This window comes from Saccharospirillum impatiens DSM 12546 (assembly GCF_000423605.1).
Lineage (GTDB): Bacteria > Pseudomonadota > Gammaproteobacteria > Pseudomonadales > Natronospirillaceae > Saccharospirillum > Saccharospirillum impatiens.
The window spans coordinates 1-49,831 of the sequence record NZ_AUIH01000032.1; the positions used below are offsets into that span (position 1 = coordinate 1).

Here is a 49,831-nt window from a genome sequence, read left to right on the forward strand (position 1 = left end):
TTACCACCAAGCGGATCCGACGACCAATGGAGGACGTTGGCATCTTTCTGAAAAATCGCCCTTTCTGGACGGGCACTAGTTAGTACTGGCGTGGGGTTCGCTCAGAGGTTGAGCGACCCCCTGTTTTGACTGGACAATAGCAATATCGTTGGCAGAGAACGTCATTAATAGTTCTAATCAAATGCAATAGATCGACTAGACAATTGAACCAATGCAAGCGAAGTTTCCGGACTATTCATCCGGTGGGCGGATTTCAATTCGATTTTCGATTACTCGCTTGTAACCCAGAGTGCTGAGTCCTTGGGCTGGTTTCCAGCCCCTTTTTGATTACGACAGGTAATGTTTGGCGTCTATCGATAGAGGCGATGGAGTATCAAGCCTCAAAAAGCCTTACCTAACCCCACTATAAACAATAAAACCTGCATGGCCGTGGTATTTAATCCGGCATGATCAGGTAAACCGTGAAGGTTGCTCCCATGTTAAATCCCCTCTGCTGCATCCGGGCTGTCGTCCTGATGATGTGCTGTGCCTGCCAAGTAGCCCTGGCCGATGTTCTGGATAGCTGGTTAGATCAGGAATTCACCCCTTCCACGCTGACGCGGGAGCAGCAACGGGCCGAACTCGACTGGTTCAGGTCCGTTGCAGAGCCGTTTCAGGGTATGACGATTAATGTGTTGAGCGAGAGCATTGCGACGCATGAATACGAGGCAGACGTATTGGCGCGTGCTTTTTCTGAAATAACCGGGATAACGGTGAATCATGTTATTACCAGAGAAGACCAGGTTATCCATCAGCTCTGGTTACAAATGATATCAGGGACCAATGAGTACGATTTGTTTGCCAATGATTCTGACTCTATTGGAACGCACTTCAGATCCGGAAAAATATTGTCGCTCAGTGATTTTATGGCCAATGAAGGCCAGGCAGTCACATTGCCAACTCTGGATATCGATGACTTCATTGGGCTCGATTTCGTGCGCGGTGCCGATGGCGAGATCTACCAATTACCGACGCAACAGTTCGCTAACCTATATTGGTTTCGTTATGACTGGTTCGAACGTCCCGACTTGAAAGTCCGGTTTGCCGATCGTTATGGGTACGAACTCGGCGTGCCCGTTAACTGGTCTGCCTACGAAGATATTGCCGAATTTTTCACTGACCATGTAGAACAGCTGGACGGTCAGCGCGTCTATGGCCATTCAGACTACGGCAAACGGGACCCTTCACTTGGCTGGCGCTTCACCGATGCCTGGTTCTCGATGGCCGGTGCCGGAGACCCTGGTCTTCCTAATGGACTGCCGGTGGATGAATGGGGCATTCGGGTAGACGATTGTCGTCCAGTGGGTTCCCATGTGGCACGCGGCGGTGCGACGAATGCTCCAGCCTCGGTATACGCCCTGACTACCTACGTTGACTGGTTAAAGCGGTTTGCGCCACCCGAGGCGCAGGACCTGACGTTTGGTCAGGCCGGGTCGTTGCCGGCTAAGGGTAATATTGCCCAGCAGATTTTCTGGTATACCACCTTTACACAGGATCTGCTGCAACCGGGCTTGGCCATCACCCATGCTGATGGAACACCCAAGTGGCGAATGGCACCCTCTCCGCATGGCGCTTACTGGGAAGAGGGCATGAAGCTGGGGTATCAGGATGTGGGTGCCTGGACGATCCCCCGGTTTATGAGCACTGAACGCCAGCAAGCCGCCTGGCTTTACGCACAGTTCACCGTGTCGAAGACAGTGTCCCTGAAAAAGACACTGACGGGGCTGACTCCGATTCGGGATTCCGACCTGGCCTCTGATGCAATGACCGAAATAGCGCCAAGGCTTGGTGGCCTGGTCGAGTTCTACCGCAGTCCGGCCCGCGAATTCTGGACCCCAACGGGCAATAACGTGCCCGATTACCCAAGGCTTTCCGAGCGGTGGTGGCCGAATATTGCCGATGCAGTGTCGGGGGTCAGGTCGCCCCAAGAGGCCTTGGATCAATTGGCCACTGAGCAGGATCGGGTTATGTCGACGATGCAACGAACCTTTCAGACCGATATCTGCGGTCCGCACATAGCATCGCTTGCCGATGCTGAAGGCGCCGCGTACTGGCTGGCGCAACCGGGTGCACCCAAGGCAGCTCTGGCTAACGAAAAGCCGTCTGGGCAAACCATTCAGTACGATGATTTGCTGAGGGCCTGGCAATCCGGGCGTGCGCGATGAGGCTCCTTAGGTGTGGTAGGGGCGGGGCGGCGTCAAGCCAGTACTCGCCATGCCCCCGGTGAAGTCAGCCCGACAGTGTTCGTTCAAACAATGAAAGCACCCGGACGTCATCCACTTCAATGGCGACTTTAGCCAATGGCCGATTTTCCCAGCCTTGTGTTGGAAAGGTGCGTCCCTCAGGGGCCATCATGGTTTGGCCGATAGCCAGGCCATCGGTAGCCACCCGAATGGCACCGTGCCTGCAGCCAAACAGAGAAGGATCCAGAACATAGGCGATGGTCGCGGCGTCGTGGAAATAGCAGCCGTCAATGCCCATGGCCTCGCGGTAAAAACTGAAATAATGCTGCGCCGCTTTGTTTAGAAAACCACCCTGATCGGGGTTTGCGGCTTCAATGCGCTCCAGCACGCCGGCCTTAAGCAACACCTGGTGAGTTACATCCAACCCAAGCATGGTCACGGGCCAGTCTGCGCCAAACACTGCGTCGCCGGCGTGAGGGTCGTTGATCAGATTCGCTTCAGCCACCGGGCTTACATTGCCGGTTTCGTGGACAGCGCCCCCCATCAAAACCACTTCTTTCACCTTGGAGGCGATGTCCGGATCCAGCTCTAGCGCCAGCGCCAGATTGGTCAGTGGGCCCAGGGCAACCAGCGTGATTTCGCCAGGGTGCGCATTGACGGTATCGACAATGAAATGGGGCGCGCTGCGGACATCGCGTTTGGCCGTCGCTTCGGGCCAGTTAATATTGCCAAACCCGTCCTGGCCGTGAACATAGTCAGCGTGTTTGCGCGGCGCCATCATCAGAGGGGTATTGGCACCCTTGGCAACCGGGACCGTTTTCCCGGCGAGTTGGCTCAGTGTCAGGGCGTTCACGGTCGCGCGCTCGGCGCTGACGTTACCGAACACCGTGGTGAGCCCTAAAACCTCAATCTGCTCAGCGCGAAAGGCGAACAAGATAGCCATGGCATCGTCGATGCCAGGGTCCGTGTCGATGATGATCTTGTGCGTCATGCCGGGTCTCCGTCTTTGGGTGAATGAGCGTTCTTGCTAATAAAGGCCTGAGTTTCCGCGAGCGTGGGGATGGACGATGAAGCCCCCAACCGGGTCACGCATATCGCTGCAGCGGCTGTCCCCAGTGCCATGGCCTGTTTCGGACTTTGGCCCGTGGCCAGTGCCGACAGGGCGTACCCGATAAAAGTGTCGCCGGCGGCGGTAGTATCCACAGCCTCGACTGAGTGGGCAGCCACACTGTCGCGAAGGTTCTGATGCAAATACACCACCCCCGCCTTGCCCAGCGTGAGCAGTATGTGCAACTGGGGGTAGGTCTTAACCAGGGCCGCTTCAGCTGCGGCGACTGTCCGGGTTTCGGTCAGGTCCATGGCTTCGATTTCATTGACGATCAGCCAGTCAATCTGCCCCAGTAGCGGCCTGACTCGCTGCACATCCATGGGGGCCGGGTTGAAGGCCAGGGTCAGTCCCTGTTTTCGGGCCTGCGCGACCGCGGCCTCGAGACCGTTGGTTTCATTCTGCATCAGCAACCAGTCGCCACTGCCGGCTGTGGCGAGTGCCTGCTGCAGATGTGCGTCAGTTACGCAATGGTTTGCACCCGGGTACAGAATAATGGCGTTCTCGGCGGCTGTCGTCAGTTGTATGATGGCGTGACCGCTGGCCTGATTCAGCAAGGTGATATGATCTGTATTGACGCCAGCTTCCTGCAATTGGGCCAAAGCCCAGTCGTCCTGTTGGCCCAGAGCGCCCAGGTGTCTTACTTCAGCCCCGGCGCGGGCCAGTGCAATGGACTGATTGGCCCCTTTGCCCCCCAGCACAGTCTGATAGTCTGTTGAGCTCAGGGTCTCTCCGGGTCGCACGAAATGGTCGACTTGATACAGGTGGTCAATATTGATGGAGCCAAGGTTATAAAGGGTCATAATGACATTCCGGCCGTCAGTCAGAGAATGGAAATGGCAGCACCGCCGCTGTTCATCAGTATGGCAGTGGTTTAGCCTGGCAGTGAAGTTCGCTAAGATTAACCCGAATACCGACAGTAAACCAATCGGTCAGGTTTTGAGCCATCCGGTCGACCACAGGAGTTTGTTATGGCCTACGATCCAAACAACATCTTTGCAAAAATGCTGCGCGAGGAAATCCCCTGCATTAAGATCTACGAAGACGAACACACTCTGGCGTTTATGGACATTATGCCACAGACCGATGGCCACGCCCTGGTGATCCCCAAAGAGCAGGCTGTAACCCTGATGGATTTGTCTGACGAGGCGGCGGCGCACTGGATTCAGAGTACGAAAAAAGTCGCTGCTGCCATAAAGGCTGGGTTGAATGCGTCGGGCGTGGTGTTGTTTCAACTCAATGGCGAAGGTGCGGGCCAAACCGTCCCGCATGTCCATTGTCATGTTATTCCTGGCTCTATCGCTGATTTGCGCCGGCCTCATGCCACTACCGCAGCCGATAACGAGCATCTGAAAGCACTGGCGGAAAAGATCAAAGCGGCATTCTAGCGGGTGTTCATCGTTTAAGCCGGAGCCACCACGGTTTCCGGCTCCTCAGCCAAGTTGGCTAGCCAGTGGCGGCGGCGGACGCGCCAGTATACGCCTGTGGCTTTGATCACTTCCTCGCTGAGCACCAGTGCATACACCCAGACAAACGGCAGTTGCCAGACAAAGGCCGCGACCCAGGTGAGCGGCAAACCCACCAGCCAGAGCGCGACCATGTCCATTCCGAGGCAGAATTTGCTATCGCCCCCGGCGCGCAAGATGCCTTGAATAGCCGTCATATTGAATACCTTAATCCAGAACCCTAGGCACATAACGATCATGGCCCACTGCGTCTGGCGAACGGTCTCGACATCTTGAATGGCCAATACCGTCAGTAAGAAGGGTGAGCCAATCAGCAATAACACTCCTATTATCAAAGAACCCAGAGGCGCCATCCACATAAAGCGGTTAGCAAGCCACTGGGCTTCATCGAACTGACTGCGGCCAAGTCGCTGACCAATCATGATGCCGCAGGCGTTAACCAGGCCAAAAAAAAGCGAGTGATACATCCCCTCAATCGGCGCAAGCAAACTCATGACGGCCAGTGGAACAGTGCCCATTCGGCCAGCGATCAGAGTGTAACCGAGCGATCCGACAGACCAGAGTGTGAAGTTCAGGACCAGCGGCCAGGTCAGGGTGAAAAATCGCTTTGGCAGCGTTGACTGACGCAGCCCGAAAAACGCACTGACGGTCAGATGCAGGGTACGGGTACGCTGAACATCAACCGCCATCCAGCCAACCTGGAACAGGCGCGCGAGTACGGTTGCGATGGCCGCGCCGGTAACGCCCAACGCTGGAACACCCAAGCCACCGTTAATGAACCAGTAGTTCATGACAATGTTGAGCCCAATGGCCACCACTGCATATTTCAGGGGCCAGCCAGTGCGGCCAATAGCACGCATTGCCGATTCGTAGACGATGATGCCCTGAGTGGTGAACAGAGTCAGGCCGAGCAACATCATGTACGGGGTGCCCAGAAGAATAACCCCGGGGTCCTGTGTGCCCAGGCGCACCAGAAACTCCGCATTCGTTAAAACCACCAGAGTAAATGGCAGCATGATCAGAGCACCCACACACTGCGATAGTGCCAGCGTCTGCCGGACCTTTTCATGGCGACCCGCGCCAAAGTACTGGGCGCACAAAATACTGCAGCCGGTGCCCAGTGCCGCCATGATCAGGATCAGCACAAAATTCAGTTTGGCGGCCAGGCCGACCGCTGCAACCGCCTGGCTGCCCAGATGGCTGACCATGAGTACGTCGGCCATGGCCAGCGCTGAGATCAGCGCCGACTGGAATGCCACAGGCAAAGCCAGTGCAAACACTTGTTGCCAAAATACCCGATAGCTCATTGAATCTCCGTGTGCACTGGGAGGTGTGCGCTGATGATTGAACTGTGAAAATAGATGCTTTAACCCAAAAACGACTATTCTAGGCGGCAGAAGGTTGTTGAAAAAATGATAAAAAAGGCTTTAATTGCGCAGCATTCTAAGTGCTGGGTTAACCGGGAGCTATGTGTAGATGAATCATCGACCTGTGAATATGGATCATGAGGAGTTTCAGGACGTACTGATTCTCGGCCCTGAATGCCGGGAGAGATTTCTGATTGCCGAAGAGATTCCAGAGCTGAGAGACCACCACCTACACATGGGGGGCGTCAGTTGGTTGCGTGGTCGCTATCACGTTGGCCGCAAGGATCCTGATATTCACACCTTACTGTTTACACAGGGCGGTGGTGGTCAGGTCCATCTGCCCGGACGTACAGAAGCGATTGCCCCCGGAAGCGTCACTCTGTTACCCGCCCGTCAGCCATTTTTGTTTGAGCTTGGTGAAGGGCAGCAGGAATGGCGGATGGCCTGGCTGCTGCTGGACGATTCCAACGTCTGGTCTGCACTGCGGGGGCAATCTGCTGAGGTGTTTCAACACGACCAGGTTTGGGCTATTTCGCCGATGATGGACGCACTTTATCATCAAATCAAAACGCCAAGACGACGAAGGATGGTCGGGTTGATCAGTGAGTTGCTGACGGAGCTACTGCTCCGGGAGACGGGCTACAGTCGGCTTGAAATGACGGTACGGCAGGTGTTTGCCCAGTTGGAGGAGCAATTGCATCAACGTTGGTCTCAGGCACGTTTGGCCGAGCGTGTGCACTGCTCGGTACCGCATCTGAATCGGGTATGTAAAAAACTCTATGATCAGGGCCCGATGTCGCGTTTGTCCGATCTTAGATTGCAGCGAGCAGGGGAGTTACTGGCAAGCAGCAACTGGCAAGTCAGCCAAATCGCACAACGGGTTGGTTATGCAGATGCTTTCAATTTCAGCCACTGGTTTCGCGGCAGAACGGGAATGTCGCCCAGTCAGTTCAGGGAATATTCACGAAGTCGGTCCGCGTCAGAACAAGAGGGGAAATCACAGGAAGCAGCGACATGATCGTCAATACGTTAGTGTTTCTGGTTGTTTTTTGCTCAGCAAGAGTCAGAGGATCGCTCACTCCCAGTATCGAAAACGAGTATTGTTTTCCAGGTTTTCCTTGGCTTTAGGCGTTTCTGGTCAGACTTGGTTTTTGATTCTATGCACATTGACGGGTGTTCGTATGTAAGACATTACCGACATTTTTTGTTGATGACGAGTCAATCACAAAAAAAAATATTGGGAATTAACTCTGATTGACTTGGGTGCGTCGAAACCGTTTCATACACGCGCCGAACGCGAGCATGTCGTCGCGGCAAACTGAGCATGAAGTTCAGTAGCACGATCCAGCCCGAGGAGTTCTGATCAGCTCCATACGGGTTGCGAAGGGAACAGTTACAGACAGGGAAAGACAAGGACGAAGCGTCTTTGATCTCTTATTCAATCCTACGCCTGCGGGCGCAGCGATCCTCTATTTCCCTTTCTGACTGGCACTCTCGATAGCGTATCGCGCTGAATTCGTATTGCGTGAAGGAATGCAATGCGACACCTGAAAAGTCATAGGAGAAAGAAATGTCTGAAGGCATTTGGAATAAAAAATTACTGGTTGCTGCTGTCGCAGCAGGTACCCTGGTTCTGGTGGGTTGTGGTGAAGACGACTCAACTAGCAGCAACAGCACGAACAGCGCCGAGTCATCACAGTACGTCAGTGTTAACAACCCGCGTGGTGCTATCACCGGGCTGGTTACTGACACCAATGGTATGCCCATCGAAGGTGCAACCGTTTATCTGGGCAACCAGTCGGTCGTAACCAATGCGGGTGGCCAGTATTACTTCAGCGACGTGGCCGTCAGCCAGACCGTTCGCAACGACAACGACTCCTACGCCCAGGCGCTGGCACTGACCATTGTGCCGCCAGCCCAGTACCTGAAAGCCAGCGTAACCGTTACTCCGCAAGCGCAGATCTTCAATGGCTCTGAAGCCAATGCAGACAGCAGTGAAGTTACCAACCCGGTTACTACGTTCATCGATGGCTTTAATGCATCGGCCGGAACCGCCGTGTTGCCAGAGAAAATGGCTACCGTTAAAGGTGTATTGCGCAGTGCAGACAGCGGTGAAGCTCTGGCACAGGTAAACCTGGCGCTGGACATGATTTCTACGGCCTCAGGTGTCGATCAGGAACAGGATCAGGATGGCGTAGTCACCAGCTACGGCATTGAATCTGTTACTGCTACAACCTCTGCAACCGGTGCATTTGAATTCAGCAATGTTCCTGCAGACGCGTTTCTCAAGCTGGCAGCTGACGGCTACACCGTATCAGCTCAGGCAGATACATCAGACGAGTACACGCCGTATGAACTGGGTAATGTTAAAGCTACCAAGGTTCTTAGTGAAGATACCATCGCACCTTGGGTGAAAGCCGTTGCCCAAGTGGTCGATCAGACTGCTACTCGCGGTATGTTGAATGACGATGTTACTACTCAGTTCACCATCGAGTTCAGTGAAACAATGGCTGGCATCGACGTTGCTGGTAACTCCTTGTTGATTCGCGATGTCGACGGTGGCGCCTATTTGTCACACAGTGCCAGCCTGAATGGTAAAGTACTGACCGTGACTCTGGACTCAGCTCTGGTCGCCGGAAATGAGATCGATGTGCTGTTGTTGCGTGATGACTTCCGCGATACAGCTATGCCGTCAAATTCTGTTGGTACTGATAAATACGATGTTGCCACCGAATCGCTGATTGACTCCCCAGTTGAATACGATGAAGACTTGATCACCAGCGTCGGCAGCAACTATGTCCGCATCAAGCTGAAGGCCTACATCGAAGCAAACCAGAATGCAGAAGCGGTTGACCTGACCGATACTCAGCAAACTGAAGATGTAACCGGTTTTGGTTCTTTGCTGCAACTTCAGGCGGACAACAATGCCTTCCTGGATGTTGACGACGAACGTGACGGTATTCAGCAACTGAACACTGCTGACGACAACGACTCTAGTAACGTTGCTGACGCAGCAGAACGCATGGAAGACCTGGCCGGTGCTATTGCGGCGACCGTTGGTTACATCGATGACACCAGCGTTGAAGCCAATGCGGCTGGCATTGAGTTTGCTTCTACCGTAGCTGACTACTATGAAATGGACGTTATTGGCAGCAATGGCTTGTCCAAGTTCAACGGCCTGGTCAATAAGCGTCTGGTCGGTGCAACGTTCGACGGTGGCGTAGCCAACCGTTTTGTGTCTGACGTGAGCGAAGGTGAAGCGGTCTACCTGGTAGTGCAAGGTGTAGAGCCGGGCGACATCGTCACCATCACGCCCTTCGATCAGTTCGGTTACAGTGGCCAAGCGGCATCGTTGACGCTGGAAGACAACGTCGCGCCGACCACCGTGCTGCAAAAAGCCTATGGTGTAAATGCTGACAACAACAACGGTTCTGTATCTAGCCTTCAATACGGTAACGGTGGCGAGCAGTCATCAACGCCGGATGTTGAGCCAGGCATTCCGTTCCTGAACATCACACCGCGTATGTTGAGCGTTGTCGATGGTACCAGCGACGGTACAGAAGAGCTGGGTGTTGAAGGTCTGCTGACACTGAAACCTTTGTTTGACCTGAACCTGGTCAACAACATTGCCGGTGATGCTAACCAGGGTGAATACTTCATCGACGAATTGGACTTCGATGCGGCTAACATTCCAGGTTCTACAGCGGGTATCTACGATGCCGTCGCTTACGGTAGCTGGATCGCAGATACGGCAGCACGCACCCGCACCATCGGTGTTGCTATGTCCGAGAGTGTTGAGCTGACTGGAACGGATCCGGTAGCGGATACCACCCTGAATGCTGCTATTAGCAACTTCGTGGCTAACAACAACGTCAACATTGAAGACGACGGCGAATCAACAACGGCCGATCTGGTTCAGTTTGACATCACTGATGTTGTGACGTTTGGTAACCAGGATCACGGTTCAATCATCGACTTCCAGGCCTCTATTCAGGAAGCATCGGAGAATGCTGGTTCATCCAATGCGAAAGTGGTTGTAGGCGATGCCTTGCCTCCGATGGTGGTAAGCGCTAGCTATGAAGGTGACGAATTCGTAATCAACTTCAACGAAGCGATCGCTATTGATACCAGTACTCAGATTGTATTGGGTGGTCAGACCATCACCATGGATATCGATACCGTCAATGCCTTTAACGGTCAGACTGATAAAACCGTTTTGAGTGTTCTGCCAAGTGCCTGGGGTGATGACCTGAACCGTACTGCGATCTTTACATTGGCTCAGTACAATGAGTCCGATGCAGCATCCGGGTCATTCCCATCGGATCTGTACCGTCACGCCCGTCTGGATTTCAGTGACGTGGAAGATGTGCTGGGCAACAGCTGGAACGATTTCTCGATTGGCAACGCAGCCGATGACAACGAGTTCTTCTTCCACCAGCCTGATTTCGCAGCGATTGATGAAACCGGTACGTTCCGGGTAACAGGTACTGACGACGGTACCACTCTGAACTCTGACACTGTATCAGTTCAGTTCACAGGTACTCACCCGATCGACCTGTCTGGCTGGGACGGTAACAACAACGGTACCATTGCTCAGAATGAGTTCGAAAACCAGTTTACTTTCACCGATGCCAACGGCGGCGGTGCAGAGATAAACACGGCCGACGATACTCATTCTCTGGAGGTTAGCAATGGCGGACGGACGTTGACGTTCACTTTCGTCATGGTTGGCAATGTTGAAGACGGGGATAACCTTATCGTCAACTCTGCCTGGGAAAGCCAGTGGGATGCATCCGAGACCTCGGCTCCTGCCAACTCCGACGTTGATTTCGAGTAATCCCTCTCGAAACCGGGTGGCCGCGGCCACCTGAACTTGATGGCCCGAATCGTATGATTCGGGCCTTTTTTTTGCCTAACTATTATTGTCAGTCGTTCAGCCGTAAAAAAACCCGCCAGAGCGGGTTTTCATCGAAACGACATTCGTCGTTAGCTTACTTCTTTGGCCAGAATCTTGGCCGCCCATTCTTTGGGACCCGTCTGGTGAACCGAGCTTCCCTGAGTATCCACGGCCACTGTGACTGGCATGTCTACCACATCAAACTCGTATATGGCTTCCATTCCCAGGTCTTCAAAGGCGACGACGCGGGCTTCGCGAATCGCTTTGGATACCAGGTAAGCCGCACCACCGACCGCCATTAAATAAGTGGCCTTATGACGGGCAATGGACTCGATGGCAACCGGCCCACGTTCGGCTTTACCCACCATGCCGATCAAACCGGTATGTTCGAGCACGGTATCTGTGAACTTGTCCATCCGGGTGGCCGTTGTCGGTCCTGCCGGGCCTACCGCTTCATCACCCATGGGGTCTACCGGGCCGACGTAATAGATCATCTTGTTGGTGAAATCTACCGGCATTGGCTCGCCTTTGCTGATCATATCGACCATGCGTTTGTGTGCCGCATCGCGACCGGTATACATCTTGCCGTTAAGTAACAGGGTTTCACCGGGTTTCCAGTCGAGCATCTGGTCTTTGGTCAGGGTATTCAGATCGACTCGACGCGCTTTGGGGCCGGCATCCCAGACGATGTCCGGCCAGTCTTCCAGCTTGGGTTCTTCAAGCTTGGCGATGCCGTTTCCGTCGAGCACAAAGTGAGTATGGCGGGTAGCCGCGCAGTTGGGGATGATCGCAACGGGTTTGTTCGCTGCGTGGGTCGGTGCGTCCATGACTTTAATATCGAGTACCGTCGTCAGGCCACCGAGACCCTGGGCGCCGATGCCCAGCTTGTTCACTTTTTCGAACAATTCAAGCCGCAGTTCTTCACCGCGATTACTCGCCCCACGTTCCTGCAGTTCCTGAATGTTAATCGGTTCCATCAGGGATTCCTTGGCCATCAGCATGGCTTTTTCGGCCGTACCGCCGATGCCGATGCCGAGCATGCCGGGCGGGCACCAGCCTGCGCCCATTTCCGGAACCACTTTCAGCACCCAATCTACGATCGAATCGGAGGGGTTCAGCATGGCGAATTTGGACTTCGCCTCGCTGCCGCCGCCCTTGGCCGCTACCTGAACATCAACGGTATTACCGGGCACCACTTGGGTGTGAATAACCGCCGGAGTATTGTCTTTGGTATTGGTGCGCTTGCCGTCCGGATCGGCCAGCACGGAGGCGCGCAGAACGTTGTCGGGGTGCAAATAGGCTCGACGAACGCCTTCGTTGACCATGTCTTCAACGCCCATGGTGGCGCCTTCCCAGCGAACATCCATGCCGATTTTCAGAAATACGGTCACGATGCCGGTATCCTGACAGATGGGGCGGTGGCCCTCGGCGCACATGCGACTGTTGATCAAAATCTGGGCCATGGCGTCTTTGGCGGCCTGGGATTCCTCGCGTTCATAGGCCTGGTGCACAGCCTGAATAAAGTCTTTCGGGTGATAGTAGGAAATAAACTGCAAGGCGTCTGCGACGCTCTGGATAAGATCGTCCTGCTGAATGACGGTCATGAAGGGCTCCTCTGCCGGTCTGCTCGGTGGCGCGAAGTGTACAACACTTTTTCGGGAATCGGGTCAGTACAAAAGCATTAACTTATCATTCAAATTCCGGGGCTAGTTGAGCGGTCTTGGGCCGCGGAGGCCACCGGTTATGCCTCTGAGGGGTCGGCGTGAATCCGTCAATGGCGGTCCGACGTCTCGGGTCTAGGCCGCAGGATATGAATCTCCCCGTGGGATTCACCCTTCGGGCTCGCTGCGCTCATGCTAAAACGCTCCTGGCGTTTTAGTCCATGCTGCGGACTCCCCCTCAGAGGCACAACCGGCACCCGCTTACATTGTGCAAAGCTCAAATCTTGATCTAATAAGGGTGAGGCTAACCCAATGGCACTTGCAAAATTCAAACGCTCGTTTAAATTGTAGGGTATCGGAAACCAACAGGAGCTCCCATGAGCGAGATTATACAGCGGGTGCATAACGGCGTGCTGGAACTGACGCTGAACCGCCCCGAAAAACGCAATGCCCTGACTGAGGCCATGTACATTGAGTTGAAGCATATACTCGATGAAGCCAAGCATAATCCCGAAGCGCGAGTCGTTCTGTTGTCCGGTCAGAAGTTCTGTTTCACCGCCGGTAACGATCTGAAAGATTTCATGGAACACCCGATGGAAGACGACGATGCTCCGGTGCTGCGCTTCTTGCGCACCATGGCCGACTTCCCCAAACCCATTGTTGCCGCCGTTAACGGGCCTGCCGTTGGCATTGGTACTACCTTATTGTTGCACTGCGACTTGGTATACAGCGGCGACAGTACGGTGTTCCAACTGCCGTTCGTTAATTTGGGGCTGGTGCCTGAGTTCGCGTCGTCATTTCTGTTGCCATTAAAGGTGGGTCATGTCAAAGCGGCCGAATGGCTGATGCTGGGCAAGAGCTTTGGGCCTCAGGAGGCGCTCGAAGCGGGTTTGATCAACGCTGTTTTTGGCGACGAAAATTACCTTCAGGCTGCCCATCAGCAGGCGCAGCTGTTGGCCGCCCAGCCGCCCAAGGCAATTGAGTTGACCAAAAAACTGATGAAGCAGCATTTTATGAGCATTACGCTGAATACCATTGATGATGAAGCTCGCCATTTTCAAAAACAGCTGAAAAGCGATGAGTTTCGTCAGGCCGTCAGCGCTTTTTTTGCCGCCAAGTCGGGCTCTGAATAAGGCGGGCCAGGTAGCGTCGTTCGCGAATCAGATAACCGAACACCAGCCCCCAGAATGCGCCGCCTATACCGAACAGGGTGACATTGCCTACGGTGACCAGAAAGGTCACCAGGCTTGCTTCCCTTTCCTGTTCCTCCTGTAGGGCATTTACCAGGCTGTTGGCAATGGTGGGCAGCAGCGCAAGGCCGGCCAGTGTCATGATGTAGGCCCCGGGCAAAGCCTGAAACAGGGCGATAACCGAGGCGGCGAGCAAGCCCAGCAATGCGTAAGTGATGCCCGCGGACACCGCAGCGGTATAACGCCGTTTGGGGTCCGGGTGAGCATCAGACGTCATACAGATGGCGGCCGTAATGGCGGCAAGGTTCAGGGCGAAGGCACCGAAAGGGGCCAGCACCAGGGTCGTCAAACCGGTCCATTTCAATACGGACGAGGTGGGTGAGTGATAGCCAGCCGCGGTCAGGGTGGCAATGCCTGGCAAATTCTGTGAGGCCATGGTGACTACAAACAGCGGTAGGGTCAGGCTGAACATTGCTTGCCAGCTAAATTCCGGCCACTGCAGTACCGGGCGTGTCCACGACCAGGCCCAGGCATTGTCAGCTACTTCATTCAACGCCAGTGCCAGTACCAACCCCACCAGTGCCACCAGCAGAACGGCATAGCGTGGCACCCACAGCCGCGCCAGAAAATAGACGACTGCCATGGAGCCTGCCAATACCGGTGCCTCGGTCAGTGAGGTCGCTGCATTCACGCCAAAGGGGAACAACACGCCAGCCAGCATTGCACTGGCCAGGGCTGGGCTCAGCTTCTGCGTCAGTCGCTCGGCCTGGCCGGTAAAGCCCGCCAGTGTGATGAACACCCCGGTCAGTATAAAAGCACCAATAGCCTGAGACAGTGAAAAGCCGGACAGGCTAACGATCAGTACCGCAGCGCCCGGCGTTGACCAGGCGGTTACCAGCGGCAATCGGTGTTGCACCGACAAGCCAACGGAGGTGATGCCCATACCCAGCCCGAGTGCCCAGAGCCAGGAGCTGGCCTGGGCCGGCGTCGTACCGGCCGCTTCAGCCGCCTGAAAGATCAAAACCGCTGAGCTGCTGAAGCCAACCAAAACCGCAACGACACCCGCGCTTAGGCTACTGAGTGACACATCGTGCCAGAATTGACGCCAAATGGGCCTGCGCATGGTCGGTTCTCCGTGGTTTCAGGGTTGTGCGTTATAGCGTACAATCGTGCTAGCCTAGCAGCGTGCGTTATAGCGCACAAGCGTTCAGTGACCAGGAGAGATTGCCATGTCGGATATACAGCAGCAGTTCGCTCACCGGCTAAAGGAGTTGCGCGCGGCGCGTGGCTGGAGTCTGGCTAGAGCGGCGACTGAAACAGGGGTCAGTAAAGCCATGTTGGGGCAGATAGAGCGGGGCGAGTCGAGCCCCACTTTGACAACTTTGTGGCGGCTGGCGAAGGGGTTTGATGTTGGGTTCTCTACCCTGATTGAACCAGTCGATGCGAGCTCGGGCAGTTTTCAGACGCGGGTGACGCCGCCGGACAGTGCATTGACGGTTAAAACCCTGCTTCCTTTTGTAGCCGATCTGCACACTGAAATGCTGGACGTTGAGATTGAGGCGGGTGGCATGCGCGAGTCCGATTCTCACCGCCAGGGTGTGATCGAATGCGTTCTGGTTCAGTCGGGCGAGCTAGCGGTTTACAGTGATGCCCGGTGGCACCGGTTGCAGGCGGGCGATGCGTATCGCTTTCGGGCCGATCAACCGCACGCCTACCGCAATGAATCACAGGACAAGCCCGCTCAGTTTCTGAATCTATTGGTGTATCGATAGCCAAGCCGTCTGTTGAAATTTGCCGAATTTCAGCAACCTGTTAGGGTTCAGAACAGGCCCAACTGAGGCCCGTCGTCTGGCTGGGGGTCTGTATTTTCTTTGTTTTCCGAGTCAGCGGGCGTCGACTGAGAAGGCCCGGTGGTAGGCGCTGTGATCGTCTCTGATACCGGTGCCTCGGTCTCTCGCAGCCAGCGTTGCTCCTGCTGTTGCAACCAGGTTAACACTTGCTTCAAATCCTCCCGATCCGGGTGTTTTTCGATCAGTTGCTGCGTTGCGATTAGAGCATCACTGAGCGTTAGAGTGCTGCCCCAGTCCGGGTCAGTCAGATGGGTCTGAACCTGGTGGCGCCACTGGGTTTGCTCACCGGCACTGAGGCTATCCGGAAAATGCCGGGCGCGGGCAAGTAATACCAGGGCTTGCTGACGATCGTCCTGTAAACCGTCTGCCAGGCCCGGCCAGGTTTCGGGGTGGCGGTTAGCGCGCCTGATCTCGTTCAGAATGCCGCGATCATGGTCGCCTATGAAACCCTGATATAGCGCTTGCTGTGGATCGGCCGGGGCAGGGCGGTCGGTGGTTTTAAACACTTCGCGGGCCAGCGATACCAGGTCGTGCCAGCGATCAAGAATTGCCAGATGCCGGGCGATGCGGGCGGGCTCAATACCAAAACGTTCACAGGTGGCTTCATCGAGCATTCGGTAGGGGGCAATCATTGGGCACCGGTTCAAATGCAGGGTTCGCAATGGGGGTCTTACGATGCCCTCAGGCAAAGATTCAGTGGGGCTGTACAACCAATTGCGAACGTCATCGGCGTTGTGGTCCAGTAGCCAGCCGGGATCCTGCATCAGGTCCAGAACGATGATTTCATTGCGCCGGTCGGGGTGCTCCATCAATGGAACCTCTATCGTCAAGCAGCCCTGGCGAGCGGGGATTCGGCCGCTGACGTGGAGCATGGGCTGGCGCGACTCCAGCGGTAGTTGCCGGCGCACCTCATGCTTGAACCGCAACGACAAGGCGTAGTTGAACAACTTGGGTTGCCGGTCGCGGATCAGCCGCGCCAACGCAATGGTCGCCAGAACATCGCTGACCGCATCGTGTGCTTTGGCGTGTTCTATGCCGTTGGCGGCTGTTAGCTGTTCCAGTTTAAAAGAAGGGTCTCCGTTTTCATGGCGTGGCCATTCGATGCCTTCCGGGCGCAATGCGTGGGTCATGCGCACCACATCGAGCAAATCCCATCGGCTGTTCTGATTGCGCCATTCGCGGCTATAGGGGTCGAGCAGGTTCCGATAGAGCAGAAACCGGGTGAACTCGTCGTCGAATCGCAAGCTGTTATAACCGACAGTGCAAGTACCGGGTTCAGACATGACTGCATTAATCCGGCTCGCCAGTTCCCATTCGGTCATGCCCTCCTGTTGGCACTCGCCCGGCGTCAGGCCGGTGATCATCACCGAGCCCGGGTCGATGACGGCATCTGGCAGCGGCTTGCATTTCCAATCCATTGGTTCGCCAATAATGTTCAGGTCGGCATCGGTTATCACCGCTGCAAACTGGGCGATGCCATCCCGGGCCGGGTTAATGCCCCAGGTTTCATAGTCGTACCAGAGGAATTGCCGGGGAGCTGTCGGGGAGGGTTTGGGCATGGGTTCCGGTGTCCTGTCGGAGCAGTAGTGCTCTGTCCTGCTTGGGTTTACACTGTGGTGTCAGTCTTTTTGCTTGGCTGAATACAGTGGTCCGCACAGACGCCTGACAATGGCGTCATATACGCATAGCCTATCATTGATGGGCGTTTCCGGCACGGTGAACTCGCGTTCCCGGCCTGGCTTAGTGGCAATCAGGGAGATCGTTTCATGGTGCTCAGCAAATTCTTTGGTAAAAAAACCACCCCCGCAAAACCCGCCTCGACAACCCCGGGGCGTCGACGCGTCGACCCCCCCGCGGCGGGCATGGAGCAGTGGCTTGGTCAGGTACAGGCCTCTGACCCGAAGCAACGCAAGGAGGCGATGGTTGAACTGGCCAGGGCCATGGATACCGGCCAACTGACCATGGAACATCGCCAGCAGATGCCCGCGGCCGAACAGCTGGCTCTGAGCCTGCATGTTGAATCGCCATTGTCTGACGTCAGCGAAGCGCTTTGGGTGGAGGTCGCGTGCTATGGCTTTTCGGCTCGGGTTCGGATTGCCGCCGCTGAAAATGTGACTGGTATTGAAGCTCTGGAGCAACTGCTGAAGCACGCCAAAGGGCGGGATAAAGCCGTTTATCGGCTGGTTAAAACCCAGTTGGAAGAACACAAGCAGGCGCACCAGGCATTGCAAGCCAGGGAGGACCACACCCGTCGGCTGGTTGAACAACTGGAACGTCATGCAAAAGCCCCTGTAGACCCGCTCTACAGTGGCAAGTTACGAGCGCTTCAGGAGCAATGGTCGCAGAACAGCCCATACGCTGATGATGCCCTGACCGGGCGCTGGCAGCAGGCTATTCTGGATGCCGAGGCCAGACGTCCAGTGGTGCCTGATACGGTGGATCATGAAGCGCCTGCGCCCGAAACTGACCAGGCACTTCAGGAAGCGGCCGACGCCCGGGAAACAGACGATGACATCGAGGCGGATGTCGACATTCAGCCGGAAAGCGAACAAGCCGTGCACGACCCGGTGCGGACTCAACTTATTCAACATCTGTGGCAGGATCTAAAAGACCGTCTTGATCAGTCGGATATTGACCCGACCCAGGTGCGTGAGGCCATGCTGTATTTGACCGAGCAACAGCACCACTGGCGACAGACCGAGCAATTGCAGCCTGCCAATCGAGAGGAGGAGCGCGCTTTTCATCAGCTTTGCACCACCTATGAAACGTCACTGAATACCCTGGCACGCCTGATAGATCGTCATGGCCCTCTGGGGCAATGGCTGCCCGCCATAGAGGCAGACCCGGCAGGGCATGATGCGCTCGCTCATGGTCTGGATGAATGGCTGCACAGCCTGGACTGGCCGCAGGGAGAGCCGGAACCGGAAATTAAGCCCAGGGTGGAGCGGGCAGTTCAGATGCATCACGACCAACTGGCCGAGCATCGTAAACAGGGCATTCAGGCGGTACGTCAGGCACGTGGGTTGATTCAGCGCTGTCAGGGGGCGGTTAATGATGGTCACCTGAAACGCGCATCAGGCCTGTTGCAGGGGGTCCGAGATGCGGTAGTGAACCTGAAACCGGAAGAGCACCATGGGCTGTTCCGTCAGTTCGAGGAGACCGAGCAGGCCGTTGAGAAGCTGCGCGACTGGCAGAGCTTCGCGGTATTACCCAAAAAAGAAGCCCTGATAGAGCGAATGCGTCACCTGCTCGGGCAGTCGTTGCCACCAGAGGATCGCGCCCGACAGATCCGCGAGATGCAGGATGAATGGCGGATGCTCAGCCGGGGGCTGCAAAGCCAGCATCAGGAATTGTGGGAAGCATTCCACGACTTGGCGCAGAAAGCCTATGAACCCTGCAAGGTCTTTTTCGAAGAACAGGGCAAGCTAAGGACGTTGAATTTGCACCAGCGCCAAGCGCTGGCAGAGCAGTTGGGGCAATACGAGCAGTTGATTAAGAGCAAGGGGCTTGACTTAAAAGAGCTTGATCGCGTGCTGACGCTGGCCCGCAATGACTGGCGCCGGTTCTCACCGGTAGATCGGGCCGCCAACAAGTCAGTTCAGGCCGAGTTCAATGCCGTGTTCCAACGATTGCGCGACCGGCTGCAAGATGAACAGCAAGTCTTTCGCGAAGCCAAGTTGGCTATTATTGAGCAAGCCCGGGCCTTGCTGGATGAACCCGATTCGCGCCAGGCAACGGATACAGCCAAGCAACTGCAGCGCGACTGGCAGCAGGCCGGGCATCTGGCGCGGCGTGATGAACAGGCCCTGTGGAAATCGTTCCGGGCTATCTGTGATGAACTCTTCGCCCGTCGGGAAGCGGCAGCTGACGCCTTTAAAGCTGACCTGAATGCCCACAAGGCTCAGGCTGACGCCATTCTGGCGGGAATGGAGGCTTTATTGGCGGAACACGACCCGCTGGCGGCGAAAGAGCGGTTTGATGATCTAAAACGTCAGTACAGTGATCTGGGTACGCTACCCAAGGCCGACTATAAAAAACTGCAGGATCGCTTTGAGCGCTTCAACCAGGATTTCCAGTCCCGGCGTAAAGACATCAAAGCCCAGCAGCAGGATCAGCACTGGCAAGCCTTGTTCAACTGGAATCGACATGCCCGTTTTGAGTGTGACTCGGCCGATGCGGCACAACTGCAGTGGCAGGCGTTGGATAAAATCCCTGCGCCAGCATCGAAGTTAGTGTCGTCGTTGCCACAATGGCAGGCGCCTGTTCCAGAAGACGAGCCGCTGCGCCGTAAAACCGTCGAGCTTGAAATACTGGCCCGGTCCGATACACCGGAAGACGATAAAACTTTGCGCATGGCATTGCAGGTGCAGCGCCTGACCGATGGTTTGGGTCAGCAAGTGAGCCAAAGTGACGTTGACCAGGCCGTTGTTGCCTGGCTTGCGACCCCGGCTCGGGATAAAGCGCAATTCGATGCCTTGCTGGCACGGATGAAACAGGCTAGGCGGGACTGGATGATGTCGGTTTGACAGAAAAAACTGAAAAAAATCATAAAGTTAGTTGACAGTCACCGGGGTCGTCATTAATATGCGTCCCCGTTGAGAGGCAATGACCGAACGGTCAGCAAAGCAGGGTAACCGAACCAGAATCGGGTGCCCGGTTTCGAAGAGAAACACTCTCTAAACAAGTTATTGCGGGGTGGAGCAGTCTGGTAGCTCGTCGGGCTCATAACCCGAAGGTCGTAGGTTCAAATCCTGCCCCCGCTACCATATTTTAAAAGCCCGATCATAAATGATCGGGCTTTTTTTATGTCTCATGGAAAAACAGCGGTCTGGCGGCTCCACTGGGCTCATCACCCGAAGGCGCTGGCCGGTTAAATCCCGCCTCCCGTTACCAAGCAGTAAACACTCGCACAGCAATGTTCGTTTTTATTTGTGTTTGGGGAAATAGATGCCTGGTCCTCGTGGGGTTCTTTGTGACTGACACAAACGCGGCCCGGATACTATGCCTGGTTGATAGCCTGTGCACCGTATTGGGAGATGCGACAGTGTCGACTTAAAGCGTTCCGCCGGTTTCGATCCGGTAGCCCAGGTCTATGACCGGCTCACCACCGGGTCCGCCCTGTATGCGTGCCAGCAGTTCAGTTGCGGCACGCTCGCCAATAGCTTCACGGGGCGTGACAACGCTGGCCAGGCGCGGGGCCATTACCTGACCAACGTCATGACCGTGAAAGCCTGCGATGGCCATGTCTTGCGGTACACGAAGCTGTTGGCGTAGGCACTCGAAATAGGCACCAATGGCGACATCATCGTTGGTGCAGAACAGACCGTCGGCCTGGGAGTAGTTGGACGTTATCTCACGCAACAGGGCTGCACCAACGCTGAACGATGAGCGCTGCGAGCTCTGCAGTGTCTTAGGGGTCAGGCCATGCTCGAGCATGGCTTTGTTATAACCCTCCTGTCGCTGCAGTGTGCGGGCGTCCATGCGCACGGCGAGGTAAAGGATTTTTCGGCGGCCCGCTTTTATCATGGCGCAAACCATGTCGTATGCAGCAACGACGTTGTCGTAGCCAACGGCCTGATGCAAGGGGGCGCTGTGAGTGTCCATGATTTCAATCGTGGGTATACCTGCTGTTTCGAGCATACGCAGGCTGCGGTTGGTATGCTGGTTTTCCGAGAGTATGACGCCATCAACATTGTACGACAGCAGCGACGATAGGCTTATTTCTTCCATTTCCATGCTATAGCCATAGTGCGCCAGCATCAGATGGTAGCCTCGGGGTTCAGTGACCGACTCGATCCCTTTGATGACATCCGCGAATACCAGGTTGGTTAAAGACGGAACCAGTACGCCAATGGCCCGGCTGGTAGATTTCGACAAAATATCGGGTCCGCGGTTGGGTATGTACCCCAGCGTCTCGGCGACACGGAAAATGCGCGCTCGCAGCGCTTCAGATACAGTGTCCGGTTCGCGCAGACACCGACTCACCGTCATTTTAGTGGCGCCTACCTGGTCGGCGATATCCTGCAGTGTGGGTCGTCTCTTTTTCACGCTTTTCAAGCCTTAGCCCGTCGGTTCAATCAGCATCGAGCACCGATAATACACCCAATGCCCTGAATTACCGAAGGCTGTGCGGACATGGGTCCTGAGCTGGTTCCGGGTGGCGCCCCATCAACTGTGCATCGTGCTCTCAATTTTTTTCTCAATGTAAAGGCAATCAAATCAATCAGTTAGGACCAGCGTTCGAAATAAATGTGGTCAAGGGTTCAGAAACCTTTGACTTCATCTGTGGAATCTATATCCTTCGTTACAGCTTAAAAAGAAAGACGCTAGATAGTTTAATTGCTCCATGCCGGTTTAGTTATATTCCTGCCTTGAAGTTCTTAAGTACGTCGCTCCAATTTTTACGCTAAAAGAGCTCAATTTCGGGCACAATTGTTAATTGATAGGAAGATAACTATGTCTACAGTAACTGGTACAGTAAAGTGGTTTAACGAAGCAAAAGGTTTTGGTTTCATCGAGCAGGAAGGCGGCAAAGACGTTTTCGCTCATTTCAGCGCCATCACTGGTTCTGGCTTCAAAACCCTGACCGAAGGCCAAAAAGTTGAGTTCACCGTAACTCAAGGCCAGAAAGGTCCTCAAGCTGAGAACATCACCCCGTTGTAAGGGTTGATTGATTCGAAGAAGGGCTCTGCGTAAGCAGGGCCTTTTTTGTTTGTGCCTGACTAAAGAAGGCTTCACCTGAGGCTGGCAAGTCAGACTTTGTGTTAACGTTGTGCTTCCCACGGAAACTCGACAAAAGTCGTACACCCCCCATCCCCGCCAGACTTTGATTTTTTCAAGAAGTCTCGTACACTGTTTTAACCATCCCGTTACAATCTCCTCTGGGGTGAATATCGCCCATGAGTCGCGAAAGCGGACCCATTGAGCTACTGTAAGATCACTGTGAAGGCCTGTGTGCAGTAATGTCACCCCTTTAACCGTTTGAGTGAGAGGTCACCAGTTCGATGCTAAGCGAGACTGACCTAACCTGGAAATCCTTTCTGGAGATGATATCCAGTCTGTCTGCGCAGTTTGTTGCGACACCTCATCATAAAGTTGACAAGGTAATTCAACAGGCACTGGACCGGGTTGGTCGCTACTTTAACGCAGACAGAAGTTACCTTTTTCTGTTTACCGAGGATGGCCGACTTTGCAGTAACACCCATGAATGGTGTGCGGAAGGCGTCACTGAACAAATCGAAGGCTTGCAGAATCTTGAAGCCGACGTATTTCCGAATTGGTTGCGCTCTTTTAGTGAAGGTATGCCGGTTCACATCCCCCAGGTCAATGATATCCCCTCAGACAGTGTCGAATACGGCATCTTAGCGCATCAGGGTGTGCAGTCGGCATTGATGGTGCCAATGAATACCAAGGACGGGCTGTTTGGCATGTTTGGCCTCGACCTCGTGCGTACCCACAAGTCCTGGAGTGAGGATGAAATAGCGGCGATCCGGCTGTTGGCAGGCAATATTTGCAGTTTGTTGCAACGTCAGAAGGCTGAACAGAAAATTGACCGGCTGGCCTTTTTTGACACCCTGACCGGGCTTGCCAATCGATCTTTGATTCGCGAACGAATTCGCCAGAGTTTGCGCTCCAGTCAGCGGTCGTCGCTGTACAATGCACTGATTGTGATTGATCTTGATCGCTTCAAGTCACTCAATGAAGAATACGGGCATCATTGTGGTGATGAACTGCTGAGCCAGATGGCAGAGCGATTACGACGGTTTATTCCAGAAAGCGATTCACTGGCCCGGTTGGGAGACGACGAGTTTGCTGTCCTGGTCGATAGTGTATCGTCTGAACTTACCGATACTCTGACTCGTGTTAAAAAACTGTGCGAGACGCTCAATGAAGTCTGTACCGAACCCTATGAGGTCGAGGGGCAGCGAATACATCTGAGCATCAGCTTTGGTATCAGTATATTCGACGGCGATATCAAGGATGTCGAAGTGCCGCTGCGCCAGTCTGATATCGCCATTCGCCGGGCGAAAGCCTCTGGTGGCAATACCATTCGTTTTTACGATAATCACCTGGAAGTCTTGTCAGTTCAACGCACCAGTTTGCTGCACGACATGAGACAGGCCTTGTTGAACGACCAGTTCGAGTTGCACTACCAGGTGTTGGTCGATGCTGATCGCAAGCCGGTGGCCTGTGAAGCCCTGGTACGCTGGAACCACCCGGAACGTGGGTTGCTGCTGCCCGGTGTGTTCATCCCTTTTGCCGAAGAAAGTGGGATGATTGTTCGACTGGGGCGTAAAATTCTGAGCCTCGCGTGCGAACAGTTACAGATCTGGCAAGACGACCCGTTGTTGGGTCAGTTGCCAATGTCAGTCAACATCAGTATGAAACAATTCAGGGATCCGGGCTTTGCCAGCTTTGTTTCCAGCCTGGTCGATTTTCAACCTCAGCTCTGTCGTCAGTTAAAATTGGAAATTACCGAATCCCTGCTGGCGGTTAACCTTGATGACGTCATCATGACCATGGATAAACTGGTGGCACTGGGACTGACCTTTTCTCTCGATGACTTCGGCACAGGTTATTCCTCGCTGTCTTACCTGCGCAGTTTGCCGTTGTCTCAATTGAAGATTGACCGCAGTTTTGTTCAGGAGGTTGCCGAACAGGCTCAATCCCGGGCTATTGCCCAAACCATTCTCACCCTTGGTTCAAACCTGGGGCTTGATGTCGTCGCTGAAGGTGTGGAGACAACGGAGCAAAGAGCTGAACTGGTGGCGATGGGATGCCAGATTTTTCAGGGGTATCTTTTTTCCAGACCTGTCCCCGCAGCTGAGTTTGAAGCCCAGGTACGGTCTGGCATTATCATCGATTGAGTGGGTTACGACTCTGTTGATTGTTGGGCCAGCGGTATTACATCCACTTCGACGGTTAACTCGTGCGCACCCCCGCCATTCATGACCCCTCGCAGTGGGGTAACATCACCGTAGTCGCGTCCCCAGGCCAGCGTCAGGTACTGTTCACTGGGCAGGCTGCCGTTGGTCGGGTCGATGTCGAGCCAGCCCCAGTTTGGGATGAAGACGCTCAGCCAGGCGTGGCTGGCATCGGCGCCGACTCGTTTTTCCTGCCCGGGGGGCGGCAACGTTTCCAGGTAACCGCTCACATAACGGGCAGCCAGGCCAACCGAACGCAGGGCGCCGATGGCAAGGTGGGCAAAGTCCTGGCATACGCCCTTGCGATCACTCAAGACATCATCGAGCGGCGTGGCCAGCGTGCTGTATTCAGGGTCGTAGCTGAATTCGCGGTAGATTCTCTGGTTGAGAGCCAGCACCGAATCACATAAGGATCGATGGGGCGAGAAACAATCCAGTGCGAAGACTCTCAGTGCCTCGCTGCGGTGAATGAAGGGCGAGTTCAGGGTGAACAGTCGCGCGTCTAGAATGTCCGGTTCTATGGGCACCGCGCTGGTGCCTCCATTCGGTGCGAGTTTGTCCACCACCGCCTCCCAGGCGACATGAACGTCGTCTCCGCTGGGGTCTGACCGTTTCTGTGTCGTGACCAGACTGCGAACGGTTACTTCCAGGCTGTCGTGGATATCCTGGATCGCAAAATAGACCAGGCGGTTGCCGAAAAAATCGTGCCGTTCATGCTGACGCAGTGGGGTGGGAGAAATCGATAATCGGGTGTTTTTGCACTGCTGAAAGTCTAGATCCCGGGGCAGCAGGCGTGCCTCATTGTGGCTAAGAGTTACCGGGCTGCTGTATTCGTAATGAGTGGTGTGTCGCAGTTGGTACTTCATGAGTCAGACCCTTGCAGGGTGACCAGTTGTTTGGGTGTTTCTGCATGACTGAAGTGACTGTGCGAAACGGCATCGGACAAGGCATACAGCGGGGTCAGTAACTGGTCGAGCAGGTTTTCCAGAGCAGCCTGTGCCTTGGTTGAGTTTTCCAGGTCAGTGAGCGAATCCAGGTCGACCAGATGCAAATGGCTGGTCGCCTGAATAATCAACCGGGTTTCCTGGCTGCGAAACGGGGTGGTTTCGGGGCGGGGTAGATGCTCGATCTGAGTTTCCAGTCGTTTGAGCATATAGCCAACCGAGCGAGGGTTGGTTTCATCAAACAGCAGCAAGTCCAGAATAGCCGCCGGATACAGCTGTGATCGATAGCGCCGGCGATAGACCGTTAAATTGTCGGTTGTGGCCAGCACGGTTTCCCACAGGTCTGTGCCGGGTCGGCTGGCGCTGATCATTGCCAGCTTCAACAGTTCCAGGCTGGCGATGCAGCGTTCGGTGATGCGACCGATGTCCATAAAACGCCAGCCGTAGTGGTGCGGCATGGTTTCATTACAGAGACCAAAAAAAGCAGCCAATAGGGTGATGATGTCTTCGAGCTTGCGCTGGCCAGCGTTGGCTCCCTGAGTGCCTGGCAGGTCGCTGAATGTCTGGTGCAGGGTGTTGATGGTGCGCCAGGCGTCGTCTCCGAGGTGATCGCGCACGGCACGGCTGTTGCGCAGCATGGCGTGAAACATACTGGGCAGCGCTTCTTCTTCCGTGTTTTGAAACAGACCCAGCAGACTCTTGCGCAAGCACATAAATTGTTCGACTGCAGCCGGTTGCTCTCCCGCTATGGTGTCTGCCGGGTCGGTATCCGGGGCGAGGGATTCCGGTAGCTCCAGTTTCAGCGCGGTAAACAGGTCGGGTAGCAGAGTATCGACCAGTCGAAGCTGGCCTTCTTCGATCAGGCTGGTCAGTGATTCACGCATCAGCCGGGAGCGATTATCCAGGCGTTCCCCGTAGCGACCGATCCAGAACAGACTTTCGGCCACCCGGCTCGGCAAATCCATGCCGTCACGGGTTACCAGAATGGGCCCTTTGGCACGCTGCAGCAGGCTGACATGGGGCTGAGCGACGGGCGAGAGCACCCAAATATCCTTGACGATTGCGCTTTCCATGACCGGAGTGCCGGGGTCGGCGACCCAGGCCAATCCACCAGGCATGATGCGATGCTGACGAATGTCCGGCCCGGCGTTGCCTTCGCCGGGGTCCGCCAGAGCAAAAAACCGCAAACAGACGGGCTGCGGAGTCACCTTATTGTCTTTCAGGTTGTAACTTGGCGAGGAAGCTGGCTTTAACGGTTGTTCCGCCACATAAAGATGGGGGGCCTGCAGGATCGACTGGCGCAAGCTTGCCTGTGCCTCGGGCGTCAGTGTTCCCGGGCTGATGGTTTGTGAAACATCGTTTACGGCCCGAATCTGCCAGGCGTTCAAGTCTTCCAGAACGGTGTTCATGTACCCCGGTGCACCGCACCAGAGAACGTCCCGGCCCGCCAGTTGCAATGGTTCACCGAGCAGGTACTGGCACAGCCCTGGCAGAAAGGCGGCCAGGGCTGGGTGTTCCAAAACGCCAACGCCCAAACTGTTGGCTATCGCAACCTCACCGCGCCGGGCCGCTTGCAATAGCCCCGGGACGCCCAGCAGCGAATCGCCACGCAGTTCCAGCGGATCGCACCAGGGGTCGGTGACTTGCCGGACGATGACATCCACCGCTTTCAAGCCACCGAGCGTACGCATCGATACCTGGCCATCGCGTACCACCAGGTCACCGCCCTCGACCAGCGAAAAATTCATGTAATTGGCGAGCCAGGCATGTTCAAAATAGCCCGAGCTGCCGGGCCCGGGCGTAAACAGGACAATGTTCGGGTTTTCTCGCCGATGCGGTGCCAGTTCTGACAAACAACGATGGTAGGCCTGCAGAAAACCGGCAAGACGACTCAACGGGGCATCCCGATATAGGCGGGACAGGGCACGCGAGAGGATGATGCGGTTTTCCAGGGAATACCCGACGCCAGAGGCGGCCTGGGTCCAGTCACCGAGAACCCGCCATTCGCCCTGCTCATTGCGCATCACATCCATGCCCTGAAATATGACACGGGGGCGCTCGTACAGATTACCGCTGTCTGCAGCCGGAAACAGCCAGCCCGGGTGGGTGTAGACCAGTTCAGGGGGCAATATCCCGTCGCTTAGAACGCGGCGCTCTCCGTACAGGTCCGCCACCAGGCATTCCAGCAACCGGGCACGCTGTTTGAGCCCCTGTTCCAGCATGGTCCAGCTTTGCGGGCTGATCACGTAGGGGATGGGGTCCAGTTGCCAGGAGCGCATCTTGCGCACGTCATCTTCATAGACGTTGAAGGTCACCCCGTTTTCATACAAGAGGTTCTGAGCTTCCAGGGTGCGCTGTTGCAAGCCGTCGAGGCCCAGCTCATCCAATTCCTCGACCAGGGGTTGCCAGCGCGCCCGAAACTGTCCTTCCCGGGTAACCAGGTCGTCGTATTGGTGAGTGCCCTGTGGCCTTGCCGCCTGGTAGTCGGTTAACAGCTGGTTCAACAAGGGACTTGGCTGGGCTGGATTGCGCATGATCGGTTTTGGTCCGCCGGGCGATCGGGAAGATGTGAGTCGGGTTTACGGGGCGACGCTCCGAAACCGCTTGAGTCTGGGTGGTAAACGCTATATCAATGAATGATAAACCAACGGCACCCGACTGAGTACATTATATGCAATTGTTCCGGTGCGAATCCTGTGGCCATCGGGTGTATTTCGAGAATACCCAGTGCAATCAATGCGGAGCGGTTCTCGGCTTCGATCCCGATCACCTGAGCATGGCAGCTATCAGACCTCTGGGCGATGACCGCTGGCAGTCGGTGGCGACCGGCCAGCACAGTGACACCCTGTATCGCCAGTGCGGCAATTACAGTCGTCATGAAGTGTGTAATTGGCTGCTGCCAGACACGTCTCAGCAGGGTTTTTGCGTCGCCTGCCGACTCAATCAGACCATTCCCGACCTGAGTGTCGGTACCAACAAAACCCTCTGGGGCCGGCTTGAAGCCGAGAAACGTCGCCTGGTTTACAGTCTGTTGAAACTGAACTTGCCGCTCACGGCGAAAGCGGATGAACAGCAAGGTCTGGCCTTCCGGTTTCTGGCCGATACTGCGCCCCAGTTCAATGAAAGCGGACGGGTAATGACGGGCCATGAAGACGGCGTTATCACCTTGAACATCGCTGAGGCCGACCCAGTAGCGCGCGAGGCAATGCGCAGCCAGATGGCGGAACCCTACCGCACCATGTTGGGGCACTTCCGGCACGAATCCGGGCATTACTACTGGGATCGTCTGATCTGGAACAGCGCCTGGCTTGAGGAATTCAGGCAGTGTTTTGGCGACGAACGCCAGGATTATGGACTGGCACTGGAGGCACTGTACAGTCAGGGCCCGGCGGCAAACTGGCAGGATAACCACGTCAGCGCCTACGCCAGTGCTCACCCCTGGGAAGACTGGGCCGAGACCTGGGCGCATTATCTGCACATGACAGACACTCTTGAAACCGCTTATCAGTTCGGGCTAAGCCTGCACCCCAGGGTGACCGAAGACTCTGACAAGAACATCGAACAGCACTTCAATCCTTATTTTGATACCCGGATCGACAGCCTATTGGAGCACTGGCTGCCACTGACCTATGCTTTGAACAGCCTGAACAGAAGCATGGGGCATGGCGATCTGTATCCGTTCGTGCTCTCACCCGGTGCGGTGCGCAAGCTTGGTTTGGTGCACGATGTTATTCACGGTGCGCCGCTGGTGGCGTAGCAATTGCTTTAACAAACTCATACCCACAAGGATTGGAATCATGACCCTTCGCGTTGCGCTCAAGCATTCCACCCGCTACGCCTTTGACCGGTCTGTTGCGCTCAGTCCGCATCTGATCCGGCTAAAGCCTGCGCCGCATTGCCGGACGCCGATTGATGCCTACTCGCTGAACATAAGCGGTGGACCCCACTTTATCAACTGGCAGCAAGACCCGTTTGGCAATCACATGGCCCGTGTTGTATTCCCCGAGAAAGTTCGCTTTTTGCAGGTGGATGTTGAGCTCATTGTGCCGATGACGGTGATCAACCCTTTCGACTTTTTTCTGGAAGAGTACGCCGAGCAGTTTCCCTTTACTTACCCGGCCGCCTTGAAAAAAGAACTGACGCCTTACTTCGAAGTCACTGAAAATGGCCCCCTGCTGACACAATGGCTGGCCGGTGTCGCCGCCGACAAACGACCCACCGCTGATTTTCTGGTGAGCATTAACCAGCGCCTGCAACAGGATATTGAGTACCTGGTTCGAATGGAGCCGGGGGTGCAGAGTTCAGAAGTAACCCTGGATTTAAAGCGTGGATCATGCCGGGACTCTTCCTGGTTGTTGGTGCAGATCTTCCGGCATCTGGGGCTCGCTGCACGCTTTGTCTCCGGTTATCTGATCCAACTGACGGCCGACCAGAAAGCGCTCGATGGTCCCTCAGGCACTGAAGTTGATTTTACCGATCTGCATGCCTGGGCCGAAGTATTCATTCCCGGCGCGGGTTGGATTGGCCTCGACCCGACCTCGGGACTGTTTGCCGGGGAAGGTCATATTCCGCTGGCGGCAGCACCGGAGCCGACCAGCGCCGCGCCGATTTCAGGAACCAGTGACAAGAGCGACGTCGATTTTCATTTTTCGATGAGTGTGACGCGCATACACGAAGATCCCAGAGTGACCCGGCCTTACAGCGAGGAACAATGGCAGAGCATTCTGACGCTGGGTGATCAGGTCGATGACCAGTTGAATGCCCAGGATCTGCGTTTGACCATGGGCGGTGAGCCTACCTTTGTGTCCGTCGATGATATGGACGCGCCAGAGTGGACCATCGCGGCACTCGGTGACAACAAGCGGCGCTTGTCTGAAACCTTGCTGCACAAGCTCCGTGCCGAGTTCGCACCGGGCAGCCTGGTGCATTACCAGCAGGGCAAGTGGTACCCCGGTGAGCCATTGCCGCGCTGGGCACTGGCCTGTTACTGGCGTAAAGACGGAAAGGCGCTCTGGCTCAATGAACGTTTGCTGAGTACCTTCGATGAAGCGGCAACCGGGGGTGAAAAAAGCAAGCGCAAGCCCGTCACAATAGAGACTGCTCAGGCTTTTGCTGCACTGGTTGCCAATCGCCTCGGGGTGCGCGACCGCTTTTTGATTCCGGGTTATGAAGACGCCTACCATTATTTGATGCAGGAAGCAGAGCAACCGTCGGATGTCGATCTGAGCACGGAAAACCTGAAAGACAGCGATAATCGCCGTCGACTGATCCGCTTGTTGCAACGGGGGCTGGATGACATTACCGGCTACGTATTGCCGCTTGGCCGCGATGTGCGACGCGATCGCTGGCAGTCGAGCGAATGGCCGTTGCGCCGGGAGGCGCTCTATCTGATTCCGGGTGACTCGCCCATGGGCTTGCGTCTGCCGCTAGAGAGCCTGCCAGAAGCCAATCGCGCAGAGGAACACCAGCCACCCAGTGCCTTCGAACTGCGCCAGCCCCTGGCGGATATTCACGGCGAAGTGGCTGCACGCTATACCGAGTGGCAGGCGCAAAACCCGTCGCATCATCCGGTCAGCGAGCAACGGCTTGATCAGCCACCGGCGGACCGGTCTGACAATATCATTCACACGGCACTGTGCATTGAACCGAGAGACGACACCTTGTTCGTCTTTATGCCGCCCGTCGACAAACTAGAGCACTACATTGACTTGCTCGCCAGCGTTGAACAGTCGGCGGCCGAGCTCAATATTTCCGTGGGCATTGAAGGCTATCCGCCGCCGTCAGACCCGCGCCTTGAGAAATTCATGATCACCCCGGACCCGGGCGTGATTGAAGTCAACATCATGCCGGCCAGCAACTGGCCCGATGTCGTGCGCGTTACCGAAACCATTTACGAAGCAGCCCGTCAAAGCAGACTGGGGGCCGATAAGTTTATGCTTGACGGCCGCCATACCGGCACCGGTGGAGGCAACCACGTCACCCTGGGCGGGGCCACGCCGACCGACTCGCCGTTCCTGCGCCGGCCCGATCTGCTCGCCAGTATGATTACCTACTGGCAGCATCATCCGGCACTGTCTTATCTGTTTACTGGCATGTTTATGGGCCCGACCAGTCAGGCACCGCGCATCGATGAGGCCCGGCACGAAGCCTTGTATGAACTGGAAGTTGCCTTGCAGCAGATGCCGCCGGGCGAAGTGCCACAGCCCTGGCTGGTGGACCGCCTGTTGCGTAATCTATTGACCGACATCACCGGTAATACGCACCGCGCTGAATTCTGCATCGATAAACTGTACTCGCCAGACAGTGCCACCGGCCGACTAGGCCTGGTTGAATTGCGCGGCTTCGAGATGCCGCCGCACGCGCGCATGAGTGTGATGCAGCAGTTGCTGATTCGTGCGCTGGTCGCCCGTTTTGCGGCCGACCCTTACCGCAAGCCACTGGTCAGGTGGGGCACGGCGCTGCACGATCGCTGGTTACTGCCGCACTATTTATGGGCCGACATGCTCGACATTCTCAGCGACCTGCGTGACCACGGTTTCGATTTTGATCCGGACTGGCTGGCGCCGTTTCTGGAATTTCGTTTTCCGCATTACGGTCAGGTGCAATACGATCAGATTACGCTGGAATTGCGCCAGGCCATCGAGCCCTGGAATGTGCTCGGAGAAGAAGTCAGTGGCGGCGGTACCGCACGTTATGTCGACTCTTCGGTAGAGCGGTTGCAGGTCAAGGTTAGCGGCATGATACCCGAGCGACACGTGTTGACCTGCAATGGCCGACCCGTGCCATTGCACACGACTGGAACTCAGGGAGAAGCCGTCGCTGGCGTGCGTTTCCGGGCCTGGCAGCCACCTTCGGCACTGCACCCGATGATTCCAGTCCACGCACCGCTGGTGTTCGACATTGTGGATACCTGGAACGACCGCTCGCTGGGCGGTTGCACCTACCATGTGTCCCATCCGGCGGGCCGGAATTACGAACACTTCCCGGTCAATGCCAACGAAGCCGAAGCGCGTAGACTGGCCAGATTCTGGTCCCACGGCCATACACAGGGACCCTTGCCGGTGAGTACCGCAGTACCGCGCGGCGAATACCCTCATACCCTGGATATGCGTTTTGATCACCATCGCGAATCGGCGTTCCGTTCGAAGCTATCGGGTAACTGATACGGCGTGTATAGGAGACACAGTCAATGAGTAAAATAAATTGGTCGGAATACGCCTGCAAAGGGTTTTACGATGAACTGATTGCCCAGCCTGGCGTGCCGCATCCCGCTGCGAAAATGCTGTGCGATTACCTGGCCGAGCTTGGTGGCCGGGAACTGGCGGAATTGAAAAATGCCTCTGAAGTGGCCATTCAGGTGATGGGTATTACCTTTACGGTCTATTCGGAAGGCAACATGATTGATCGGGCCTGGCCGTTTGATATCGTCCCGCGCATTATCCCGCTGGACGAATGGCAGCGCACCGAAGCAGGTTTGAAGCAACGTGTCGAAGCGTTGAATATGTTCATCAACGATTTGTATCACGATCAGAAAATCATCAAAGACAAGGTTTTTCCGGCCGAGGTGCTGGCGCATTCAGCCAATTTCCGCAAGCAATGCGTAGGCATCAACCCGCCCAACAATATCTGGGCTCATATCTGTGGATCAGACCTGGTGCGCGACAAGGACGGCACGCTCTATGTGCTGGAAGATAACCTGCGGGTGCCTTCCGGTGTGTCTTACATGCTGGAAAACCGTAACGTCACCAAGCGCATTCTGCCCGAGCTGTTTGCAACGGGTAAAATTCAGCCGGTAGACGACTACACCGGCCAACTCTACGACATGCTCGCGTCGATGTCGCCGCGCCCGGGGGATGATCCGCAAATCGTCATCCTGACGCCGGGTATTTATAACTCTGCTTATTTCGAACATTCCTATCTCGCCCAGCAAATGGGTGTGGAGTTGGTCGAAGGCTCAGATTTAGTGGTCGATGATAACGATGTGGTTCACATGCTGACGGTTAACGGCCTGAAGCGGGTGGACGTCATATACCGACGCGTCGACGATTTGTTTCTGGATCCGGAGGTTTTTCACCCGGATTCTGCCCTGGGTGTGCCCGGCCTGATGCGTGCCTGGCGCAGTGGCAAGGTGGCGCTGGTTAATGCTCCGGGTGCCGGCGTTGCTGACGACAAGGTTGTCTATGCCTTTGTGCCGGAGATCATTCGGTATTATCTCGATCAGGAACCCTTGCTGGCTAACGTGCCAAGCTATCTGTGCATGCGCGAGGATGACCGTCGCTATGTGCTCGATCACTTGCATGAGCTGGTGGTCAAGCCCGCCAACGAATCGGGTGGCTATGGTATGTTGGTCGGCCCGCATTCGACCAAAAAGGAACGCGATACCTTTGCCAAATTAATTGAAGCCAACCCGCGAAATTACATGGCACAACCGACGCTGAAATTGTCGACCACGCCAACGCTGATTGACGATCAGCTGGAACCCCGGCATGTGGACCTGCGCCCCTTTATTTTGTCGGGCAAGGACAGTACCTATGTGACCACCGGTGGTTTGACACGGGTCGCGCTGACCAGGGGGTCACTGGTGGTTAACTCGTCTCAGGGTGGCGGCAGTAAAGACACCTGGATTGTGGATTTGAACTGATGTGTCCCGATGCCTATAGAGGCCAGGGACCAAAGCGAGGTGAATCATGCTTTCTCGTGTAGCTGAAAATATCTATTGGCTGGCTCGCTATCTTGAGCGTGCAGAAGACACGGCGCGACTGATCAACGTGACCAGTAATCTGTTGCTCGACTTTCCGAGGACTACCCGGCTGGACTGGGACTCACTGGTGACCATCACCGGTGCCGAAGCACTCTTTGATGAGCATTATGAAACACGCAACGCTGACAATGTCCTGAATTTTTTATGCGTCGATCTGAATTACTCGGGGTCGATTATTTCGTCTCTGGAGTCGGCTCGTGAGAACCTGCGTACGACGCGCGACATTATGCCGCGCGAAGTCTGGGAGGAGTTGAATACGCTCTACCTGGATACGCTGAAACAGGTCGAGGCGGGTATCACCTCGCGCAAGCGCGATGCCTTTATGAAACGGGTGATACGCAGCTGCCAGGCCATTAATGGTCTGATCGAAGGCTCTTTGAGTCACACCCAGGTGCATACGTTTCTGATGCTTGGTCGCAATCTGGAGCGCGCCGATATGACCACCCGCATCATTGATGTGCGCTCAGCCAACTTGCTGCCGCGCAGCCCGGATGACCTGACGCCGTTTGAGAATTTGCAGTGGATGAGTGTGTTGAAGTCCTTAACTGGTTATCAGATGTACCGCCAGCAGGTACGCTTGCGAGTGCGGGGGCCAGATGTGTTGCGTTTTCTGCTGCAGGACGAGTTTTTTCCACGGGCGGTGGCCAGTTGCCTTGGTCAGTTATCCTTTGAGTTGGAGGATCTGCCCCGCCACGAGGAGGTGCAGGCACAGGTGGATGATTTGCTGCCGCGTCTGGTCAATGCCAATATGGAGAAGATGGCACACACGCCGGACTTGCTGCATGACTTCGTCGACGACCTGCAAATTTCGTTCAATGAGTTGCACGAGGCCATTGCAGATCACTATTTCAGCGGCGAGTACCGTGGGCAATCCCAGAGCCAGTCAAGCGTTGCCTGAGTGGCTTACGTTGGGTTGGCCTTTTAGCCAGTAGTGCGTGCCAGGCACCGGGTGTGCTTATCCGGGGCCGGGCGGAATGCCGCCCACTCAACCCTTCCATGGGGCCTAGACCGCAACAACCATGTTGCGGACTTCCCCGGACAAGCACACCCGGCACCTGGCACTCGCTTCAGTGCAAAATCCGAAATTGCTATTGAGACCTACTGATAGAAAACTGATTGTGGATCGCATTATGAAAGCATCTCTGACCGAACTTGCCGTTCAGGCACCCAAAGTCGAATTGCACCTGCACATCGAAGGCAGCCTCGAACCGGAACAAATGTTCGAGCTGGCTGCACGCAATGGTATAAAATTGCCCTATGCCGATATCGAGGCGGTAAAACAGGCCTACCAGTTTGGTAATTTGCAGGAGTTTCTGGATCTGTATTACCAGGGCATGTCGGTTTTGCAGACCGAGCAGGATTTTTACGACCTGACCTTTGCCTATCTGAAACGCATTCAGGCCGACAATGTCGTTCATACGGAAGTCATGTTTGACCCCCAGGCGCATCTGGAGCGGGGCATTGCCTTTGACACCGTGTTGAACGGGATCGAACGGGCCTTGCAGCAGGGTGAGCGGGAGTTTGGCATCAGTTACCGGCTGATCATGTCGTTTCTGCGTCATTTGTCGGAAGAGAGTGCCTTTGAAACCCTGGCTCTGGCTGAACCCTACCTCGATCGAATTCACGCCGCCGGGCTCGATTCCGGCGAGAAAGGGCACCCGCCGGAGAAGTTTGAGCGGGTATTCGCCCGGTGTCGGGAGCTGGGGCTGAAGATTACCGTCCACGCTGGCGAGGAAGGCCCGCCGGAGTATGTGTGGCAGGCGATTGATCGGCTCAAGGTGGACCGGGTGGATCATGGTAACCGGGCGATGGAGGATCCGGCTTTGGTCCGGGCGCTGGTTGATCGTGGCTATACGCTGACGGTTTGCCCCTTGTCGAACCTTAAGCTCAGGGTTGTCGAGGATATGAGTCAGCATCCGATCGCCTCGATGCTCGAAGCTGGCCTGAAAGCCACGATCAATTCCGACGATCCGGCCTATTTTGGGGGCTACGTGAATGACAACTTCCGCGCCCTGATTGATCACCAGTTGATCGACCGCGACCAGTTGTACAGCTTGCTGGTCAACAGCTTTGACGGGGCGTGGATGGCGGATTCGGCGCGGGCAGGGTACTGGGCCAAGCTGGATGAGCTGTTCGCCCGGGGCTGATTGACGTCCTACTTTTTATCGATGGTTAATTTGCCAGTGGAGGCTAAGCTGGGCGCTACCAAAGCGCCCGGAGAGCGTTCATGTCACAGTCTTTAACGGTCGATGCCTACGACTACATTGTCGTCGGTGCCGGTACGGCCGGTTGCCTGCTGGCCAATCGGCTCAGTGCGGACCCGAACAACCGGGTTTTGCTGATCGAGGCCGGTGGTCGGGATAATTATCACTGGATTCACATTCCTGTTGGTTACCTCTATTGCATCAATAATCCCCGTACCGACTGGCTTTATCGAACCGAACCGGATCAGGGTCTGAATGGCCGGGCGCTGATTTATCCGCGCGGTAAAACCCTGGGCGGATGTTCCAGTATCAATGGCATGATCTACATGCGCGGTCAGGCGCGGGATTACAATGGCTGGGCCGAGTCGGTCGGCGATGATGCCTGGCGCTGGGAGAACTGTCTGCCTGATTTTAGGCGTCATGAAAACCATTACCGGCTGGATGCCGATGGCGATGCGGATGCCGCTCATGCCGACTTTCATGGCCATGGTGGTGAATGGCGCATTGAAAAGCAGCGCTTGAAGTGGCCGGTACTGGACGATTTTGCCGCTGCCATGGTGCAGGCGGGCATTCCCTACACCCGGGACTTTAACCGGGGCGACAATGAAGGTGTCGATTACTTTGAGGTTAACCAGCGTAAAGGCTGGCGCTGGAACACGGCCAAGGCGTTTTTGCGCGGCATCCGGCACCGGTCCAACCTGACGCTCTGGCATTCAACCCAGGTCATGAAACTGGCGGTTGAACGTGACCCTGACGGTCAGCCACGGTGTGTCGGTGTGGTGGTTGAACGGGAGGGTCAGGAGCGGGTAGCGCGGGCACGCTCTGAGGTTGTGCTGTCGGCCGGGGCCATTGGCTCGCCACAGTTGCTGCAGGTGTCGGGCATTGGCCCGGCCATTGTGTCGCAGTCGCACGGTATCGATGTGGTGAAGGATCTGCCCGGTGTTGGCGAGAACCTTCAGGATCATCTGCAAATCCGGTCGGTGTATCGGGTGAACCATGCCAAAACCCTGAACACCATGGCCAATTCCTGGTGGGGCAAGGCGCGCATCGGGCTCGACTATCTGCTGACCCGGTCGGGTCCGATGAGCATGGCTCCCTCACAATTGGGGGCGTTCACGCGCAGTTCACCCGAATACACGCATCCGAATCTCGAGTACCACGTCCAGCCGCTGAGTCTTGATGCGTTTGGTCAGCCGCTGCATCCGTATCCGGCGATCACCGCGAGTGTCTGCAACCTCAACCCGACCAGCCGGGGGCGGGTCCGGATTCGCAGCCATGATGCTCGCAAGGCACCCGCTATTTCTCCCCATTATTTGAGTTCTGAAGAAGACCGCAAGGTGGCCGCCGATTCATTACGGGTGACGCGTCTGATCGCCAGTCAGCCAGCTTTTGCCAGGTACCAGCCGCAAGAAATAAAGCCAGGCGCTGAATACCAGAGCGATGATGAACTGGTCAAGCTGGCTGGTGACATTGGCACCACCATTTTTCATCCGGTGGGCACGACTAAAATGGGTCCGGTTCAGGATCCATTGGCCGTCGTCGATGCCCACCTCAGGGTGTATGGCGTTGCCGGTTTGCGCGTTGTGGACGCCGGTATCATGCCGACCATTGTTAGCGGCAATACCAATTCACCGACGCTGATGATCGCCGAAAAAGCCGCCAACTGGATTCTGACCGCAGACGAATAACACCATGACATCAGCTGGCCTGAGGGGGCTGTCGGCTGACCAGTTTGTCCAGCCCCTCGCTGTTGCGCAAATGGATATCGACTTGTTGAAAGGCAATCTCAATGCCGGCAAGTTTAAATTCGCGGTCAATGTAACGATTGATTTCGTCGATGGAAGGGTTTCTGTCCTGCAGTTGTTTTACATGAATGCGCAGTTCATGATCAAGTGTGCTGGCACCAAAATTCAGAAACAGGACCTGGGGTTCCGGCTCACTCAATACGCGCGGGTTATCCCTGGCGGCATTGAGCAACAGGGTTCGCGTTTTATCGAGGTCTGAGCCATAGGCGACGCCGACCCGTACGATGACCCGGGTGACCGTGTCGGTTAGCGACCAGTTGATCAATTGGCCCGTGACAAAGGTTTTGTTGGGAACAATGATGTCTTTGCGGTCGAAGTCGGTAATGGTGGTTGCGCGGATACGAATCTGGCGAACCACGCCCGACAGATCGCCCAGCGTCACGATATCGCCTATGCGGATGGGGCGTTCAAACAGGATAATCAGCCCCGACACGAAGTTGGCAAAAATCTCCTGCAAGCCAAACCCAAGCCCCACGCTGAGTGCGGCCACCAGCCACTGCAGCTTGTCCCAGCTGACACCCAGGCTGGACAAAGCCAGTACCAGGCCGAAGCCGGTGATGATGTAGTTGAGTAGAGTGGTCATGGCGTAGGCACTGCCCTGGCGCAAACTGAGCCGGGATAACACCAGCATTTCCAGTAAGCCAGGCAGATTGGCCGCAAGAAAGAGTGACAGGGTGATGATGATAAAGAATGACGACAGATCGAACAGGCTCATGCTGCCCGGGGCCTCAGGCGTACCGTATTGCCAGATGACCAGAGAGTCGAGATAGCCAAACACACCCACCAGATCAGCCCACGCCCAATAGAGCAACCCGCCAAAGAAGGTCAGCAATAGAAAACGAACCAGTCGCTGGGTTTGTTGTTTCACTTGAAGCAGTTCTGCCGTTGGGTCGGGCAGCGGCTCCTGGATTTTCCCCGGGTCGCTCGCTCGCTGCGCTTCGCGTTGTTCGACCAGTTCTTTGTATTGCTCTTCACGCTGCTCGCGCAGGCGAGTACCCGACAGCTCAATCGCCCGGCGCACCGTCGCTTCGGCTATCGCCCAGCCACTGATGACATAGAATGTCGCCAGAAATCGACCGGTCAGTTGCAGGCTGGTGTAATAGAATCCCGCCAGGGTCAGAAATACGAGGCTCAGTGGCAGCAATACTAGAACCAGATTGAGAATCCAGCGGACACCGGGTGGCACAAAATCTAAGGGCAGTTGCCTTAACAGTCGACGGAAGAAATACGCCACCAAAGCACCAGCCAGTATCAGAATGACCGGGCCGACGATATCGGCGCTGAGGGACTCGCCCTGTTGTACCGCCAAAGTTAACGCAGCGCTGGTGGGCAGCAATACCCAGGCGAGCCGCCTGATAAATGTGCGGAGCGTTTTACGAGTTTTATCGGACCACTGAAAGTCGGTTTCAGCGATTTGGCCGGGTGCCAGGATGGCGCGTAAAAATTGGATCACAAACAAGCTCAGGGCGATGGCCGTGAAGGCGGGCCCAAGCACTATGCTGTTCGATGCTGACTGGCCAGAAAATAGATTGCCAATGGCCAGCAAGGCCAGACTGGCCGGTACTGTGAGCGCGGCTGTCAGTGCCAGAGCCTGCAGTGTGGACCAGGGGCTGGGCGTTGCGGTGAGTGGTTCAGCTCCGCTGGTCGCACCTTGAGGTTCTTCTTGCTGGCGCGCGTGTGGGTATGATCTTCCGGGCAGCAGTGTTGTCGCCAAGGCCGTTTTTAGCCGCGGGCGTAACCAGTACAGAGCCAAGGCGGGCAGGATGAGCAGGCACCCGAACCATCGCCAGAGTGACAGTCCGCCCGGGCTCAGATTCATTGATACCTGGCCAGGGAGGCGAGCCAGCTGTTGCTGCAATGCGCCGGGTGCGTTCGCAAACCAGGCAAGGCCAATGGCCGGATTGCTGGGTACCCAGAACAATTGCTCGGTAATACTGCTGCGCAGGCGTTCTGCTGTAGCCGTCAGTTCTAGTTGGGCGCGTTGCAGGCTAACACCTGTGGTGACCAGTTCCTGCAATTGGTCTTGCAGTTCAGACAGGCGCAGATCAGCCGGGTAAGCGCCTGGGTTGTCCTGGATCTCCCGCTGTTGCTGGGTCACCGTGAATTGCATGAGCCGGGTATCCGCGATCAGGTCTGACAGGCCGGGGTCAAATTCGAAATTGGGCAGGTTGGCATTCTGTTCCTGCAAAACGCGAAACACCTGACCGCTGCCTCTCAGTGCGACGATATGCTCGTTGAGCGCACTTTCATTGCCGAGCAAGCGGGTATGCTGACGCTGCACCTGCACCAGACGTTGATTCAGTCTGCCAGACTGTTCGCTGATCCGGTTCAATGCCTCCTGAATACGGTCACTGGTGTCGTATTCGGCCAGCACGGGTGTGCTGAACAGTAGGCTCAGGGTCAGCAGACAAAGCCCTGAACAATAGCGAAAACACGAAATCATTGATGGGTCCGAAACCGACAAATTGATCAGTCAGTCTAGCCTGATTTCGGGGAGCTTGTCTTGTGGCAAACGAAGGCGGTAGGTGTCACCAGGATAGTCGAACACCTGACAGCCATGTGCTTAAGGCGCCGGTTGTGTCCTAACGGGGGACAAGCAATAATCCCGACCAATGACAAAGATTTGTGAGCCACACAATGACAGAGGCAGTAGGGGTGACCGGGACTGATTTTCGCATTCAAATTGATGATCTGAGCGGGCCTGAAATAGCGCTGCTGTTGGAGGAGCACCTGGCGGACATGAACGCCACCTCCCCACCGGAAAGCAAACACGCGCTGGATCTGGGCGGGCTGAAACACCCGGACGTCACCTTTTGGACGCTTTGGGCGAGAACCGGTAACGGGCAGGGCGACCAACTGGCTGGCTGTTGTGCGTTAAAGCGCCTGGATGACCACCACGGCGAAATCAAGTCGATGCGCACAGCACCCGCTTTTCGCCGCCAGGGCGTGGCTCAGCGTCTTTTGCAACACTTGCTGGATGAAGCCAGGGCACAGCACCTGCAACGGCTCAGTCTGGAAACGGGCTCCATGGATTATTTTGCGGCAGCCCGAGCGCTGTATAGCCGGTTTGGTTTTGAAGTGTGTTTACCCTTTGGCGACTATACAGAAGACCCAAACAGCGTGTTTATGACACGGCTTGTTTAGATTAGTGGCATGGTTGGCTGCAAGGGCATTCGTTCGTGCCCGGCCACCGGGTATGCCTATCCGGGGTCGGCGTGAATCCATCCATGGAGCCTAGACCGCAGCATCCTTGCTGCGGACTACCCCGGATAGGCATACCCGGTGGCCAGCACTTAATCCTGCGATTGCACTAAGTTCGAAAAATACAAAAACCGGAGGTTCAATATGGCTAATAAATTAGATGCTGTCTCAGGCGGCTGTCTCTGCGGCGCGGTTCGTTTTGTGGTAAACGGACCGGTGTCGGCTTTTCATCTGTGCCATTGCGACCGCTGTCGGCATTCGACCGGGTCGGCGTTTGCCGCCAACCTCTTTACCGTGCCGGATGCCATCACCTGGGAGCAGGGTGAGGATCAGATTAAACGCTTTGAATTGCCGACGGCCAAACACTGGACACGTCAGTTCTGTGCGACCTGTGGGTCCGGTCTGCCGTATGTAAATCGCAGTGGCAAGTTTCTGGTGATTCCGGCCGGCAGTTTGAATGGGGACCCGGAAGTGACGCCAGACGACCGTATTTTCTGGTCGGAACACCCGCATTGGGTTGATGCAATTGAGCAGTCACCGACCTTTGATCGATATCCGACTCGCTGAATTAATCGATACAAGTTGATTATTACTCAAGTTTTGGAATTCGCTGAGTTGACCAGCGGCGGTTACCTGGGGTGCCCCTGTGGGGTAGTCCGCAGCATGGATGCTGCGGCCTAGGCTCCAGGGATGGATCTACGCCGACCCCACAGGGGCGCCTCAGGTGGCCGGTGCGGGTGAATGCCACTTAGCCGACCCGAACTCCGCAACCCGAGTAATTACTGCACGGTCAGCCAGCGTACCTGATGTGGCTGCAGCGTCCGCATCGCCAGGCCTGCTTCCGGGTCGAGCAGATCAACCTGTTTGCCGCCCGACAACAGCGAGTCAATAAGTGACTGGTCCAGCTGTTGTTCGAAGTCTGCAAAGTTCGCCAGCACCAGCAGCGTGTCGGCATCCCGGGTTCGGGTGAACCCGAAAATATGGGGGTTGCCGGTTTCGATGATGTGGGTATGGGCGTCGCCCAGCAGGGGGTTCGCTTTGCGCACTGCAATTAACCGTTGCAGTCCGGCATAGACCTGGCCATTGGCCGTATCAGGCTGATTTCTCAGGTCGAGATCGGCGTCATTTACCGCCACCCGGTTGACCCAGCGGCTGTCATTCAGTTTGTTGACGTCCTGTTGATAGCTGTAGTCGTTTAACAGCCCCAGTTCATCACCCAGATACAGCAGTGGCACACCGCCGATACTGAGGATCACGGCGTGCATCAGCATAATGCGATTGATCGAGCGCTGCACTTCATCCGGGTCCTGACCAGCCAGGGCCTGTTCCAGGCCGGCCAGTGAGGCCAACTGACCGGCGACCCGGCAGTCACCGGTGGTTTTGTTCTCCTGGAAGGGCACGCCGCGCGCGAAACTGCCGGGAAACTGACCGGTGTAGAACTGGTTCAGAAAACGGCGGTGGTGGTCCGGGTCGGTGCCCAGGCTCCAGGCGATGGTGTCGTCGAAGGTCCAGCCGATGTCATCGTGACCCCGAATGTAATTCACCCAGGCGGTATCGGGTGGTATCGGGAATCGCGCCTGCAAGCTTCGGGTCATCAGGGTGACATCGCGCGTGGCCAGGGTGTTCCAGAGCATGGCCATGGTCAGCGGGTTGTAGGAGAGCTGGCACTCATCGGTGCTGATGTAGCGCACCACGTCATCCGGGTGCACGATCGCCTCGGATTTGAACAGCAGACCCGGAGCCGCGATGCGTGCCGCCGCGTTGAACGCCTGTATCAGCGAATGAGCCTGGGGCAGGTTTTCGCAGGGGGTGCCCGCTTCCTTCCAGACAAACGCCAGGGCGTCGAAGCGCAACACATCGGCGCCAGCATTTGCCAGAAACAGCAGCTCGCCCAACATGGCGTTGAACACGGCCGGGTTGCGGTAGTTCAAGTCCCATTGAAAGCTGTTGAAGGTGGTCCAGATCCAACGCTGCATGTCGTCGCGCCAGGTAAAGCACCCTTCGCGAATTTCCGGAAAAATTTCGCGCAGATAGGGCTCATAGGGCGCCATCTGGCTGCGGTGATCGAAGCAAAAATAATAATCGAGGTAAGCCTGTTCTCCCTGCTGGGCTCTGACCGCCCAGTCGTGCTCATCCGAAGTATGATTAAACACAAAATCGAGCACCATGGCGATGCCCTCCTTGCGCAGGGCGGATGCCAGGCGCTTCAGGTCGTTCGTGGTGCCCAGAGCCGGGTTCACCTCACGGTAGTCGGACACGGCATAGCCGCCGTCGCTGTTGGCTTCAGGCGCTTTGAACAAAGGCATTAAATGCAAATAGGTGAGACCGAGCTCTTTCAGGTAGGGGATTTGTTCACGCAATGCTTTCAGGTCGCCGGCAAACAAGTCGACATAACAGGCCGCCCCCAGCATATTCTCGCGCTTGAACCAGAGTGGGTCGGCCTGGCGCTTCTTGTCCTGATTGCGCAATACGGCCGGTCGCTGTTGAAAGGCTTCCAGCAAGGTGCCCAGCGTATTTTCAAGGTGATAGTAGAAATCGTACTGGTCGCCGTACAGGGAGCGCAGCAGACCAAAAAGCCTGGGAAACTGGGTGTTCAGGTTCGCTTCAAAGGCAACCCACTCTGTGTCGCTGTTGGCCTTGGGTTTTAGCCGGGGGAGTAAACGGTCCAGGGTGATGCGGGCGTCGTAATCGAGCGAATGATCCATGGCGCGGCCTTCCAGCAAAAATACAGAGTGAACGGGTGGCTTTCCTCCAGTCTAACCAGCTTGGCGGTTAATGTTAACTTAATCGTTTAAGGGGGTTGCTGACCGCCATGCTGTCGTCAGGATTTGGGCGCCTGTGTCGTGCTGGCCCGCACAATCAGCTGGGTACTGAGTACTTGCTGGTGAGGTACTTGCTTCTTGCGCAGGACGTCCAGCAACAGACGCATGGCACAGCGGCCTATTTCGTCTCTGGGCTGGCTGACAGTCGTGAGTTCAGGCTGGCAGTATTCGCTGAGGCCGATGTTATCGAAGCCGATAACTGACAGGGCTTCCGGTACCTGAATTGATGCGTCCCGCGCCGCTTTCATCAGACCGATAGCCATCTCGTCGCTGTGGCAAAAAATGGCTGTGGGGCGATGTTCCTGTGGCATCGCGAGCAATACTTGCCCCTGCTGATACCCGGATAGAAAACCGAAATCACCTTCGACGATCCAGCCCGGGTTGACCGCCAGGCTCTGACGTGCCATTTCCGACTGGTAGCCTTTCACCCGGTCGATGCAGATGGGGTTCTGCATGGGCCCGGTTATAGAGGCAATACGCTGATGACCAAGCGAAGCCAGATATTCGACAGCACGAGCCGCAGCCAGTGGGTTATCAATGCGCACGGTGGGGAGGGCTAGCTGGTCAAAATATTCACAGGCCATTACCAGCGGAATCTGGCTGCCACGTGCTTGTTGGGTGACCAGGGTCAGTGGGATCTCAGCCGTTAGCAGAATGATGCCATCGGCCTGATTGGTGGGCAGCAAATCAAAGTAAGCTTTGGCGCGGCCGGTGTCATGTTCGCAGTCGCCCAGCAAGACCCGGTAGCCTTCCCGGTGGGCAATGTCTTCCAGCCCTGCAATGATCTCTGAGAAAAAAGGGTTGGCGATATCGGGCAGCAACACGACGATGGTGCGGGATTCGCTGCGGCGCAGATTGCGTGCCGCGAGGTTTGGAGAATAACCCACTTTGGCAATCGCGCTGGCCACTCGCTTGCGCGTGGCTTCAGTCACTTTTTCCGGGTTGGCGAGCGCTCGTGAAACAGTGGCGGTGGAACAACCGGCGGCGAGGGCAACATCTTTAATGGTGGGCATGATACGTATCTTCAACGTCAACAGGGTCGATGGTATCACAGGCATTCAATGCAGGATAAACCGGCCGGAAACCCGGCGTCCGTTGGCGTGCCATAGTGATCTTTATGTAATGGATTACATATGATAACAGAGATATTGGCACTAATTGGCGGCCCATGATGGCGCGCTATTCATCGAATATAAGCCAATTATTACCAATTTTCAAAAAATAAGCCTTGTGTTTGGTGGTTGACGTTGTCGTGTCTCTCTGCTTGAATGTAATGCATTACATTATACAAAAACAAAAACACAAGGTGTCTGATTATGAAGACCATCAAAGGGCCAGCGCTCTTTCTGGCGCAATACGCCAGTGATGAAGCCCCATTCAATTGCCTCGACAGTATCGCCCGCTGGGCCTCTGGCCTAGGGTTCAAAGGTGTGCAGATCCCCAGTGGCGACAAACGCCTGCTTGACCTGGAACGAGCCGCGATAGACCTCGATTACTGCCGTGAAATTACGGATCTGCTGGCCGGTTATGGGCTTGAAATCACCGAGCTGTCTACTCATCTGCAAGGCCAACTGGTTGCCGTACACCCGGTTTATGATGACCTGTTCGACGGTTTTGCCCCGGAGTCCGTGCGTAAAAACCCTAAGGCGCGGCAAGCCTGGGCTGTCGATCAGCTGTTGCTGGCTGCAAAGGCCAGTAAGAACCTGGGGTTAACAGCGCATGCCACCTTCTCCGGTGCCTTGTTGTGGCCTTTCCTGTACCCCTGGCCACAGCGCCCAGCGGGTTTGGTAGAGGCAGGTTTCGATGAGTTGGCGCAACGCTGGAAGCCGATACTGGATGCGTTCGATGAAGCCGGTGTAGACCTGTGCTATGAAATTCACCCCGGTGAAGACCTGCACGACGGAGCGACCTTTGAGCGTTTTTTGAGTGCGGTTGATCATCATCCGCGTTGCTGCATTCTGTTCGACCCGTCGCACTTTGTGTTACAGCAACTCGACTATCTGGGTTTTCTTGATCACTTTCAGGATCGAATCAAAATGTTTCATGTCAAGGATGCACAGTTCAATCCGACGGCCTTGCAGGGAACCTACGGCGGGTATGAAAGTTGGGTCGACCGGGCAGGGCGCTTTCGTTCACTGGGTGATGGCCAGGTTGATTTTAAAGGTATTTTCTCCCGATTGGCTCAATACGATTTTGCCGGCTGGGCGGTTATCGAATGGGAGTGTGCGCTTAAACATCCGGAGCAGGGCGCAGCGGAAGGCGCGCGTTTTGTGAACGATCACATCATTCGCGTGACCGACAAGGCGTTTGATGACTTTGCCGCCGCCGGTACTGATGACGCTGCTAACCGAACGCTTCTCGGCCTCTGAGCAACCCAGACGATAAAGGATGTTTGCAATGACCCAATCGACTCCCCTGCGCCTGGCGATGATTGGCGGCGGCCCGGGTTCAATGATCGGTGCCGTCCACCGGTTTGCCGCCCGCCTGGATAACCAGTTTGAACTTGTGGCCGGTGTATTCAGTACTCGAGCTGAAGGTAACCGGGAAACAGCGTCACAGTTGAGGCTCGACCCTGATCGCTGCTATGACAGTTACGATGCGCTTATAGACACTGAAGCCGCGCGCGATGATGGCGCCCGTGTTGTTGCCATAACCACACCCAACCATTTGCATTACCCCATTGCGCTGGCCTGCATTGAGGCGGGGTTGGATGTGATTTGCGAAAAGCCGATGACCGTGTCATTGGCTGAAGCTGAACACTTGGCTGAGCGCGTAGCCGACCGTAAAACACGCTTCGTATTGATGCATAATTATTGCGGTTACCCGCTGGTTCAGCACGCACGTGATTGTGTTCAACGGGGTGACCTGGGCCGCATTCGAAGCCTGCAGGTCGAATACCTTCAAGAATGGTTGAGTGAGGTGCCGACAGCTGACAATAAACAGGCTGACTGGCGGCTTGACCCAAAACGGGCCGGGTCTGCAGGTGCTCTCGGAGACATTGGAACTCACGCCTTTCAACTGGCCTGTTTTATCTCCGGCTTAACACCCGAATCGGTCAGTGCCGAATTGACGTGTCAGGTGCCGGGTCGTGTTCTCGACGATAACGTTCAGGCTATGTTGCGGTTCGAGGGTGGGGCAACCGGCATGTTATGGGCGAGTCAGACGGCCCCGGGTTTTGAAAATGCCTTGCGTATTCGTGTTGTCGGCGACAAAGCGTCGCTTGAGTGGGCACAGGAAAACCCGAATGAACTCTGGTTGTCTCCGTTGAATCAGCCCCGGCAACGCATCACGCGCCGGGACGAGTGGTTCAGCAATGCGACGGCAGCGAGCGTGCGCATACCGCCAGGCCATCCGGAAGGGTACCTGGAAGGCTTCGCCAATCTGTATCAGGCACTGGCCGCCGATGTGTCCACGGCCTCTCAAGGGGGGTGGCTACCCGATGTCTCTACAGGCGTTGACGGTCTGAAATTCATCGCGGCCACGTTGCGTTCGAACCAGAACAATGGCCAGTGGACGTCAATCAGCAACGGAGTGTCATCATGACCGAGCCCCTGATTCGACTGCACAAACTGGGCAAATCCTTCGGGCCCAACGTTGTTTTACAAGACATCAATCTGGACATCCATCCGGGTCAGATAATTGGCATTCTTGGCGAAAACGGGGCCGGTAAGTCAACGTTGTTGAAGCTGATCAGCGGTGTTTATCAGCCCAGTGTCGGATCGTTGGAAATAGGCGGTTACCACTATGGCGAACTGGACCCGGTAACCTCGCGTCGACTGGGTATTGCCATGATTCCGCAGGAGTTCAATCTGGTTCCCACTCTGCGGGTCTACGAGAACGTGTTTCTCGGTCAGGAAATTCGCAAACGCGGCTTTCTGGATCGCACGACTATGCGACGCAAAACCCTTGAAGTGATGGAAAGCTTGCACGCAACGCTTAATCCCGAGGCATCGATCAGCACGTTGAGTGTTGCAGAAAAGCAAATGGTAGAGGTGGCCCGTGTCTTGGTAGACGACGCTCGCGTCGTGATTCTGGACGAGCCGACCACGGTACTGACTTATAGCGAAGTCGGGGTTCTGTTTGATGTCGTGCGTCGTTTGCAAGCCACGGGTGTCGCTGTTCTGTTTATTTCTCACAAGCTCAAGGAAGTCATCGATCTCTGTCACAGCGTTCTGATTCTGCGCGATGGCCAGGTGGTTGAGCACTGTTCAACCACCGATCTGGATGAAGAGAGCATGGCCCGGAAAATGGTCGGTCGTGAATTGTCGCAGGTATTTCCGGCCAAACAGGAGCATACCCGTGATGTTGCGTTGGAAGTGCGGCAGCTATCGCTTGGGTCTCAGCTGACCGATGTGAATTTTACTTTGCATCGCGGTCAGATTCTCGGGCTATCCGGTCTGGTGGGTTCGGGGCGAACCGAGATCGCAGAAACGATCATGGGGTTGCGCCAGAAGACATCGGGACAGGTATTGATCAATGGTGAAGCCTGTGCCATTTCGTCACCGGAAGACGCGCACCGCCACAGCCTGGCCTATCTGTCGGAAGATCGGCAGGGGAAAGGCCTGGTGTTGAGCTTTAACCTGATTGAGAACATCACCTTGCTCAGCCTTAAGCGCTATGTGAAAGGCCTGATCCGGCATCGTGCCGAGCGTTGTCAGGCCGAGCATTACCAAAAAGCGTTAAGTATTCGTACGGCCAGTTTGACGACAGAGGTTGGACTGTTGAGTGGCGGTAATCAGCAAAAAGTGTATCTCGCCAAATTACTGGATATTGAACCGGACATACTGATTCTCGATGAACCTACCCGGGGTATCGATGTTGGTACAAAACATGAGTTTTACCGGTTGATTCGTACGCTCGCCAACGAAGGTAAAGCCATCCTGGTTATCTCATCGGAACTGGAAGAGGTTATCGGTTTGTGTGATCAGGTATTGGTGGTACGCGAAGGCCGTATTGTCGCCGACTTGCGCGATGAACAGATAAACGAGGAAGACATAATGTTGTACGCAGCGGGCGCCCGGAGCGCATCGACAGAAACCAGAGTGGGGGTATCGTGGTCATGAATCAGGCAAGAAACCGAGCCTGTACATATTTCTGTGTAACTGCCAGATTCACCGGTAATCCGCCAAGCGGTCTTCAAATTCGATCATAAAGCGATTCAGTGCCTGCTTCCAGTTACGGATCGGCATAGTCCATTTCTTTGATGCTTCGTGGATCGCCAAGTAGATTACTTTTACAGCCGAGTCGTCTGTCGGGAAGAGTTTCCGTTTTTTGACGGCCTTGCGGATGACGCTGTTGAGTGACTCTATGGCGTTGGTCGTATAAATCACTTTGCGGATGTCTTCCGGGTAGCTGAAAATCGTGTTGAGGTTCTGCCAATGCGCTCGCCATGAACGGCTGATCTGAGGATAC

33 protein-coding genes and 1 tRNA gene are annotated in these 49,831 nt (G+C 55.7%); 21 read left to right on the forward strand and 13 right to left on the reverse strand.

Annotated elements, in window-relative coordinates:
* The first annotated feature begins 515 nt into the window (after positions 1-515).
* Positions 516-2,204 (forward strand): ABC transporter substrate-binding protein, encoded by a 1,689-nt coding sequence (locus G565_RS24300; protein ID WP_051207968.1) that lies wholly within the window; start codon positions 516-518, stop codon positions 2,202-2,204.
* A gap of 64 nt (positions 2,205-2,268) precedes the next feature.
* On the opposite strand, the gene G565_RS0114575 is transcribed toward G565_RS24300, so the two are convergent.
* Positions 2,269-3,213, reverse strand: coding sequence for a nucleoside hydrolase (locus G565_RS0114575; protein WP_028671561.1), 945 nt, complete (start codon positions 3,211-3,213; stop codon positions 2,269-2,271).
* On the reverse strand, positions 3,210-4,130 hold the full coding sequence (locus G565_RS0114580) for a ribokinase (RefSeq protein WP_028671562.1): 921 nt from the start codon (positions 4,128-4,130) through the stop codon (positions 3,210-3,212). The genes G565_RS0114575 and G565_RS0114580 overlap by 4 nt, the downstream gene beginning before the upstream one ends.
* Before the next feature lie 168 nt (positions 4,131-4,298).
* Here G565_RS0114580 and G565_RS0114585 point away from each other — a divergent pair, with 168 nt between their 5' ends.
* Positions 4,299-4,715, forward strand: coding sequence for an HIT family protein (locus G565_RS0114585; RefSeq protein WP_028671563.1), 417 nt, complete (start codon positions 4,299-4,301; stop codon positions 4,713-4,715).
* 14 nt (positions 4,716-4,729) lie between these two features.
* Here G565_RS0114585 and G565_RS24305 read toward each other — a convergent pair whose 3' ends face one another.
* Positions 4,730-6,100, reverse strand: a complete 1,371-nt coding sequence (locus G565_RS24305) for an MATE family efflux transporter (RefSeq protein ID WP_051207970.1) — start codon at positions 6,098-6,100, stop codon at positions 4,730-4,732.
* A gap of 169 nt (positions 6,101-6,269) precedes the next feature.
* Between G565_RS24305 and G565_RS0114595 the strand changes: the two genes are divergently transcribed.
* Both G565_RS0114595 and G565_RS0114600 read left to right on the forward strand, forming a co-directional pair.
* A complete protein-coding gene (locus tag G565_RS0114595; RefSeq protein WP_084649408.1) occupies positions 6,270-7,178 on the forward strand; it encodes a helix-turn-helix transcriptional regulator in 909 nt (302 codons plus the stop codon).
* A gap of 552 nt (positions 7,179-7,730) precedes the next feature.
* Positions 7,731-10,997: a carboxypeptidase-like regulatory domain-containing protein gene (locus G565_RS0114600; protein ID WP_028671565.1), complete on the forward strand. Its 3,267-nt coding sequence runs from the start codon at positions 7,731-7,733 to the stop codon at positions 10,995-10,997.
* 149 nt (positions 10,998-11,146) lie between these two features.
* On the opposite strand, the gene G565_RS0114605 is transcribed toward G565_RS0114600, so the two are convergent.
* The gene (locus G565_RS0114605; RefSeq protein ID WP_028671566.1) at positions 11,147-12,661 is read right to left on the reverse strand and encodes a fumarate hydratase; all 1,515 of its coding nucleotides are present in this window, start codon (positions 12,659-12,661) and stop codon (positions 11,147-11,149) included.
* A 434-nt stretch (positions 12,662-13,095) separates the two neighbouring features.
* Between G565_RS0114605 and G565_RS0114610 the strand changes: the two genes are divergently transcribed.
* Positions 13,096-13,851, forward strand: coding sequence for an enoyl-CoA hydratase (locus G565_RS0114610; RefSeq protein ID WP_028671567.1), 756 nt, complete (start codon positions 13,096-13,098; stop codon positions 13,849-13,851).
* Here G565_RS0114610 and G565_RS0114615 read toward each other — a convergent pair.
* A complete protein-coding gene (locus G565_RS0114615) occupies positions 13,814-15,031 on the reverse strand; it encodes a benzoate/H(+) symporter BenE family transporter (RefSeq protein WP_037339481.1) in 1,218 nt (405 codons plus the stop codon). The two genes, G565_RS0114610 and G565_RS0114615, sit on opposite strands and share 38 nt — an antisense overlap.
* 106 nt (positions 15,032-15,137) lie before the next feature.
* Here G565_RS0114615 and G565_RS0114620 point away from each other — a divergent pair, with 106 nt between their 5' ends.
* A complete protein-coding gene (locus G565_RS0114620; protein WP_028671569.1) occupies positions 15,138-15,680 on the forward strand; it encodes a helix-turn-helix domain-containing protein in 543 nt (180 codons plus the stop codon).
* Positions 15,681-15,727: 47 nt separating this feature from the next.
* Here the strand turns inward: G565_RS0114620 and sbcB are convergent, their stop codons facing one another.
* On the reverse strand, positions 15,728-17,317 hold the full coding sequence (gene sbcB / locus G565_RS24310; protein ID WP_051207972.1) for an exodeoxyribonuclease I: 1,590 nt from the start codon (positions 17,315-17,317) through the stop codon (positions 15,728-15,730).
* 207 nt (positions 17,318-17,524) lie between these two features.
* On the opposite strand from sbcB, the gene G565_RS0114630 reads away from it, so the two are divergent.
* On the forward strand, positions 17,525-20,284 hold the full coding sequence (locus G565_RS0114630) for a DUF349 domain-containing protein (RefSeq protein ID WP_028671570.1): 2,760 nt from the start codon (positions 17,525-17,527) through the stop codon (positions 20,282-20,284).
* A gap of 163 nt (positions 20,285-20,447) precedes the next feature.
* Positions 20,448-20,524 (forward strand) — tRNA-Met (locus G565_RS0114635).
* A 286-nt stretch (positions 20,525-20,810) separates the two neighbouring features.
* Here G565_RS0114635 and gntR read toward each other — a convergent pair.
* Positions 20,811-21,806 carry a gluconate operon transcriptional repressor GntR gene (gene gntR, locus G565_RS0114640; protein WP_028671571.1) on the reverse strand — a complete coding sequence of 332 codons (996 nt, stop codon included), beginning with the start codon at positions 21,804-21,806 and terminating at the stop codon, positions 20,811-20,813.
* 408 nt (positions 21,807-22,214) lie between these two features.
* Here gntR and cspE point away from each other — a divergent pair, with 408 nt between their 5' ends.
* Together cspE and G565_RS0114650 are read left to right on the forward strand one after the other, a co-directional pair.
* Positions 22,215-22,421, forward strand: a complete 207-nt coding sequence (gene cspE, locus G565_RS0114645; RefSeq protein ID WP_028671572.1) for a transcription antiterminator/RNA stability regulator CspE — start codon at positions 22,215-22,217, stop codon at positions 22,419-22,421.
* A gap of 341 nt (positions 22,422-22,762) precedes the next feature.
* The gene (locus tag G565_RS0114650) at positions 22,763-24,625 is read left to right on the forward strand and encodes a sensor domain-containing phosphodiesterase (RefSeq protein WP_051207973.1); all 1,863 of its coding nucleotides are present in this window, start codon (positions 22,763-22,765) and stop codon (positions 24,623-24,625) included.
* Between the two features lie 5 nt (positions 24,626-24,630).
* Here the strand turns inward: G565_RS0114650 and G565_RS0114655 are convergent, their stop codons facing one another.
* Together G565_RS0114655 and G565_RS0114660 are read right to left on the reverse strand one after the other, a co-directional pair.
* Complete coding sequence (locus tag G565_RS0114655) at positions 24,631-25,548, reverse strand: transglutaminase family protein (protein ID WP_028671574.1); 918 nt, start codon at positions 25,546-25,548, stop codon at positions 24,631-24,633.
* Positions 25,545-28,160, reverse strand: a complete 2,616-nt coding sequence (locus tag G565_RS0114660) for a circularly permuted type 2 ATP-grasp protein (RefSeq protein ID WP_028671575.1) — start codon at positions 28,158-28,160, stop codon at positions 25,545-25,547. Before G565_RS0114660 ends, G565_RS0114655 begins: the two co-directional genes overlap by 4 nt.
* Positions 28,161-28,297: 137 nt before the next feature.
* Here G565_RS0114660 and G565_RS0114670 point away from each other — a divergent pair, with 137 nt between their 5' ends.
* The 6 genes from G565_RS0114670 to G565_RS0114695 all read left to right on the forward strand — a co-directional run bounded on the left by G565_RS0114670 (position 28,298) and on the right by G565_RS0114695 (position 38,279).
* Complete coding sequence (locus G565_RS0114670) at positions 28,298-29,383, forward strand: zinc-binding metallopeptidase family protein (RefSeq protein WP_028671576.1); 1,086 nt, start codon at positions 28,298-28,300, stop codon at positions 29,381-29,383.
* 40 nt (positions 29,384-29,423) lie between these two features.
* Positions 29,424-32,789, forward strand: coding sequence for a transglutaminase family protein (locus G565_RS0114675; protein WP_028671577.1), 3,366 nt, complete (start codon positions 29,424-29,426; stop codon positions 32,787-32,789).
* A 26-nt stretch (positions 32,790-32,815) separates the two neighbouring features.
* Positions 32,816-34,267, forward strand: a complete 1,452-nt coding sequence (locus tag G565_RS0114680; RefSeq protein WP_028671578.1) for a circularly permuted type 2 ATP-grasp protein — start codon at positions 32,816-32,818, stop codon at positions 34,265-34,267.
* A 46-nt stretch (positions 34,268-34,313) separates the two neighbouring features.
* Positions 34,314-35,285, forward strand: a complete 972-nt coding sequence (locus tag G565_RS0114685; RefSeq protein ID WP_028671579.1) for an alpha-E domain-containing protein — start codon at positions 34,314-34,316, stop codon at positions 35,283-35,285.
* Positions 35,286-35,517: 232 nt separating this feature from the next.
* Positions 35,518-36,534 carry an adenosine deaminase gene (locus G565_RS0114690; protein ID WP_051207975.1) on the forward strand — a complete coding sequence of 339 codons (1,017 nt, stop codon included), beginning with the start codon at positions 35,518-35,520 and terminating at the stop codon, positions 36,532-36,534.
* A gap of 80 nt (positions 36,535-36,614) precedes the next feature.
* Entirely contained in the window at positions 36,615-38,279 is a 1,665-nt protein-coding gene (locus G565_RS0114695; protein ID WP_028671581.1) for a GMC family oxidoreductase, read from the forward strand.
* Between the two features lie 10 nt (positions 38,280-38,289).
* Here G565_RS0114695 and G565_RS24315 read toward each other — a convergent pair whose 3' ends face one another.
* Positions 38,290-40,839 (reverse strand): mechanosensitive ion channel domain-containing protein, encoded by a 2,550-nt coding sequence (locus G565_RS24315; protein WP_051207976.1) that lies wholly within the window; start codon positions 40,837-40,839, stop codon positions 38,290-38,292.
* Positions 40,840-41,033: 194 nt separating this feature from the next.
* On the opposite strand from G565_RS24315, the gene G565_RS0114705 reads away from it, so the two are divergent.
* Both G565_RS0114705 and G565_RS0114710 read left to right on the forward strand, forming a co-directional pair.
* On the forward strand, positions 41,034-41,540 hold the full coding sequence (locus G565_RS0114705) for a GNAT family N-acetyltransferase (protein ID WP_051207978.1): 507 nt from the start codon (positions 41,034-41,036) through the stop codon (positions 41,538-41,540).
* Positions 41,541-41,741: 201 nt separating this feature from the next.
* A complete protein-coding gene (locus G565_RS0114710; RefSeq protein ID WP_028671583.1) occupies positions 41,742-42,164 on the forward strand; it encodes a GFA family protein in 423 nt (140 codons plus the stop codon).
* A 212-nt stretch (positions 42,165-42,376) separates the two neighbouring features.
* Here the strand turns inward: G565_RS0114710 and G565_RS0114715 are convergent, their stop codons facing one another.
* The gene (locus tag G565_RS0114715; protein WP_028671584.1) at positions 42,377-44,302 is read right to left on the reverse strand and encodes an alpha-amylase family glycosyl hydrolase; all 1,926 of its coding nucleotides are present in this window, start codon (positions 44,300-44,302) and stop codon (positions 42,377-42,379) included.
* Between the two features lie 116 nt (positions 44,303-44,418).
* Positions 44,419-45,432 carry a LacI family DNA-binding transcriptional regulator gene (locus G565_RS0114720; protein ID WP_028671585.1) on the reverse strand — a complete coding sequence of 338 codons (1,014 nt, stop codon included), beginning with the start codon at positions 45,430-45,432 and terminating at the stop codon, positions 44,419-44,421.
* 303 nt (positions 45,433-45,735) lie between these two features.
* On the opposite strand from G565_RS0114720, the gene G565_RS0114725 reads away from it, so the two are divergent.
* The 3 genes from G565_RS0114725 to G565_RS24320 are packed head-to-tail and all read left to right on the forward strand — an operon-like array spanning position 45,736 to position 49,482.
* Positions 45,736-46,788 (forward strand): sugar phosphate isomerase/epimerase family protein, encoded by a 1,053-nt coding sequence (locus tag G565_RS0114725; RefSeq protein WP_028671586.1) that lies wholly within the window; start codon positions 45,736-45,738, stop codon positions 46,786-46,788.
* A 28-nt stretch (positions 46,789-46,816) separates the two neighbouring features.
* Entirely contained in the window at positions 46,817-47,962 is a 1,146-nt protein-coding gene (locus G565_RS0114730; protein WP_028671587.1) for a Gfo/Idh/MocA family protein, read from the forward strand.
* Positions 47,959-49,482: a sugar ABC transporter ATP-binding protein gene (locus G565_RS24320; RefSeq protein WP_037339487.1), complete on the forward strand. Its 1,524-nt coding sequence runs from the start codon at positions 47,959-47,961 to the stop codon at positions 49,480-49,482. The genes G565_RS0114730 and G565_RS24320 overlap by 4 nt, the downstream gene beginning before the upstream one ends.
* Positions 49,483-49,530: 48 nt before the next feature.
* On the opposite strand, the gene G565_RS0114740 is transcribed toward G565_RS24320, so the two are convergent.
* A partial coding sequence (locus tag G565_RS0114740; protein ID WP_028671588.1) for a transposase occupies positions 49,531-49,831 on the reverse strand: 301 nt, incomplete at its 5' end.

Excerpts from the sequence above, each read along its gene's own strand:
- G565_RS24300 (WP_051207968.1), top strand. The coding sequence starts at position 516 with ATGATGTGCTGTGCCTGCCAAGTAGCCCTGGCCGATGTTCTGGATAGC.
- G565_RS0114575 (WP_028671561.1), bottom strand. The coding sequence starts at position 3,213 with ATGACGCACAAGATCATCATCGACACGGACCCTGGCATCGACGATGCC.
- G565_RS0114580 (WP_028671562.1), bottom strand. The coding sequence starts at position 4,130 with ATGACCCTTTATAACCTTGGCTCCATCAATATTGACCACCTGTATCAA.
- G565_RS0114585 (WP_028671563.1), top strand. The coding sequence starts at position 4,299 with ATGGCCTACGATCCAAACAACATCTTTGCAAAAATGCTGCGCGAGGAA.
- G565_RS24305 (WP_051207970.1), bottom strand. The coding sequence starts at position 6,100 with ATGAGCTATCGGGTATTTTGGCAACAAGTGTTTGCACTGGCTTTGCCT.
- G565_RS0114595 (WP_084649408.1), top strand. The coding sequence starts at position 6,270 with ATGAATCATCGACCTGTGAATATGGATCATGAGGAGTTTCAGGACGTA.
- G565_RS0114600 (WP_028671565.1), top strand. The coding sequence starts at position 7,731 with ATGTCTGAAGGCATTTGGAATAAAAAATTACTGGTTGCTGCTGTCGCA.
- G565_RS0114605 (WP_028671566.1), bottom strand. The coding sequence starts at position 12,661 with ATGACCGTCATTCAGCAGGACGATCTTATCCAGAGCGTCGCAGACGCC.
- G565_RS0114610 (WP_028671567.1), top strand. The coding sequence starts at position 13,096 with ATGAGCGAGATTATACAGCGGGTGCATAACGGCGTGCTGGAACTGACG.
- G565_RS0114615 (WP_037339481.1), bottom strand. The coding sequence starts at position 15,031 with ATGCGCAGGCCCATTTGGCGTCAATTCTGGCACGATGTGTCACTCAGT.
- G565_RS0114620 (WP_028671569.1), top strand. The coding sequence starts at position 15,138 with ATGTCGGATATACAGCAGCAGTTCGCTCACCGGCTAAAGGAGTTGCGC.
- sbcB (WP_051207972.1), bottom strand. The coding sequence starts at position 17,317 with ATGCCCAAACCCTCCCCGACAGCTCCCCGGCAATTCCTCTGGTACGAC.
- G565_RS0114630 (WP_028671570.1), top strand. The coding sequence starts at position 17,525 with ATGGTGCTCAGCAAATTCTTTGGTAAAAAAACCACCCCCGCAAAACCC.
- cspE (WP_028671572.1), top strand. The coding sequence starts at position 22,215 with ATGTCTACAGTAACTGGTACAGTAAAGTGGTTTAACGAAGCAAAAGGT.
- G565_RS0114650 (WP_051207973.1), top strand. The coding sequence starts at position 22,763 with ATGCTAAGCGAGACTGACCTAACCTGGAAATCCTTTCTGGAGATGATA.
- G565_RS0114655 (WP_028671574.1), bottom strand. The coding sequence starts at position 25,548 with ATGAAGTACCAACTGCGACACACCACTCATTACGAATACAGCAGCCCG.
- G565_RS0114660 (WP_028671575.1), bottom strand. The coding sequence starts at position 28,160 with ATGCGCAATCCAGCCCAGCCAAGTCCCTTGTTGAACCAGCTGTTAACC.
- G565_RS0114670 (WP_028671576.1), top strand. The coding sequence starts at position 28,298 with ATGCAATTGTTCCGGTGCGAATCCTGTGGCCATCGGGTGTATTTCGAG.
- G565_RS0114675 (WP_028671577.1), top strand. The coding sequence starts at position 29,424 with ATGACCCTTCGCGTTGCGCTCAAGCATTCCACCCGCTACGCCTTTGAC.
- G565_RS0114680 (WP_028671578.1), top strand. The coding sequence starts at position 32,816 with ATGAGTAAAATAAATTGGTCGGAATACGCCTGCAAAGGGTTTTACGAT.
- G565_RS0114685 (WP_028671579.1), top strand. The coding sequence starts at position 34,314 with ATGCTTTCTCGTGTAGCTGAAAATATCTATTGGCTGGCTCGCTATCTT.
- G565_RS0114690 (WP_051207975.1), top strand. The coding sequence starts at position 35,518 with ATGAAAGCATCTCTGACCGAACTTGCCGTTCAGGCACCCAAAGTCGAA.
- G565_RS0114695 (WP_028671581.1), top strand. The coding sequence starts at position 36,615 with ATGTCACAGTCTTTAACGGTCGATGCCTACGACTACATTGTCGTCGGT.
- G565_RS24315 (WP_051207976.1), bottom strand. The coding sequence starts at position 40,839 with ATGATTTCGTGTTTTCGCTATTGTTCAGGGCTTTGTCTGCTGACCCTG.
- G565_RS0114705 (WP_051207978.1), top strand. The coding sequence starts at position 41,034 with ATGACAGAGGCAGTAGGGGTGACCGGGACTGATTTTCGCATTCAAATT.
- G565_RS0114710 (WP_028671583.1), top strand. The coding sequence starts at position 41,742 with ATGGCTAATAAATTAGATGCTGTCTCAGGCGGCTGTCTCTGCGGCGCG.
- G565_RS0114715 (WP_028671584.1), bottom strand. The coding sequence starts at position 44,302 with ATGGATCATTCGCTCGATTACGACGCCCGCATCACCCTGGACCGTTTA.
- G565_RS0114720 (WP_028671585.1), bottom strand. The coding sequence starts at position 45,432 with ATGCCCACCATTAAAGATGTTGCCCTCGCCGCCGGTTGTTCCACCGCC.
- G565_RS0114725 (WP_028671586.1), top strand. The coding sequence starts at position 45,736 with ATGAAGACCATCAAAGGGCCAGCGCTCTTTCTGGCGCAATACGCCAGT.
- G565_RS0114730 (WP_028671587.1), top strand. The coding sequence starts at position 46,817 with ATGACCCAATCGACTCCCCTGCGCCTGGCGATGATTGGCGGCGGCCCG.
- G565_RS24320 (WP_037339487.1), top strand. The coding sequence starts at position 47,959 with ATGACCGAGCCCCTGATTCGACTGCACAAACTGGGCAAATCCTTCGGG.